We start from the raw sequence: 57671 nt of genomic DNA, 5'->3' as shown, positions 1-57671 counted from the left end.
TCGATCCGCAACTCGCGCTGACGCTCTTCGTCGCGCCGGTGCTGCTCGATGCGGCATACGACACCTCCTTGCGCGACCTGCGCCTGAACTGGCGCCCGATCGCCGGGCTTGTGCTCGCGGCGGTCGGCACCACGGTGTTGGCAGTCGCGCTTGTCGCGCGCTGGCTGGTGCCCGAGATGCCGTGGCCGGTGGCGATTGCGTTGGGCGCGATCGTCGCGCCGCCTGATGCCGCCGCCGCAACAGCGGTCATGCGGCAGGTCAAGCTGCCGCACAAGCTGCTGAAAATCCTCGAAGGCGAAAGCCTGTTGAACGACGCGAGTGCGCTGCTGGTCTACCGGCTCGCGATCATGAGCGTGGTGGCGGGCCATCTGGGCTTCGGCAGTTTCGCGCCGGTGTTCCTGCTGACCGTGTTCGGCAGCCTCGCGGCCGGCGTCGGTTGCGCGTTCGTGTTGCGGCCGCTGACGAGCGGGCTTCGTGAGGTGCCCATTGCGCTGATCATTCAGTTCTCGCTCACGTTCGGGGTCTGGATTGCCGCCGAGGCGATCGGTCTTTCCGGCATCTTGACGCTGGTGGCCTATGCCATGACGGTGGCGCGCCGCGGTGGCACGCAAATGCCGGCGCACATGCGCGTGCCGATCTTCGCTGTGTGGGAGACGGTGGTCTTCGTTCTCAACGCGTTTGCGTTCGTGCTGATCGGCATGCAGTTGCGGCCTATCTGGCAGCGTCTTGAAGCCGGTGGCTCGCGCAATGATGCGGTCGTCACCGCGGCGGTGGTGCTCTGCGTCACTATCGCCGCGCGCTTTGCATGGGTGATGAGCTACAAGGTGCTGACGCATCGCCGTGCAAGCCGCGAGGATGTTCCGGCCCGGCCCGTCGTCGGCAGTGCGGTGGTGCTCTCGTGGGCGGGGATGCGCGGCATCGTCACGCTGGCGGCGGCCTTTGCCATTCCGGAGACGCTTCCGAACGGTTCGCCCTTTCCCTATCGCGATCTCATCTTGCTGTGCGCGTTTGCAGTGGTGCTCGGCACGCTGGTGCTTCAGGGACTGACCATCGGCCCTCTGATCAAGCGCCTGGGCCTGACGGACGACGATCCCGTCGGTCGCGAAGTGCGCCTGGGGCGCGCGAATGCGTACGGCGCGCTGCTCGATGCAATCAAGGACGACGAGACGCTGCCTGCAAAGCTGCTTCGCAAGGAATACGGCGCGGTGGTCGAACTGAACACCAGCGAATCTCGCGAGGCGACGATCGACGAAGTCCCCGGCGGGCCGCTCAGGCGCCGCGCCATCGCGGTCGCCCGGCAGCGAGCCTTCGAGATGCGGCGCGATGATGTCATCGGCGACGATGCGTTTCGGGTGCTGGTGCAGGAGCTCGATTGGGCTGAACTGAGCGCGGGCGGCGGCAGGCGCGATTGATGCCGCGTCAGGCGCCTTCTGGTGGGCGCCTTCTTCTTTTATTGATGTCCAGTCCGCATCAATGCTGCCCGCCGTTTTCATCGAAGCAAGCGCCGCCCCGGCCCTACGATGAAGCACGAGGTGGCAGTCATGACAATGGACTTTCAACGTGCAGAGGTCGCGGGCGACAACCAGGCCGGCGATGCGATCGCGGAATTCTTCGCCCACAGCGCAGAGGACAGGTACTGTGGCTGGGATCTTTTCGCGAACGTCGCTCACTGGGCAAGCGTCTCGGCCGGCATTGCATTCATGGTGGCAGCCGGCCTCGATCTCTTCTAGCCCGCTTCAGGAAGCCGCGCGGCAGACTCCCGATGCTGCGAGCGCCGCTGGCCGGTTGAGGCGCGCGGACGCAGCGGCTGTGCGAGTGCTCGCGGTGTGGATCAGAAGCGCAGCGACGACCATGGCCATTCCCAGGAGTTCGTTCGCCGAAGGAAGCTTGCCGAGCGCGACACTCATCAACAGCGCCGAGACGGGGACGAAGTTCAGGAAAGCGGTGCCGGTGACAGCGCCCATGGTGCGAACGCCGTAGTTGAAGGCAAGCACGGCCACCGCTGAAGAAATCAGGCCCACGTAGGCCAGCGCGTGCCACGACAGCATCAGTCCGGAGGCGCTCGGAACATCGGCCACTCCCGTGGCGGTGGCGACCACGGCACCCAGCACAAGCAGCGGCCATGAGGCGACGACGGTGAGTGCGCTGTATTCGACAACATCGAGCCTGTCGGCAAACTGCGCGGCGCCGCGTGTGTACCAGACCCACCCGAGCGTGCCGAAGAAGGCCATCGCATCGCCGAAGGCAGTGGACTCGCCGGTGCCAGCGCCATGCGGCGACAAGACGCCCGAGACGATGACGACACCGGCCAATGCGAGCAGGCTCGTCAGGACGGTGACCCTGGAGGGGCGAATGCCGTCGAGCGCCCAGCGCAGCAACTGCGTCGTCATCGGCGTGGTGGCCATGATGATCGCCCCGTGCGACGGCACCGAATGCGCGAGCCCGGTCAGCAGCATCACGCTGAAGACGCCGAAGCCCGCCAGGCCTCGCATTGCAAGCGGCATTGCATGCGCTCGCAGCTTGATCCACGGCGCGGCACCGCGTGGCGCCAGCAGCGCGACAAAGAGCATCGCCGACAGGCTGTAGCGGATCAGCGTCAGCCAGAAGGGGTCGACGTGGTGCAGCACACCCTTGCTGACGAGGAACATGCCGCCCCAGGCGGATGTGGCAAGCAGCAGTGCGGCAATGCCGAGCGTACGGGGATGATTTGTCATGGAGTGCCTCAGGCATTGAATTCGATGCCTGGAGCATGGGCGCGGAAGCGGCCGGCGACCATTCGTTTCTTTGGACCGGGGCCTCAGGAAAAGCGAATGGCCGAAGGCGCGCGATGCACGCACAATTTGCCGCATGGAGCTCTACCAACTCAAGACCTTCGTCGCCATCGCGCGCGAAGGCAGCCTGACGCGCGCCGCCGAACGCGTCTTCACCAGTGCGCCTGCCGTGAGCGCGCAACTCAAGGCACTGGAGGACGAACTGGGCGTGAAGCTCTTCGACCGCACCCCGCGTGGCATGACGCCGACCGAAGCCGGCGTGAGCCTGCTCGAAGAAGCCGAGCGCACCTTGGCCTCGGCAACGCGCATGCGGTCGACGGCGGAGCAGATTCGCGGCGCCGCGCAGGGCGTCGTTCGCTTCGGCACCGTGGTCGACCCAGTGGCGCTGCGGCTGGGCGATGTGCTGGTGAAGCTGGCCGAGCGACATCCGCAGGTCACGCTGCAACTGCAACAGGGGCTCTCGCACCAGACGCTGGAAGGCGTGCGGCGCGGCGAGCTGGACTGCGCCTACGCCCTGAGTGACAGCGAAGAGATCGAGGGCCTGGTCGTGCAGCGCCTCGGCATCGTCGACTTGGTCGTCACGCTGCCGCCGCCGCTTGCGAAGGCGCATCCGGCGCTCACCCTCGAATCACTCACCACCCTGCCGTGGGTCGGCACGCCGGCCTCGTGCATCCTGCGCGCGCATCTGGACGGCCTTTTCGCGAGCATTGGCCGCGAGTACCGTCCGACGCAGACGGCCGACAGCGAAACCGCCATGCGCGCGATGGTCGCCAGCGGACTTGGCGCCGGGCTCTTGCGTCTCGATCAAGCCGAGCAGGGCGAGCGCCAGGGTGAGCTCTCCATCTGGCAAGGATGGCGTTCGCACACCTGGCTATGCTGGGTTGCGCCTGCCGGCGGCAAGCGCACCGCGGCGGTCGACGCGGTCAGGGGCGCGGTGCTCGAAGCCTGGGCTTGACGACCGGCGCTTCAAACGCGCGCTCCGCAGCGTTAACCTAGCGCCATGGACGCTCTTGCTTTGCAGCGCAATCTTGTCGGCGCACCGATCGGGCCCCCTCCACCGGCACCCGACCTGCCCACGCCGCCGCCGCCTGCCCCACCTCCGCCGCCGCCGCCCGTGGTCGATCCACCCGCGGCAGATCCTCCACTGGTGGAGCCCGGCGCGCCGGCGCCTGTGGCGGATCCGCCGCCGGGCGCGTCGGCGACCGGGGCGATCGGCGTGCTCGGACGCGTACACGCGCGACGGTTGCGCGAGGTCTATCGATCGGCCGGCTGGCCGTGCTGCGATCCGATCGAGATCGACCTGCTCGCCGCTGGGCTTCTGGAGCGCATGCGGTCCGCGCACGGCCACGAAACGCTGCGCGTGACCGACGCAGGCATCGCGCACATCGCGACTTCGCTGGTCATCCATCGCGGGGCGCTCTCGCGGCACGAGGCGCTCGTGGAGCGGATCGCACGCGAGATGACGCGGGCAGGGCGCATCGCATGGCGGGGACTCAGCCTCCGCGCGCGGCTCGCGCCCGTTCCCGGAGACGACAAGGCCCGATGGTGCATTGCGCGACCGGATGTGTTTTCGATCCGCAACACCAGTGTGGAGGCTTATGCGCAACCTGTCGTGCATGAGGTCAAGGTGAGCCGGGCCGATCTTCTGAGCGACTTGCGCAAGCCCGACAAGCGTGCGGCCTATCTCGACCTGGGCGGCGAATGCTGGTACGTGCTGGGCTGCGATGCGCGCGGGAGGCCGATCGGCGAGCCGGACGAGATTCCGGCGGAATGCGGCGTGCTGGTCGCGCAGGCGGAGCGGCTGGTCGTGGCGCGTGCGGCCGTCCACCGTGCCCTCCCGCGCATGCCTTTCGGCATCTGGATGGCGCTTGCGAAGGCGCAGCCTGTGGCGGGGTTCGAGGACGAAGTGCAGGATTCCCTGACCGGCATCGACGGTCATCCATCATTGACCGGCAACGACGGTCAACGCGCGTGAATCGATCGCGCCTCCAGCACCTTCGCGAGCACTTCCACCCCGGCCGAAATGGCCGCCGGCGGAACACTGCCGAAGCCCAGCACCAGCCCGTTGTCATTGACCTGCGTCAACGCGAAGCGCCCGATGGGCGACGTGCTGATGCCGTGCAGTTCGGCGTCGCGCGCGATCGCGCCTTCGGAGACATGACGGGGTAGCTGCGCGATCGTGTGCAGCCCGCCATGCGTGGGCACGATGTCGAGCAGTCCGCCCAATCGCGCGCGGCAGGTGTCGACCAGGGTTTCATGCCGCTCCAGATAGAGTTGCCGCATGCGGCGCAGATGGGCCGAAAAATGGCCCTCGTCAATGAACTCGGCGACCACCGCCTGCGTGTGCGAAGGCACGCCCTGCAGGAAATGGCTCATGATGATCCTGAAGGTGTCGACCAGCGCGGGCGGCGCCAGCAGGTAACCCAGCCGCAGCGCCGGAAACAGCGACTTGCTGAAGGTACCCACATAGATCACGCGGCCGGTGGTGTCCACGCTCTTGAGCGTCGGCGGCGGACGCCCGCGGAAGAAGAACTCGCCGTCGTAGTCGTCCTCGATGATCCAGGCACCCGCGCGCTCCGCCGCATGCAGCAGCCCGAAACGGCGCTCCAGGCTCATCACATTGCCCAGCGGCTGCTGGTGCGAAGGCGTGACGAAGGCCAGCCGGAAGCGCGGCGCCAGGCGAAGTCCCTCGCTCACGCGCAGGCCTTCGTCATCGACGGGCACAGGCACCAGTTCGGCGCCGGTCGCGATCAAGCTGTTGCGTGCACCGATCGCGCCCGGGTTCTCGAACCAGACCTTGTCTCCCGGGTTCAGCAGTGTCGAGCCGATCAGGTGAAAGGCCTGTTGGGCGCCGCCGACGATGAAGAGTTGCTCGGGGTCGCAGGTGATGCCTCGATTGGCACGCAGGTGCGAGGCGATCGCGCGGCGCAGTTGGGGCGATCCGTTGGGGTCGCCGTAGCCCATGAGCTCGTCGCGCCCCCCACGCAGGTACTTGGCGGAAAGCCGCGCCCACTGGGCTTGCGGGAAGGCGTCGAAGGCGGGCAGTGCAGTCGTGAAGGCGCGCGTCACGTGCGGGAGCCGCTGGCGGGTGCCGAAGCGCTGCACCGCCTGCTGCATCACGGTCGAGAGCACCGGCGGCTCGGGCCGCGGGGTGGCCTGCGTCGACTCCGATGTCGGCTTCAGGGGCATCGGGCGCGCCGCGGCCAGCACGGCACTCACGAAGGTGCCGGCGCCGGTGCGCGACTCGACAAGCCCTTCGGCGCCAAGCCGGTCGAAGACTTCGATCACGGTGGTCCGCGAGACGCCGATCTGCTTGGCCAGGGTACGGCTGGCGGGCAATCGGTCGCCGGCATTGAAGCCGCCGCTCAGGATCATCTCGCGCAGCGCGACGCACAGGCGAGTGCTGATCGGCTGCTGCGACCCAGGGTCGATGCGCAGCGAAAGCAGCAATGATCCGCCGGCGCGTTTGACCATGAAATCTCCTTGTTGTCGTTTTCAAAATGGTATCAGTCAAACATCAGAATGGACCTGTCTTGCAGGCCACTTCGCGCCCAACATGGAGGCCTTGCTTCCATCGGTTCCACCGGTTCCGCCTCATGAAGATCCTGAAGATCGAGACCTTTGCCAATCGCCATGTCGGTTTCGTGCGGGTGACCGGCGAAGACGGTCGCCAGGGCTGGGGCCAGGTCTCGCCTTACAACGCCGACATCACCTCACAGGTGTTGCACCGCCAGGTCGCGCCCTGGTCACTGGGCCAGGACGATGAGGATCTGGATGCGCTGGCCGACCACATCGCCGAGCGCGAACACAAGTTCCCGTGCGCCTATCTGTACCGGGCGATCGGCGGCCTCGACACCGCCTTGTGGGACTTGCGTGGCAAGCGCGCAGGCAAGAGCGTGTGCGAACTGCTGGGCGGCACGCCGGGGCCGCTGCGCGCCTATGCCTCGTCGATGAAGCGCGACATCCGGCCGCAGGACGAAGCTCGCCGACTGCTGGCGTTGCGCGACCGGGATGGCTTCGACGCCTTCAAGTTCCGTGTCGGCGCCGAGTGCGGCCACGACATCGACGAATGGCCGGGCCGCACCGAGGAGATCGTGCCCACGATGCGGCGCGCGCTCGGCGGCGCCGCGCTCCTTGTCGATGGCAACAGCGGCTTCTCGCCGGCCCGGGCCATCGAGGTCGGCGCCCTGCTGCAGGACCAGGGCATCGAGCACTTCGAGGAGCCGTGCCCCTATTGGGAACTCGACCAGACGCGGGAGGTGCGTGAGGCGCTCGCGCTGGACGTCACCGGCGGCGAGCAGGACTGCTACCTCCCGATGTGGAAGCACATGATCGCGAGCCACACGGTGGACGTCGTGCAGCCCGACGTCTGCTATGTGGGTGGCATCTCGCGCACCTTGCGCGTGGCGCGGATGGCGGCCGAAGCCGGCCTGCCGTGTACCCCGCACAGCGCCAACCTTTCCATGGTCACTGTGTTCACCATGCACATGCTGCGCGCCATTCCGAATGCGGGGAAGTACCTCGAATTCTCGATCGAGGGCGCCGACTATTACCCATGGCAGGAAGGCCTGTTCGTACGCGCGCCTTATGCAGTGCGCGACGGCCATGTCACGGTCCCGGACGAACCCGGGTGGGGCGTGGAAATCGACCCGGAATGGTTGGCGCGCTCCAGCTACCAGCTCTCGGAGTTGGGCCGATGAACGCCGAGCTTCAGGCACTCGTGCGCGAGGCCCAGGCCACGGGCCGCATCTCAGGCCTGCCGGGTGAACACTTCATCGACGGCCGCTTCACGCCTTCTGCGCAAGGCGCGCGCATGGAGACTTTCGACCCGGGCACGGGCCAGGCTTTTTCGAGCTTTGCCGTGGGCGATGCCGACGATGTCGATGGTGCGGTGCGTGCCTCGCAGGCTGCGCTGCGGGGCCCGTGGCGCGCATTCGCACCGGCGCAGCGAGGGCGCCTGTTGTCGCGCATCGCCGAGCGCATCCGCGCCTCGGCCAACCGGCTCGCGGTGGCGGAGACTCTCGACTCGGGCAAGCGCCTCTCGGAGGCGCGGGCCGACGTCGCCGGCGCGGCCGCCACGTTCGAGTACTACGCGGGTGCCTGCGACAAGAACCAGGGCGACAGCATTCCACTGGGCCCCGATCACCTGGCCTATACGCTCAACGAGCCGGTGGGCGTTACGGCCCACATCATTCCCTGGAACTACCCGCTGTCGACTGCTGCGCGCGGCATCGCGCCCGCGCTCGCTGCCGGCTGCACCGTGGTCGCCAAGCCGGCCGAGCAGACGCCGCTGACCGCGCTGATGCTGGCCGCGCTGTGCGGGGAGGCGGGCCTGCCCGATGGCGTCTGCAACGTGGTCACGGGCACCGGCGCCGGGGCCGGTGCGGCGCTGGTGCGGCATCCGGGCGTGCAGCACATCAGCTTCACAGGATCGGTGGCGACCGGCATTCAGGTCATGCAGGCGGCCGCGCCGCACGTCACGCGACTGGTGCTCGAACTCGGCGGCAAGTCGCCCGTGGTGGTGCTGGCCGATTGCGACATGGATGCGGCGATCGAGGGCGTGCTCGGCGCCATCTACGAGAACGCGGGACAGATCTGCTCGGCCGGCTCGCGGCTGGTCATTGCGCGCGAGATCCATGAGGCCTTCGTCGAGCGCCTGCGGGCGCGGGTCGAGGCGATGACGTTGGCACATGGCCTGCGCGACACCGGCATGGGCCCGGTGAATTCTCTCGCACACCGGGAAAAGATCGCGGGCTACGTCGATAGAGCGCGTGAGCGCGGCGTGTGCGTGCGCACCGGCGGCCAGGCCAGCGCCGACCCGCTGACTGGGCGCGGCTGGTTCTATCAGCCCACCATCCTGGACGACCTGGAACCGCAGGACGAGGCGGTGCAAGAAGAGATCTTCGGTCCGGTCCTTGCCGTGCAGGTCTTCGACGACCTGGAGGAGGCGGTGGCGCTGGCCAACGGCACCGCGTTCGGGCTGGTCGCCGGCATCTACACCGGCAGCTTCTCGGCGGCGCATCGGCTCGCACGCGACATCGACGCGGGGCAGGTCTTCATCAATGAGTATTTCGCTGGCGGCATCGCGGTGCCCTTCGGCGGCAACAAGCTGTCGGGCTTCGGCCGCGAAAAGGGCATGGAGGCCTTGCGCAGCTACAGCCGCATCAAGTCGGTGGCGGCGCGTATCGCATGATCGGAATCGGCGACGCCGGACCTCGCCGCGTTGGGAATGACTGTGCAAGATGATTCGACAAGGAGTGAATCCATGAAGAGACTTTCGATCCGCAGGCGACTGACGCTGGGAACCCTCGCCGCGTTGAGTGTGTTGCTGGCCGGGCATGCCGCCGCGCAGCAGCAGTTGACCATCGTGTCCTTCGGCGGCGCTTTCCAGGAGGCGCAGATGAAGGCCAAGTGGGCCCCGGCAGCAAAGGCATTGGGCATCACGCTCAAGGAGGAAACGTACACCGGCATCGCCGACCTGCGCCTGAAGGCCAAGGCCGGCGCGGTGAGTTGGGACATCGTGGGCAGCGGCGCCGGCAGTGCCGCACGCGCGGGCGCTGAAGGTCTGCTGGAGCCGATCGACTACAAGACCGTCGACGTCTCGACCTTCGGGCCCGGACTGGCCACCGAATACTGCGTGGGCGGCACCGTGTTCTCCAACGTCTTTGCCTACAACACCAAGACCTACCCGGACGGGCGTCCGCAGCCGCAGACCTGGGCCGATTTCTGGGACGTGAAGAAATTTCCCGGCAAGCGCTCTTACCGAAACGCGGTGGCCGGCTCGCTCGAGCCAGCGCTGATGGCCGACGGCGTGCCGCCCGAGAAGGTCTACGAAGTGTTGTCGGCTCCCGGCGGCATCGAGCGTGCGCTCAAGAAGATCAAGGACCTGAAGCCCAGCATCGCAGTGTGGTGGTCCTCCGGCGCGCAGCACGCGCAGCTCATGAAGGACGGCGAGGTGGACATGGTGACCGGCTGGAACGGCCGCTTCGACGGCGTCATCAAGGACGGCGGAAACGTCAAGTACGGCTACGACCAGGCGATCCTCGACGTCGATTGCTACGCCGTGCCCAAGGGCGCGCCGAACCAGGCGCTCGCCATGAAGTTCCTGAACGAGATCGGCAAGCCGCAGTACCAGGCGGAACTCGTGAAGTACATCAACTACGGCCCGACGAACAAAAAGACCTTCGAGGGCAGCGCCATCGATCCGGCCGTGGCCAAGGGCCTGCCCACTTATCCTCAGAACGCTGCGAAGCAGATCCTGCTGGATCCCGCCTGGTACCTGAAGAACGAAGCCCGTGCGGCCCAGATGTACCAGAACATGCTGACGGAGTAGCCCCGCGCAGAGCGGGCTCCGCGATACTTGGCGGCCCGCGCGGCGGACTGCACAAACTTTCCAGAAAGCAGGTTGATGCATGGTGCGCAATTCGTCGCTGCCGATCTCGATGCGCCAGGTGACCAAGAAGTACGGCAACGTCTTTGCGCTCGACCATGTCGACCTGGACATCCGCAGCGGTGAATTCCTGACCCTGCTCGGGCCCTCGGGCTCGGGCAAGACTACGCTCCTGACCGTGCTGGCCGGCTTCACCCGGCCCGACCATGGCAGCCTGAGATTCGGCGATGCCGAGATGATCGCCACGCCGCCGCACAAGCGCGGCGTGGGCATGGTGTTCCAGAACTACGCGCTTTTCCCGCACATGAGCGTGGCGGACAACGTGGCGTTCGCGCTGCGGCTGCGCGGGGTGAGCCGCCGAGAGAGCGCAGAGCGCGTGGAAAAGGCCCTGGAGATGGTGCGGCTCGGCGGCTACGGCGCGCGTGCCATCGACCAGTTGTCGGGCGGCCAGCGCCAGCGCGTGGCGCTGGCCCGCGCAATGGTCTTCGAGCCGCGCATCATGCTGATGGACGAACCGCTGTCGGCACTCGACAAGCAATTGCGCGAGCACATGCAGATCGAACTGCGCCAACTGCATGACAAGCTCGGCATGACCACCGTCTACGTGACGCACGACCAGCGCGAGGCGCTCACCATGTCGGACCGCATCGCCGTCGTGAATGGCGGCCGCATCGTGCAGCTCGACACGCCGCGTGCCATCTACGAGCGCCCGTCCCATCGCTTTGTGGCCGAATTCATCGGCGAATCGACCTTCGTGCCGGTGACGGTTGAGCAGGGGCGGGTCATGCTGGCCGAGCGCACGCTGCGTGCCGCTGAGCATCCTGGCGCCGATGGCGCGCGGCTGTTGATGTTGCGTCCTGAGCGCTTGCGCCTGCTGGCGGCGGCGCAGACCGATCCCGAGCACGAGCACGAACTGAATGTCTTCGACGGCAGGCTGGTGGCGCAGGTGTACCAGGGCGACAGCGCCTTGCTGAACGTGGCGCTCGACGATGGCACGACCATCTGGCTGCGCCATGCCATCCATGCCACCGGGCAATCGCCACCCGAGCAGGGCGCTGCAGTGCGGCTGGGCCTGAGTGCGCAGGACACCGTGCTGCTGCCGCCCGAGGGAGTGGCGTCGTGACGGTGCTGGCCGCCGCGTGTGCGGATCCGCAGCCAGCACAAGGCCGCGCCGAACCCAACGCGCAGGCACTGCGCCGCGTCGCGCAATGGGAGCGGCTGGGCCTGCTCGGGCTGGTCGCGCCGGCACTGGTATTGATCGCTGTCACGATGCTGGTGCCGGTCGCCTGGCTGTTCTACCTGTCGCTGTTGTCCGATAGCGGTCAGTGGACTCTCGAGAACTATCAGCGGATGTGGGAGCAGCCCTCGTACTGGCGCACCTTCGGGACCACCTTCCAGGTCAGCCTGATGACCACCGGCCTGTGCATGCTGATCGGCTATCCGCTGGCCTATTGCCTCTCCGAGTTGCCGCGGCGGGCGGCCAATCTCTGCATGATCGCCGTGCTGCTGCCGCTGTGGACATCGCTGCTGGTGCGTACCTATGCGTGGCTGGTACTGCTGCAACGCAAGGGGCTGATCAATGAATGGGGAATCGCGCTGGGCTTGTGGGAAGAGCCGCTGGCACTGGTGCACAACCTCACCGGCACGCTGATCGGCACGGTGCACGTGATGCTGCCTTTCCTGATCCTGCCGCTGTATTCATGCATGCGCGCCATCGACCGCGACTACCTCAAGGCCGCTGCCAACCTGGGTGCTTCGCCGGCACGCACCTTCTGGCTGGTGTTCCTGCCGCTGTCGCTGCCGGGCCTGACCAGCGGCGCAGTGATCGTCTTCATTCTGTGCCTGGGCTTCTACATCACGCCGGCGGTACTCGGGGGCGGCAAGGTGATCATGGTGTCGAGCCGCATCGCCAACGACATCGAAGTGTTCTTCAACTGGGGAGTGGCCAGCGCGCTGGGTGTGGTGCTGCTGGTGCTCACGGTGGCGGTCATCATGCTCGCATCGAAGCTGATGGGTGCGCGCGGCCTGTTCGGCGGGCAGGAGGCGCGATGAGCATGCTCGATTGGCTCCAGCGACCGGTGACGCAGACCCAGGTCACGCGCGGCCGGCGGCTCTGGCTCTACGCGCTGGCGGGGCTCGTGATGCTGTTCCTGGTGATTCCGACCTTGATCGTGATCCCGATGTCGTTCTCGGCCTCGCAGTACCTCGAGTTTCCGCCGCGCGAGTGGTCGCTCCGCTGGTACGCGAGCTACTTCGCCTCGCCGTCCTGGATGCAGGCAACCGCGACCTCGCTCAAGGCCGCTGCGCTGACGACGCTGGTGGCGACGCCGCTCGGCACGATGGCGGCCTATGGCTTGCATGCCTCCCGCTGGCGTTTCGCGGGGCTGCTGACGATGTTGCTGCTGACGCCGATGGTGGTGCCCGTGATCCTGATCGGCATCGGCGTGTTCTACGCCTACGTGAAGCTCAAGCTGGTGAACACGCTGCTGGGCCTGGCGCTCGCGCACAGCATGCTCGCGGTGCCGGTCGTCATGATGGTGGTCGCGTCGGCGCTGAAGTCTTTCGACCTGAACCAGGAGCTGGTGGCCCGCAGCCTGGGCGCCTCGCGGCTGCGCGCCTTCTGGCTGGTGACGCTGCCGCAGATTCGCTTCAGCGTGGTGACCGCTGCCGTGCTGGCTTTCCTGACCTCTTTCGACGAGGTGGTGGTGTCGCTTTTCGTCTCGGGCGGCGACCATTCGACCTTGACGCGCAACATGTTCAATGCGCTGCGCGATCAGGTCGATCCGACCATCGGCGCGATCTCGACGTTGATCATTTCCGTGTCGTCGCTGCTGCTGGTTTTCACCCAGTTCATCGGAAAACGGGATGTGCGCTGAAGGCCCGCCCGCGCCGTGACGGAATTCGACTTCATCGTTATCGGCGCAGGGTCGGCGGGCTGCGTGCTGGCCAATCGACTCACCGCTTCGGGGCAGCATTCGGTACTGCTGCTCGAAGCGGGCGGCAGCGACCGGCGCTTCTGGCTCAAGGTGCCGATCGGCTACGGCAGCTCGTTCTACAACCCCGCCGTGAACTGGATGTACCGCACCGCGCCAGATCCGGGCCTGGCCGGACGCCAAGGCTATTGGCCGCGCGGCAAGGTGCTCGGCGGATCCAGCAGCATCAACGCCATGGTGTTCGTGCGCGGCCAGCCGGCCGATTTCGACGAGTGGGCCGCGATGGGCAACGGCGGTTGGGGCTGGGATGATGTCTTGCCGTGGTTCAAGAAGCTCGAGGACAGCGACCATGGGCCCAGCGCATCGCGCGGTGCGGGCGGTCCGCTGCACGTCAGCGATGTGAGCGGCTCGGTGCATCCGCTGTGCCAAGCCTATTTGCAATCGGGCGCGGAGCTTGGGCTGACGGTCAACGACGACCTCAACGGCGCCAGCGCGGAGGGCGTCGGCATCTACCAGATCACGACCCGCAATGGACTGCGTGAATCGGCCAGCACGGCGTATCTTCATCCGGCGATGAAACGCGCGGCACTCACCGTGCGTACCGACGCACAGGTCACGCGGATCCTGTTGTCCGGCACGCAAGCGACCGGCGTCCGTTTCCGGCTCGGTGGTGACATGCACGAAGCGCGTGCGCGGCGCGAGGTGATCCTGTCCGCCGGGGCGATCAACTCGCCGCAGCTCCTGATGCTCTCGGGGATCGGTCCGGGCGCGCAATTGCAGGCACACGGGATTGCCACCGTTGCCGAGCGGTCCGCGGTGGGGCAGAACCTGCAGGATCACCTGTGCATCGATCACCTGTATCGGTCGCGAGTGCCGAGCCTCAACACCGAGCTGGGGCCATGGCACGCGAAGCTCTGGGCAGGCATGCGGTATATGGCCGGCCGGCGCGGACCGTTGGCGCTCAGCGTGAATCAGGGCGGTGGCTTCGTGCGTTCGCGTCCGGGCCTGGAGCGGCCCAACCTGCAGCTCTATTTCTCACCCTTGAGCTATCTGCGTGCGCGCACCGGCAAGCGGGAATTGATGCGGCCCGACCCCTATCCCGGCTTCCTGCTGGGCGCACAGCCGTGCAAGCCCATCAGCCGCGGTGAGCTTCAGTTGCAAGGCGTCGATCCGCTGCAGGCGCCGCTCATCATGCCGCGCTCGCTGGACACCGAGAGCGACCGCCAGGACATGCTCGAAGCGACGCTGTTCCTGCGCAAGCTCGCGGCCACGCCCGCGCTGCGCTCGGTGATCGAGAGCGAGCTGGTTCCGGGCCCGCAGATCGAGTCGCGCGAACAACTGCAGGAGGACATCCGCCAGCGCGCATCGACCGTCTTTCATCCTGTCGGGACTTGCCGCATGGGTCCAAGAGCCGAGGACTCGGTCGTCGATTCGCGACTGCGGGTGCACGGCATAGAGCGGTTGCGTGTGATCGATGCCTCGGTTTTTCCCACCCTCCCTTCAGGCAACACCAATGCCCCAACTCTCATGCTGGCCGAGAAGGGCGCAGCGGCGGTCCTCGCCGACCATGAGCCAACGAGCCTTCGATGAAAAATCCCGACGTTGACCTGCTGGCCGATTGCAAGCTCGCCCCGTACTGGTGGGACGACGTGCCGCGCCCCGTCATCACCGACACGCCGCTGCCGCCAAGCGTCGACGTGGCGGTCATCGGCGCCGGCTACACCGGCCTGCATGCGGCGCTGCAGACCGCGCGCGGCCAGCGCTCGACCCTCGTTCTGGATGCCGAGGAGGCCGGCTGGGGCTGCAGCACGCGCAATGGCGGCCAGGTCTCCACCAGCATCAAGCCCAGCTTCGACCAACTGGCGCGCCGCCATGGTTCCTCGCTGGCCTTCGAGATCCTGCGGGAAGGGCAGCGGTCGCTGGCTTTTGTCAGCGATTTCATTCGCAGCGAAAAGATCGACTGTGATTTCGGCGCGGTCGGCCGCTTTCACGCCGCGCACAACCCCGCGCAGTACGAGGCGCTCGCCGCGAGGATGCGTAATCAGCCCCATGGCCTCGAGGTCGATGCCCACATGGTGCCGCGCGCCGAGCAGCGCAGCGAACTCGGCACCGACGCGTACTGGGGCGGGGCGGTCTACACGCAGCATTGCTCCGTGCATCCGGCCCGATACCACCAAGGACTGCTGGAGCGCGCACTGGCAGCCGGCGTGCAAGTGGTGCCGCGCACGGCCGTGACCCGCGTCGACAAGCTCGGCGACGGCTTCGTGGTGCAGACCCTGCGAGGTGCGGTCTCTGCGCGGGACGTGGTCGTGGCGACCAACGGCTACACCGGAGGAGTCACGCCGTGGCTGCAGAGGCGCGTGATTCCGATCGGCAGCTACATGATCGCGACCGACCCGTTGCCGCCTGGGCTGATGGATCGCCTGATCCCGAAGAACCGGATCGTCAGCGATACGCGCAAGGTGGTCTATTACTACCGTTCCTCGCCGGATCGCACGCGCATCCTCTTCGGCGGCCGTGTCTCGCATCAGGAGACGGATCCGCGCGTCAGCGGACCGAAGCTGCACGCGGACATGGTGAAGGTTTTCCCGGAACTGGCGGGTACGCGAGTCAGTCATTCGTGGTGCGGCTTGGTGGCCTACACCTTCGACGAGCTGATGCACGTCGGCAAGCACGACGGCATGCACTATGCAATGGGTTACTGCGGCGCTGGCGTGGGGACTTCCAGCTACTTCGGCATGCGCGTCGGCCAGCAGGTGCTGGGCCTGGCCGAGGGCCGCACGGCGCTCGACGGGCTGGCCTTTCAGACCCGGCCTCTCTATACCGGGAATCCGTGGTTCCTCGCGCCTTCGGTTCGTTATTACCGGTGGCGCGACAGTCGGCCGGTCTGATCCTCTTCGACTCGCTCTCTTCGACTCGCGATCAAGCCAAGGGCCGCCGACCGTTCGCGATTCCGCGCGGGATTTCCCCAATTTTCGGCGCGCTGTCTCAAATTACAGTGCCGTAACTTACGTATTTGTAAGTTCTTTCCCCGCCTCATGCATCGCTGCGCGTGAAGGCGGTACGGCCGGTCAGCAATTCTGGAGACGACAGATGAACAGACAATCAACCCTCCGACTGCGGAAGGTTTCGCTCGCCGCAATCCTGGGGTGCATGTTGATAGGTGGACTGGCGTCTTGCGGAGGGGGCGGCAGCGCGAGCGGCTTTCCCATCGGTGGGTCGGGCAACGCAGGTGCCTCAGGGAACGCAGGTGCATCAGGCAACGCAGGCACGCCGGGCGCACCGCAGACGCCTGAACCGGCCCAACTCAAGATCGCAACGCTGTCCAGCCGCGCCGACCTGGTCAGCGGCGGCGACACCTTGGTCGAGGTGAGTCTGCCCACCGGATTCGATGCCAAAGACGTTCGACTGACTCGCAACGGAGATGACGCCACGACGGGCCTGACAGCCAGCGGCGACGGGCGCAACTTGCGTGGCCTGGTATCGGGACTTTCCATCGGGGACAACAAACTGGTCGCCACGATCGGAACGAACAGGGCCCGCGGCGAGCTTGTGATCACCAATCACTCGATAACCGGCCCGATGTTTTCCGGCGCGCAACTCGCGCCATTCGAATGCCGCACCACCGAATCCGGCCTCGGCGCACCACTGGATGCCAACTGCTCGGTTGCCACGCGTTATGACTGGTTCTATTTCACGAGTGCCGGTGTGCGCAAGGCGCTGACCGATCCCCTTGGCCCCAGACCTGCGGACGTTGGCACCACGACGACGATCGACGGGAAGACCGTGCCGTCCATCGTGCGCGTGGAGTCCGGCACCATCAATCGCTCCATCTATCGCATCGCTGTTCTGGATGACCCCTCTGTCGCCGGCCAATGGAACGGCACAGGCTGGAATCAACGGGTCGTCTTCCGATTCGGCGAATCGACCGGCGCGCAATACAACCAAGGCTCCAACTCGCTGAGTGACGCGTTCAAGTCGGACGCCATCGACCAGCAGAGCATCACGGCGCTTCAGCGGGGCTTTGCCTACGTCGTGTCGACGCTCAACATCAACAAGGTGAACGTGAACGACGTCGTGGCAGCGGAAACCGCCACCATGATTCGCGAGCACATTGCCAAGGCTTACGGCCTGCCGCGCTGGATGGTCGGCATGGGAGGCTCCGGCGGCGCGATTCAGCAAATGATGATTGCGCAGAACTACCCCGGCGTTCTTGACGGCATCATGCCGGACTCCGCCTTTGCCGATGTGTTCGGGACAGCGATGGAGGTGTCGGATTGCCGCCTGCTCAACCGGTACTTCGGCGCAAATCCTGTGACGTCGGCCGTTCGCCAGGCCTTCGAAGGCCACATGAACACGCCGCTGGGCACCACCTGCGCCACATGGGACGCGGGCAACGGCGACGCGGTGGTGGCCACCAGCGGTTCGGTGTCACCTGCATGCGGGCTCATCGACTCCAGCAAGGTCTACAACGCGGTCACAAATCCGGCGGGTGCGCGCTGCAGCGTCTACGACATGAACGTCAACACGCTCGGGCGTGACGCGACCAAGGGATTCGTTCGCCGCCCGCTGGACAACACCGGCGTGCAGTACGGTCTCGACGGATTGCGCAAGGGCATCATCTCGACGACACAGTTCCTCGATCTCAACGAGAACATCGGAGGCTACGACGACGACGGCAACATCATGAAGCCGCAGCGCACCCAGGCCGACGCCGAGGCCCTTGCGCGCAGCTACGCCATGGGGCGCATCGGCTCGGGCAGTGGCGGCCTGGCCACTGTGCCGATCCTGAGCGTGCACCCGTACGCTGAACCGGGGGGCGACATCCACACCATCTTCAACGACATCAAGATTCGCGAGCAACTGACGAAGGCAAACGGGCGCGCCGACAACCAGGTGATCTGGTTGTTTCCGAACCCGCAACTGGCGCAGGTGCTGGGCAAGCCCGCCCAAGTGGCGCCACTGTCGCAGTTGCTGCGCGACGTGACGTTGACGCGCCTTACCCTCATGACGAACTGGCTCGATGCAATCGCCGACGACCCGGCCCCGCTCACGCTCGACAAGGTCGTGCAGCACAAGCCGGTCGACGCGGTCGACTCCTGCTGGGACGTCAACGATGGCGCACGCTACAAGGAAGTCGCAACGCTGAACGGCGGCGGCAAGTGCAACACCCTGTACCCGAAGACTCCGTCGCCGCGCATGGTGGCCGGTGGACCGCTGTCCGATGACGTGCTCAAGTGCCAACTCAAGCCGATCGACCCCGCGGACTACGCGCCAGTCGTGCTCACCGACCCCGAAATGCAGCGGCTGCGGGGCATCTTCGCGCAAGGGGTGTGCGACTACTCGAAGACGGGCGTAGGGCAGTCGAAAGTGAAGGGCGTGTGGCTTGGCTATTGAGGCGCAGCGGCTCTCTCCAAGCCATAGGCAATGCTGACAACCAGGTGATCTGGTTGACGGCAGCGGGCGCGCCGGGTCGGTTTAGGACGACGGGTTGCCTGGCGCCGCCCGGACACAATACGGCCCACCCCACCCAAGACGAAAGCGTCAACTTGACTGCCCCCACTCCGAAAAAGCTCAGGATGCCCCGGCCCGAGCGTGAGCGCCAGATCCTGGGCGTTGCGCTCGACTTGTTCATCTCGAAGGGATACCAGGGGACGACGATGGAAGACATCGCCGAGGCGGCCGGAGTGACCCGGCCCGTTGTCTACAACCTCTTTGGCGCGAAAGACACGATTTATCTGGCATGCCTTCGGATCGCCCGCGGACACCTCGATCAACGCCTCAGCGAAGCGTTCGGCGCAAACACCCATGCCACCGGACGTGAACGCTTGCGAGCCGGCATCGAAGGCTATTTCCAATTCGTGGAACAAGATCGCGCAGCGTGGCGTTTGCTGTTTGGTGGTGGTGTCGCGGTGGCAGGATCCGCTGTTGACGAGGCCCGGCGGATGCGCTTCGACACGGTCGATGGAATCGCAGGACTCCTCACGCCATTCATGCCCGGAGTCGCCCAGCCGTTTGTCGTCATGCATGCTCACGCCCTCTCGGGTGCCGCCGAGCAGTTGGCCAAGTGGTGGGTTGAGAATGAACAGGTCGAACGTTCGGTTGTCGTGGATCTCTTGATGAATCTGATGTGGCGAGGATTCGAGGCGCACTTCACCACTTGAATCCGCGGCCTAGAAGCTGTGCTTCATGCCGAAGTCGTAACCATGAGAGCTTTGGTTCGGCGCTGTGATCCCGCCGTTTACCGCGACGGTCGAGAAGCCCGAATTGCTCACGTGTGCAAACGTCGCGTAGAGGGCCGTGCGCTTCGAGAAGTTGTAGACATAGCCGATGGCGAACTTGTCCGCACGGGGATCGCCGATCGCGTTCGTGCCGTATGAAGAATAGGAAAGCTTCAACTGGTCGTACGCAAAGACCGGAACGACGGCGCCCACGATGTACCCGGTGCCGGTCACCGGGATGAACTGGTCGACCTTGTCGTGGAAGTAGCCCGCAGTGACCTTCACGACCTTGAAGTCGTAGGAGGCGCCGACGTTGACCACCGGAATGTCGCCTGTGGTGAGCGTCCGGGCATACAGCGTCTTGCCTGTCGATACCGCAATACCGAAGGGGCCGGCGCCCCAGCCGATGCGGGCGGCATACCCGTTGCCATCACTCACGTGCGGCAACCCGGTGGTGTTGTCGTTCTCGCCCATGAAGTACTGAACTTCGCCGAAGAATCCGCCGAGGTTGCCCGGCAGGAAATAGCCGACCATGTTCGATACCCGCGTGGCGGTCGTCCCCGCGATCGAGCCCACGTAGGGTTGCGAGGCGCCGACGCCATTGGTCGAGAACGGATCGGTCTGGTCGCGGTTGCGATAGGTGGCCGAGAAATCCCGCCCCAATCGCATTTCGCCCCAGAAGTCCATCAGGCTGACCGTCGAGCGACGATTCGGGCTGAAGCCAGCCACAGAGCCATTGGGCTGGTTATTGATGTTGGTGCTGCCGCCCGTCCCATCGTCGACGTTGTAACCGAACTCCAGCCAGAAGCCCGCGGCGAGACCACCGCCCAAGTCCTCCACACCGCGAAAGCCCACGCGCGAAGACGTGTTGCCGCCGCTCGTCAGCGCGGTCTTTGTGCCGATGCTGCCGGTGCCGTAGGAGATGGCCGCATCGGCAACTCCGAATAGCGTGACGCTGCTGCTGGTCGCCGGCGCCTGTACGACGCTAGATTGCGCGAAAGCGCCGGACGTGACGAACAGACCGGCCGCCGCAAGTCCGCCGAGTTTCCTCATATGCTCTCTCCTCATCCTCTTTGTGCCCCCTATTCGAGTGGGTCTGTTTTCAGAGATCCGCGGAACCGCCACTCTTCTTGCGCTTGCCGAGCACCTCCGGCTTCAGCAGCTTCAAGCCAAGGCTCGCGTTGTAGCCGTGAATCTCCTTCACGTCGAGCTTTCGCATGAACTGGATCGTGTCGGCCGCGATCACCTGACCCGGCACCATGATCGGAAAGCCTGGCGGATAGGGAATGACGAAGTTTGCCGCGACGAGGTCGGGGCCCTTCTTCAATCGATCGTCGATGGCCTTGTCGCCGAGCTTGACGTGTTCGCAGTCCTCTTCCCGATAGGCCGTGTAGAAGGCCGCGCGCATATGGCCTTCGGTGGTGGCGCTCTTCGCGTCGTCGCGGAACACGTCATGAAAGCGGCTGAAGTTAGGCAGGTCGGGGACGTCCTCGATGAGCGCCTTGACGCGCTCGGCGAATGCGGCCTGTGCCGCCTTGCCGCCTTCTTGAAGGCTGCGCTCCTTGTCGCGCGAAATATCCGCGAGCACCTTCAACAGGTGGGCGACGTCGCTGCGCGTGTTGTTGATGTTGATCTGCACGAGGATCGAATTGCGCGAAGTCTTGTTGATCTGCACGTCGTACTTGGAAGCCAGCAGTCCCTTGAACTCGGTTCCGTCGTAGCCGGCGCGACCGGTGACCAGCGTGATGCGAGTCGGGTCGAGCGCGAACTCGTCGGTATCCCAGGCCGCGAGAATCTCGATCCACGTGGCGTGCGGCTTCGCATAGTCCTCGACCCCCGAGGCGCGGAATTCCTTGGGCACCATCTCACCGGGCGTGAGGATATGAAAGTACTTCGAGATCAGTGGATGCGTGTTGACCTGGCGCCGCAGGTCAATGGAGAGCGCCACCGCCTGCATGACCAACTCGTAGCCTTCGAGTTCCATCTGCCTGCGCGCCACGTCCAGCGACGCGATGATCTGCTGGTTCGGCGAGGTGGATGTGTGCGTGTAGAAGGCCTCGTGGAACTGCTCCTCGACGTGATGGAAGTCCTGGTCGCGCACCAGGATCATCGAGCCCTGCCGCAGTGCCGACATCGACTTGTGCGTCGAATTGGTCTGGTAGACACGCACCCGCGCACGGTCGGGGTCCGGCATCAGGCGCATGTCGAGCAGCGCCGGATCCTTGGGATCGAGGTCGTCGCCGACCTTGCCTTTGAGCTTCGATTTCCAGCTTTCGTATTCGGCGCGGTAGGCCGGCGTCAGGAGCCTGTCTTCGAGATCCTGCGCAGCGCCCATGCCGGTGCGGCGGCGGTGGAACGGCGAGAAGCGCGCAAAGGCAAACCACGCCTCGTCCCACAGGAAGATCAGATCGGGCTTGATGGCGAGGCATTCCTCCATCACGCGGCGGCAGTTGTACATGTGGCCGTCGAAAGTGCAGTTGGTGAGGTCGACGAGGCGGGCCTTGTCCAGCTTGCCTTCGGCCTTGAGCGTCAGCAGCGCCTGCTTGATGCTTCGCAGCGGGACGGCGCCGTACATCGAGTAGGCCACCATCGGATAGGCCTCCAGATAAAACGGTTGCGCGCCCGCCAGCACCAGACCGTAGTGGTGCGACTTGTGGCAGTTGCGATCGATCAGCACGATGTCGCCGGGCCGGCACAGCGCCTGCACGACGATCTTGTTGGATGTCGAAGTGCCGTTGGTGGCGAAGTAGACGTGGTCCGCACCGAAAGCCCGCGCAGTCATGTCCTGCGCATCCTTGATGTTGCCCGTCGGGTCGAGAAGACTGTCGAGGCCGCCCGTGGTGGCCGACGATTCCGCCAGGAACAGGTTGGCGCCATAGAACTGGCCCATGTCCTTGATCCAGTTCGACTTGAAGATCGACTTGCCGCGCGCGATGGGCAGCGCGTGGAAGGTGCCGATCGGGCGGGCTGCGTACTTCTTCAGGTTGTCGAAGAAGGGCGTCTCGTAGCGTTCGCTGACGCCAGCGAGGATGCTCAGATGGATCTCCATCAGTTCCTCTACCTCGTAGAACACGCGCCTGACTGCCTTTGCGTCCGTGCTCGTGGCGGCGGCATCGACGCCGCGTTCGGTCACGAGATAAACGTCGATTTCGGGCCTGATCTTCTTCAGGAAGTTGGCGAGCACCAAACCGTAGTCCTGCGGCATTCCGTCCGGCTCCAGATGGCCGAAGCGCTTGATCAACTCGTCGAGCGCGGGCAACGAGTGCCGCGATTCGTAACGAAAGCCGTCATAGATGACGACGGCTTGCAGGTTGAAGTTGACGATGGTCGCGACGATCGCATCTTCGAGGCTGAAGGTCTGCACCGCCTCGTAGGTGAAGGGGTCTTCCGGCCGCCGGAGCTTGCGCAGTTCGCGCTGTTGATTCGTGCTCCTCGAAATCTCGGGCGCGACGGTCAACACTTCGAAATAGGGTCGGTGGGGCGCGTCGGCTGCGAGACCTGGCGGCATACGGTCGCCAAGGTCGACTTCGGTTTCTTCATCGATGTTCCAGGCCGACGGATCGCGGCGGTAGGAGCCCGAAAAGATCGATGTCTTGATGCGGTGAACGGCGTTCGACAGCCCGGTTGCGTCTTCTGCCGCGACCAGATCGCGCAGAGCCCGCATAAGCACGGCGCCGGGATAGGCCCAATAGCCTTCGAGCGGCTCGATCTGGTCGAGCAGGGTGCCGACTTCAGTCTCCAGTTTTTCCTTCTGTCCGCGTCCGCTGGCAAGCGCTTCCGTGCAGACCTGGAGCCTGCTCCAGCGCTCCCGTCTCGCTTCGGCGGCGGAAAAGAAATCCGCCATCGACATGTCGTCAGTTTGACTATCGGCCTTGTCTCGGGACATGCTGTACCTCCAAGTCGACGTTGCAAAACGGGCTCTGCTCGCGCGAAACCGCCTGATTGTCCTGACGTGCGGCGGGCTTGATTTGATGGTTGTCAATAGTCGCCCCCGTGCGAGTTGCTCTCCGAGCCTCGAACGAGGCTTAATGTCAGCGCCCGTCCCACGGCATGCGGAGCGACCATGCAACAAAGTGAATCCGGAGCACCCTTCTTCCCGCTCATCGCGACACTTCGCGACGGGCGCAGCGTCACGGTGCGCCCGGTCGAGCCCGGAGACGAAGGCGCGTTCGAAGCCGCATTCAATCGCCTCTCGTCCCACTCGCGCTACACGCGATTCATGGCGGCAATGCGACAACTGCCGCCGAAGATGCTTCATGCCGCAGTGCATCCATCGGCGGACCACGAGATCGCGCTCGTCGCCGTTGCGGCTGACGGTGGTGACCCGCGCATCGTCGGTGGCGCCCGCTTCATCTGGGCGCCGGGTGCGGACGCCGGCGAGTTCGCCGTCACCATCGCCGACGACTGGCAGGCCATCGGGCTTGCGCGGCGCATGCTCGAAACCCTGATCGTGCTCGCGCGTGCGCGCGGCCTTCAGCGCATGGAAGGCTTCGTGTTGTCGGAGAACACGGGCATGCGCCGGCTGGCCGGCCGGCTCGGCTTTACCGACAAGCCGTACCCCGGCGACGCGACGCTCCGCCTCGTCGAGCTGCAATTGCAAAGAAGCGCAAGCGGCTCCTGCGCTTGACGGATATCAATTGCCCGGGCGATGCCCGCTGCAAGAATCGTTGTGAGCGTGTTCGCGATCCTGGAGATTTCGTCATGAATGCAGGAGCCCGGTTGGCGCGGAGCCAGATCGTCGGAACGAAGGTTGCGGCGGTGTTCAGCAAGCGCATGCAGACGGCGAACGAGAAGTTCGCCCTGCGCGTCACGCATGCGTTCGCCGCGACTGCACCTTTGAGTGCGCTGTCGGGCATGCCCTCGCTCATGGATCCGGTCGGCTGGTACAGCTATGCGGCCGATGCCGCGCAGCGTTCGATCCTCTTCTGGGACACCTTGCGCCAGCGCGGGGACAATTTTGTCGAGAACACCTCCCAGGGCCTCAAACCGGTTCTGCATTTCGAGTCGGAGACCGTGCTCGACGGCCGGCAGTTCGAGCGGCCGGTCAACTATGCGCTGCTGCGCATCGTCGCGCCGGCGGACGTGACGATCGATGCGGCGAAGCGGCCGTACATCATCATCGACCCGCGAGCGGGCCACGGACCGGGCATCGGAGGATTCAAGGACGACTCGCAGGTTGGCGTCGCCTTGCGCGCCGGGCATCCGGTGTACTTCGTCATCTTCTTTCGCGACCCGGAGCCCGGCCAGACGCTGCTGGACGTCTGCGAGGCCGAACAGAAGTTCGTCAAGAAGGTTCGCGCGCTTCACCCACGCAGCGCCAAGCCCGCGCTGGTCGGCAACTGCCAAGGCGGTTGGGCGGCCATGATGCTCGCGGCATCCGATCCCGACGACACTGGCCCCATCGTCATCAACGGCGCGCCGATGTCGTACTGGGGTGGCGCATGGTCCGAGGGCGAGGGCGACAACCCCATGCGCTATGCGGGCGGCATGATGGGCGGCTCCTGGCTGGCGTCCTTTGCAGCCGACCTGGGCGACGGCAAGTTCGACGGCGCCCACCTGGTGCAGAACTTCGAGAACCTGCACCCCGCCAACAGCCTCTGGGACAAGTACTACCACCTGTTCGACAAGGCCGACACCGAGCCGCCGCGCTTTCTCGAATTCGAACGCTGGTGGGGCGGGTACTACCTCATGAATCGCGAAGAGATCGAGTGGATCACGCGCAATCTCTTCGTCGGCAACAAGCTCTGGAAGGGCGAGGTCAAGGGCGCGGACGGCAAGAGCTTCGACCTGCGCGAAATCACCTCGCCGATCATCTTGTTCGCGTCGATGGGCGACAACATCACGCCACCGCAGCAGGCGTTCAACTGGGTGGCCGACGTGTACGGCAGCACCGAGGAGATCAAGGCGCGCGGGCAAGTCATCGTGGGGCTTCTGCACGAGGACATCGGCCATCTCGGCATCTTCGTCTCGGGCAGGGTGGCGAAAAAGGAGCATGCGCAGATCGTGTCTGTCCTCGAAACGATCGAGGCGCTGCCGCCTGGGCTCTATGGGATGGCGATCACCGACACGCACAGGAAGGGCGGCAAGGTCGAGTACGAAGTCGAGTTCCAGGAGCATCGGCTCGAAGACATCGCGGCGCATTTCAATCGCTTCGAGCGCCTGGACGAGAAGCCGTTCGAAGCGGTGGCCAAAGTGTCGGACTTCAATCAGAGCGCCTACGAACGCTTTGCGCAGCCCTTTGTGCAGGTGATGTCGAACGAGCAGACGGCGAAGGCGTTGCGCGCGTTCCATCCCTTGCGGGTCCAGAACTGGGCCCTGTCGCAATTCAATCCGTGGATGGCGTGGCTCGCGCCGGCGGCCGAGACGGTCAAGAGCCATCGGCGGCCGCTCGATGAAAGCCATCCGCTCCGGAAGGCGGAAAGCCGCAATGCCGAGTTGTTCAGCGCCATGCTGGATCACTACCGCGCAGTTCGCGATGCAATGACCGAGGCCGGATTCTTTGCCACTTACGCCAATGTCGATTCGCCGGAATCCACCGAAGCGACTCGCGCGCCTTCGAGGAGCAAAACCGATGGCGAAGACCCTCGCAGCATGCCGGTGGTGCGCGACGCGCTGGCCTCCATCGAGCACGGCGGCTATGTCGAAGCTCTGGCGCGGGTGGCCTTCCTGCTGAGCAGGAAGGGCGAACCGCTGCCCTTGTCGCGGCTGGAACTCAAGAAAGAGCTCGTAGCGGAATACGCGGACTACTTGCCCGGCATGTCGCCCCACGACTGGCGCCGGGTGCGCGGGGAGCAGGAAATCATCGTGCGCTATGAAGCGGAGAAAGCCATCGAGTCGCTGCCTCTGCTGCTCGAAGAGCCGGCAGCGCGCGAGCGGCTGATGACGCTGCTCCAGAAGCTGGTTGCCGACAAACGAGTGCAGGGCACCTCGCCCACAGCCGCTCAGGCAGCCATGCTGCGGCGGATTCGCGAGACGCTCGCCATCGAGCCCAAGCACAAGCCCAAAGCCGAACCCAAGCCCAAAGCCGAACCCAAGCCAAAACCGAGGCCGAAGCGCGTGCGCGCCAGCCCGGCAGCGGCGCGCCGTGCCTAGCCGAAACAGGTGCCACATGGACGCAAGACACGCCAAGTACCAGCGACTGATCGACTACTGCAAGACCTTGCCGCCTACGCCGACTGCCGTGGCGCACCCGTGCGACCAGAGTTCGTTGGAGGGCGCCGTGGAGGCCGCACGGCTCGGCTTGATCGCACCCGTCCTTTTCGGGCCACGCGCGCGCATCGAGGCTGTGGCGGCCGCATCCGGCATTGACCTCTCGGGGGTGCCGATCGTCGATACACCTCATAGCGAGGCGTCCGCCGCCGCGGCCGTGCAGAGCGTGCGCGAAGGCAAGGCTGAAGCCCTCATGAAAGGCAGTCTCCACACCGACGAGCTGATGGCTGCAGTGGTCAAGCGCGAGACAGGCTTGCGCACCGCGCGTCGCGTCAGCCATTGCTTCGTGATGGATGTGCCGGGGCACGAGCAGGCGCTGATCATCACGGACGCGGCCGTGAACATCTCCCCGACGCTCGCGGAAAAAGCCGACATCCTGCAGAACGCGATCGATCTTGCGCATGCGTTGCGCGCGCCGGAGGTCAGGGTGGCGATCCTCTCGGCCATGGAGACTGTCAACCCGAAGGTGCCGTCCACCGTCGAGGCCGCGGCGCTCTGCAAGATGGTGGACCGGCACCAGATCACCGGCGGCCTGGTCGACGGGCCGTTGGCGCTGGACAACGCGATCAACCTCGAAGCCGCGAAGATCAAGAAGATCGATTCGCCAGTGGCCGGACGTGCGAACGTGCTTCTGGTGCCTGACCTGGAAGCAGGCAACATGCTCGCCAAGAGCCTGACCTTTCTGGCCGGCGCGGACGCTGCAGGCATCGTGCTCGGCGCGCGCGTTCCGATCATCCTCACGAGCAGAGCCGATTCGATCATGACCCGGCTCGCGTCGTGCGCCGTCGCGGCACTGGTGGCGAATGCCCGTCGCGAAAGCGGCAAGGCGATCGGGTGACGGCATGGCGGATGTAGTCCTCGTGCTCAATGCCGGTTCTTCCAGCATCAAGTTCAGCGTCTTCGATGCCCGTGCGGACGACGGACACGCGTTGATGCAGGGCCAGGTCGAAGGTCTCTACACCGCCCCGAAGTTCGTCGCGCGCGACGCGCACGGCGCCGAGATCGGGTCCAAAGACTGGGGCGAGGGCGCCGCGCTGGGACACGACGGGGCGGTTGGGCATCTGGTGGGCTTCCTTCGCGATCACTCTGCCAACCACAGCTTGGTCGCGGTCGGTCATCGCGTGGTTCACGGAGGTCTGGATTTCACGCAGGCCGTTCGTGCAACGCCAGAAGTCGTCGCGGCGCTGCAAAAGCTCAGTCCCCTCGCGCCGCTGCACCAGGTGCACAACCTCAAGCCCATCGAAGTGGTCGCGAAGTTGCGGCCGGACATCATCCAGGTCGCCTGCTTCGACACGGCCTTTCATCGCGCCCAGCCGGAGGTGGCGCAGGCCTTCGCGCTGCCGCCGTCCATCACCGACCTTGGAGTGCGGCGCTACGGATTCCACGGGCTTTCGTACGAGTACATCGCCAGCGCGCTGCCCAACATCGATGCGAAGGCTGCAGCCGGGCGTGCGATCGTCGCGCATCTGGGCAACGGCAGCAGCATGTGCGCGATGGTGGGGGGCCGAAGCGTGTGCAGCACCATGGGGTTCACGGCGGTCGACGGCCTGCCGATGGGCACGCGATCAGGCACGCTCGACCCGGGCGTGATCCTCTACCTGATCGATGAACGGGGCATGGACATCCGGGCGATCGAAGACTTGATCTACAAGCAATCGGGGCTGCTCGGTGTTTCGGGTGTGTCGAGCGACATGCGTGCGCTCCTGGCGAGCGATGACGAACGCGCACGTTTCGCGGTCGACCTTTACACCTATCGCATCGGGCGGGAACTGGGCTCGCTCGCGGCTGCCGCTGGCGGCGTGGACGCCCTTGTCTTCACGGCGGGAATCGGCGAGCACGCGAGCGCGATTCGCGAGCGTGTGTGCCGGGACGCTGCATGGCTCGGCGTCGAACTCGATGCCGAGGCCAACCGGGCCGGCGCCGAACGCATCAGCACTTCGGGCAGTCGCGTGGCGGTCTGGGTCGTGCCGACGAATGAAGAGCTGATGATCGCGCGCCACACGTTGAGGGTGGCAGGCATGCAAGGAGCCGCATCGTGACCGTCGAGATTTCTCGCCCGCTCCTCAAGGGTGCCAAGGTGCTGGTCTGCGGCATCGCGAATGAGCATTCGATTGCGTACGGATGCGCCAAGGCGTTTCAGGAGCTTGGCGCGGACCTTGCCGTCACCTATCTCAATGAGAAGGCAAAGGCGCACGTCGAACCGCTCGCCAGACAACTGAACGCCGGCATCTTCATGCCGCTGGACGTGTCCAAGCCGGGCGAGCTGGAGGCCGTCTTTGCGGAAATAGAGAAAGAGAAGACCTGGGGCCGGCTGGATGTCGTCGTGCATTCCATCGCCTGGGCGCCCAAGGACGACTTGCAAGGTGGTTTGCTCAACTGCTCTGCCGAGGGCTTCGCCAAGGCCATGGACGTGTCTTGCCACTCGTTCATCCGGATGGCCCGCCTCGCCGTGCCACTGATGACGAGCGGCGGCACGATGTTCGCGATGAGCTATGTCGGTGCCAACAAGGTGGTGCCGAACTATGACGTGATGGGCCCCGTGAAGGCTGCCCTCGAGTCGACGGCGCGCTACCTCGCGCACGAGTTGGGGCCGAAGGGCATCCGCGTGCATCCGATTTCGCCTGGGCCGCTGAAGACACGCGCGGCTTCGGGACTCAAGGATTTCGATCTGCTGCTTACCGAGGCTGCGCAACGGGCGCCCATCGGTGAGCTGGTCGACATCATGGATGTGGGATTCACGTGCGCTTTTCTGGCGACGCCGTATGCGAGGCGGCTCTCGGGGCAAACCATCTATGTCGATGGCGGCGTGAACATCATGGCCTGACACAAAGAAGGAGATCCCCCATGGATTGGCTTGTGCAAACGCTGAAGCAGTATCCGGAACTCGGTCTCTTTGCCGCTCTGGCGTTCGGTTTCTGGCTGGGGCCGAAGAAGTTCTTCGGGTTCAACCTGGGCGCTGTGACGGCGACGCTGATCGCGGGCGTGGCGATCGGGCAGTTGGGGCTGTCGATCCCCGGGCCGATCAAGTCCGCCTTCTTCCTGCTGTTCCTGTTCGCTGTCGGCTACGGTGTCGGGCCGCAGTTCTTTGCGGGTTTGGGCAAGGACGGTCCCAAGCAGATTGCGTTCACGCTGATCGTGATGATTGCCTGTCTGGTCGTGCCGATTGCCTGCGCCTATTTCGCGGGTCTCGACGTCGGCTATGCGGTGGGTCTGTATGCCGGCTCGCAGACGATCTCCGCTTCGATCGGCGTAGCCACCGACCAGATCAACAAGTCCGGCCTGTCGCCCGAGGCCACCAAGAGCATCCTGGGGGCGATTCCGGTCGGCTATGCGGTGACCTACATCTTCGGCACCGTCGGCTCGGCGCTGCTGCTGTCCAAGCTGGGGCCGAAGTTGATCGGAGTGAACCTGGTGGAGGCCTGCAAGGACTATGAGACCCGGCTTGGCGGCGGCGCGGCATCGACGCAGCCCGGTATCCTCTCCGCTTATCACAGCTTCGGCCTGCGCGGCTATCGCATCACCGAGAAGAGCGGTCTTGCGGGCAAGCGCTGCCAGGACACCTTTCCGGGCGTGCGTGTTTTCTTCGAGCGCATCAAGCGCGGCAACCAGATGATGGTGGCGCAGGGGGATTCGGTGCTTCAGGTCGGCGATCTCGTGGCGATCTCCGGTGCTCGCAAGCTGCTGGTAGACAACGTCGAGGCGGTTCTCGAAGAGATCGATGACCGCGATTTGCTGGACATGCGCGCGACGGTGGTCGATGTGTTCATCACCAACAAGGCGATCAATGGCAAGACCATCGCGGAGCTTGCCGAGATGCCGGCGGCGCGTGGCGTGTATCTCGCCAAGATCACCCGGCAGCTGGTCGACATTCCGCGGCTTCCGGGGACCGAGATCCTCCGAGGCGATGTGATCCGCATCGGCGGCAGCATCGACCACGTGAACGCGGTCGTGAAGGTCCTCGGCTATGCGGACCGCCCGACCGACGCAACGGACATCTCCTTCATGTCGGCCGGCATCCTGATCGGTGGCCTGATCGGCGTGCTGAGCGTGACGATCGGCGGCGTGCCGATCAGCCTGTCGACTTCGGGCGGTGCGCTGCTGGCGGGTTTGTTCCTCGGCTACTACCGCACCATCAAGCCCAAGTTCGGTCAGATCCCGGCGCCTGCGCTCTGGATTCTCAACAACCTCGGCCTGAACGTCTTCATCGCGATCGTCGGCATCAACGCCGGGCCGGACTTCATCAGCGGCTTGCAGAAGCTCGGTGTGAGCCTGTTCCTTTGGGGCGTGGTCGCCACGTCTGTCCCGTTGTTGCTCGCCATCGTGGTGGCGCGCTTCATCTTTCGCTTCGACCCGGCCATCCTGCTGGGTTGCTGTGCCGGTGCACGCACCACGACCGCCGCGCTCGGCATGGTGCAGGACGCGGCGAAGAGCAACATCCCGGCGCTCGGCTACGGCATGCCTTACGCAGTAGGCAATACCTTCCTCACGATCTGGGGCCTTTTCATCGTGATCGTGATGATGAAGATCAATCCAGGTTGATCGGTGCCTTCGTCGCCCACGGTCGTGACAACGACCGCGGCCTTTTCGTATCAAGGAGCAAGTGATGGACCTTCTGACATTGCGCAACTACGAAGCGCTCGGCCCTTTCGAGATCAAGAACTTCCTCGCCGACTCGGCGACCAAGGCGGCCAAGGCCGCGGCGATCTCCTATCTGAATGCCGGGCGAGGCAACCCCAACTGGGTTGCGACGGAGCCGCGCGAAGCATTCTTCACGCTGGGTCTCTTCGCGGTGCAGGAAACCAAGCGCGTGATGGACGTGCCGCCGGGCATCGGCGGCATCCCGCGTGAGGAAGGCTGTGCTGAACGCCTGCAAGCATGGCTCGCCAAGCACGACGATCTGCCGGGCGTCGATTTCCTGAAGCGGATGGTTCCATGGGCGGTGCTGAAGTTCAGCTTCAAGCCCGATGCTTTCGTCAACGAACTGGTCGACTCCATCATCGGCGACCATTACCCTGTGCCCGACCGCATGCTGGTGCACAACGAGATCATCGTGCGCGAGTTCCTGCAATGGGCGATGTGCGGCGACCCGAGGCCGAAGGGCACTTTCGAGCTTTATGCGGTCGAAGGCGGCACTGCCGCCATGTGCTACACGTTCAAGGCGCTGAAGAACAACCGCTTGCTCAACGCCGGCGACACGATCGCGCTGGGGGTTCCGATCTTCACGCCTTACCTGGAAATGCCGCACCTGGAGGACTATGACCTCAACATCGTGACGGTGCATGCGCCGCAGGAGAACAGGTTCCAGTTCACCGACGAAGAATTGGACAAGCTTCTCGATCCCAAGATCAAGGCCTTCTTCGTGGTCAATCCGGGCAATCCGTCGGCGATGGCGTTGTCCGAATCGGTGATCAAGAAAATCGGGGAGATCCTGAAGAAGCGGCCCGACCTGATGCTGCTCACCGACGATGTCTACGGAACCTTCGTGCCAGGTTTCCGGTCGTTGCTCGGTGCTTATCCGCGCAACACGATCGGCGTGTATTCATACAGCAAGTACTTCGGCTGCACGGGCTGGCGCCTCGGGGTCATTGCCGTGCATGAGGACAACGTCTTCGATCAACTCATCGGCAAGCACGATGACGCCACGCTGAAGAAGCTCGACAAGCGCTACGGCACACTGACGCCGCATCCGCGCGAAGTGCGGTTCATCGATCGCGTCGTCGCCGACAGCCGCGATGTGGCACTCAATCACACGGCGGGGCTCTCGCTGCCCCAGCAGGTGATGATGTCGCTCTTCTCGCTCTATGAGCTCATGGACGAGCAGAAGGCCTACCAGAAGGCCTGCATGGAAATCTGCCATCGGCGTGCGATGTTGACGGTCGAAGGCCTCGGCATCGACGTGTCCGCCAACCCGCATTTCGACTACTACTACGGACTGATCGACTTCGAATTCTGGCTGCGCAAATATGGCACCGAGGAACTGGTGGCGTGGGTCAAGGAAAACGTGCATCCGCTGGACATCGTCTTCAGGCTTGCCGAGGATCACGGCATCGTGCTGTTGAACGGCGGTGGCTTCGAGGCGCCGGACTGGTCGGCGCGTATCTCCTTCGCCAATCTTGATGAAGAGGTCTATGAAAAGATCGGCCGTGCGGTGCGAGCGGTGGCTCGAGGCTACGTCGATTCGTTCGAACGGGCCAAAGGGGTCAAGCTGACGAGGAAGTCATAGAAACCGATAAGCATGGGTGACGCCGGCGCCACATTGGCGCGCGCCGGCGGCCACCGCTTCAGTAGGGCGGATTCACTACTACATACTGCCCAGCCTGCGGTTGATACCAGGCGCTTCCGCATTGCTGGTAGACCATGCCGCCATAGTTGACCGGCACACAGTTGGCAGGCACGGTGTTCACCATCGAGCCGATGGCCGCGGTGGTCACCGCGACTGCAGCGCCGACCGCTACCGCACCGGCGACGGGGTGATAGTCGTTGTCCCACCCGCCACAGCAATTGTTGTTGTTACCGCCGGCGACAACGACGTTGGTGTTGCGGTTGGCGTTGACATTGGTGTTGACGTTGGTATTGCGGTTCGCATTGACGTTGTTGTTGCGAGTGCTGTTGTTGACGTTGTTGACGCTGGAACTGCGAACGTCATTGGTGCGCGTGTCGGCTCTGGCGTTGTTGGCTTGCTGGCCCTGCCTGTTGCCAGCGCCGCCAGCGCCTGGGGCGCGAGCACCGCCCGCGCCCGCAGCCGCACCACCTCCTGCGGCCGCACCTGCGCGAGCGCCGCCCCCGCCGCCCCCCGCTTGAGCGCGAGTTCCACCACCGCCACCGCCGCCGCCGCCGCCACTTGCGCGAGCACCACCGCCACCACCACCTCCCCGGCCGCCGCCGTCCCGACCCGCAGCCTCCGCCGCCGGAATCATGGCGAAGGAGGCCAGCATGAGAGCAGCCAGAGGGGCAGCGAGCAACCTGTTGAAAGATCCGTTCATGGTGGTCTCCTCTAGTTGGTCTTCGCCGGAACAAATTCGATCTTTGTCGCGCCCTTGGGGGGCGTGAACCTGAACGTCGCTTCGGTGAATGCCGGCTTCAGGTTCCAGTCCATGACGCTGACAGACTGGGGACGGGCCTCGTCGGCGCGATTGGTGATGACGAGCTTGCGCGGCAAGGGCTTGGCACCAGCGGCGATCCAGATCTGCCAATCGAAATCTCCCTGTCTGAACGCATAGTGGTCGCAAAGGTCATTGCCGACGAGATCCTGGCCGGCATTCATCGCCGACTCGATCTTGTCCACGGGCGCAGCGGGCGTGCCCCACAGGAACAGATCCGAAAGCGGAACTTCGAAGCCGTAGCGGTCTTCGAGCTTCTTCACGAGTTCTCCGTTCGTTCCCGAGAACTCGACAGACGAGTAGTACTTCTGCTCGGGAAAGGCGAGGGTGACCGTCTTGCCGTCGGAGATGATTTCGCGTTCCGATCGAACGCTCCACATCCGGGCGCGCAGCTTGTCCGGCCGTTGCACGTCGAGGGTCGCCGAGGCGGTGTGCAGCAGCTTCTGGCCGTCGACCAGAACGCGCTCGCCCATCAGCGAGGTCGACGTCCGGAAGCGTCCCAATGTCTGCAGGTACGCGCCCATGTCCTTGAGAGCCTGGATCGACGCCGGATCGACCGCGTTGGCGGCTGGCGCAGCGGGTGCGGCCGGCGCGGTGGGTGCTGTCGTGCCTGCCGGGGGCGTTTGCGCGACCCCCGGTGTCGTCAGTGACAAAGCCAGCATGGCCGATGCGAGTCCTGCGAGTTTCATGGCATCCACCTCGAAAAAAAGAGAGCATGCGCGCGTGGCTCGATAGGCTCGTTGACGAATATCAATCGCATGCGCCCCCCTTGGGGCCATGCTACTCACCATCTTCCGACAGTCACTAAGGAGACGTTGATGAAGTTCCTGGCATTACTCGCAGCGACGGCAGTTCTGGGCACGCTGGCGACCCCTGCTCTTTCGCAGGGCAAGCCCGGCCATGAGGTCGCGGCCTCGACCAGCCCCGGCACCGGTACCGTCAAGGAGGTCATCCGGGCGACAGGCGTGGTCCAGTCGATCGATCTCGCAAATCGCCATGTGACCATCAAGGATTCGCATGGCCGGGTGCATGCCTTCACCGTCGGCCCGGAGGCGCGCAACCTCGACCAGGTCAAGGTGGGCGATACCGTGTCGGTGCGGTACGCGCAGGCGCTGACACTGACCCTCATGAAAGACGGCAAGGAACTGCGCAGCAGCGTCCAGACCCCCATGGCCGACAGGACGGCGGCAGGCCAGCTTCCGGGCGGCATGGTCGGCCAGAAGGTCGAGGTGACTGCCAATGTGGTTGCCGTCAACAGGAAGACCCACATGATCACGCTTCGCGGGACGGAGTACGAGGTCGACCTGACCATCCGCGACCCCGAGCAGCTGAAAATGATCAAGGTGGGCGACCAGGTTCATGCGGTCTACACGGAGGCGGTAGCGCTGTCGATGGAGCCTGCGAAGAAGTAGGCGAGGAGGGGGACTTTCCCCTGTGCGGTCGATGCGTGTCGCTAGAATTCTCGCGCCCGCGGGCGTCGCAAACGCGCACTTGGGCACCTCCGAGCCACCCGTCCGCACCGGACCGGCGCCCTCAACCTCCGCTCGAAGAGAGGACGTCTGTGACGCGTGCTTCCGACCAGGTCGACGACGACTTGCTGCTCAAGGTCTCGCCACCTCGGGTGCCGCGTGATCTTGTTTCGCGTGCGCGCTTTTTGTCGACCGCACCCGGAATCCGGGACTTTCCCGCGGTGGTCGTGCAAGCCCCAGCCGGATTCGGAAAGACTTCCCTGTTGGCGCAGTGGCGGCTCGAACACTTGTCCCGCGGCGCCACCGTCGCATGGCTTTTCGCGCAGCCGCAGGACGAACCTCAACGCCTGGCGCAAAGCCTCGCGCTCGCAGTGCGGCGCGGTTCCGGGCGTTCGACATTCGGGCACACATTGCTCGAAGCCGTGGGTCCGGGTGGTCTCGAGGGAATCACCGTCTGGCTCGCGGAGCTGGCGCAGGCGGCCCTCGATGTCGTGCTGTTCGTCGACGAGGCGGAGCGCCTGCCGATGGCTTCGCGCGAAGCCCTTGTCTACCTCATGCGCAACGCGCCGCCGAACCTGCGCGTGATCGTTGCTGCGCGCCCCGATTGCCAACTGGACATAGACGACCTCGTCGCCTACGGGCAGTGCGCCTTGGTCGAACCCGCATCGCTGCGCTTTCGGCTCGACGAAACCATGGAACTCGTGCGCAGCCGTCTCGGTGCGCGCGTCGACAACGACACGGCGGCACGCCTGCACGAAGTCACTGAAGGATGGCCACTCGGCGTTCAGGTTGCGCTGACGATCATCTCGCGCGGCGTCGATGCGCACGCCGACGTTGCCGGCATGGCGATGCTCGACGGCAGGCTTCACGATCATTTCGTGAAGCTGCTGCTGGCCAATCTCGACCCCGGCGACAGCGATTTCCTCGTTCGCATTTCCATCCTCGATCACCTGCATCCGGACCTGTGTCGCTCGGTGAGCGGATACGAAGACGCCGTCGAACGATTGGCGCGCCTGAGCCGGGACACGCCTGTCTTCGCTGAATCAGAGGGCGGCGAGTGGCTGCGCATGCATACGCTCGCGCGCGACGTACTGCGCAAGCTCTTCTCGGCGCTCGATGCGACGCAACAGGCTTCAGTGCATGCAAGCGCGGCCGAATGGCTCGCCGAGCACGGGCTGCTCGAATACGCGGCGCGGCACGCATTGACGGCGGGCGAGCACCAGAAGGCCTATGGGCTTGCCGAACGCAGCCTCTACGAATCGATCATGAGACACGGCAGGCAGGGCGCCGTGCTCGAATGGCTTGCGCAGCTTCCGGCCGACGAACTGGACCGGCGGCCCCGGCTCTTGCTTGCCGCGGCCTGGACTTTGGGCGTCAGCGAGCGGCATCAGGAGGCCGAGCAGCTTGTGGCGCGCATCCTGGCGCAGCCCGAGGTCGGCACGGATCTTCGCTATGAGTGCGCGCTGATTCTCGGTGGCGCGTCGGTGTTCGCGGACGATCCCGATCGATTCGCCGAACTGCACGGCCCCTGGTCCGACGCACCGCCCATCAACGATCCGGTGCTGCTGCAGGTTCATGCCAACCGCACCGCCTATCGGGCGCTCCTGTCCGGCGAACCGGCCCTGGCGCGCCTGCGTGAGCAACAGGCGCCGCGTGGCGACTTCGGCGGCGTCGGCTACACCGTGCGTTGGGGCGAATTCATCGTCGGGCTCAGCTACATCTGGGAGGGGCAGGTGCTGCTTGCCGAAAGTCTCCTGCGCCCCGCAGTCGCGCGTGCAGAAGCCGAACTGGGCCGTCGCAACCGGTTCAGCTGCATGCTCGCCGCGCTGCTTGCCACGGCGGCCTGGGAGTGCGATCGGCCGGGCGAATCCGCGGCATTGCTGGCAGACCGGCTCGACGTGCTCGAGCACAGCGGCGTGCCTGAATCGCTGCTGCTGGCCTATCGGACCATGGCGCGTAGCGCAGCGGCTGAAGGCGCAGAACATCGCGCGCTGGAACTGCTCGGTGCCATGGATGCGGCGGGGCGGGCCCGCAATCTGCCGCGCTTGCGCATTGCCAGCCTGTGCGAGCAGGTGCGAATGCACGCCAGGCGATATCGCGCCGTGACTTGCCGCCAGCTTTGCGGGGAGATCGATGCGCTGCTGGAAGACCCGGCAATGCCGAAGGGGCCGCTTTGGCGGGAGAGCGTCGAGATCCTGCGTGAGCTCGCGCAGTGCTACACCGCGATTGCGGCAAAGGACTGGCGCGGTGCGATGGCGCCATTGTCCCGGGCCGGCGAACTGGCGCGCACGATCAAGCAGGGGCGCCTGCGCATCGAGGTTCTCGGGCTGCACGCCTTTGCCCTGTACCAGTGCGGAGAGGATTCGCAGAAGCAGCTGCGCGAAGCCATGGATCTTGCGGAAACCTTCGGGCTGCGCCGTGTGTTTGCGGATGCGCATCCGGACTTGGGCGAATGGGTCCGAAATGTCTCCGCTGGAGACTCCGCCCGATCGAGCCGCCACGGCGCTGCGCCCGAGCCTGCCGCGGCGCCGGGCTTGCGCTCGAGCCAGCCGGAGCTGCAACGGCCGTCCGCGCCTTACGGCATGGTGCTCACGCCCAAGGAGCGCGAGGTGCTGGAGCTGCTCGCCCATAACCTGTCGAACAAGGAAATCGGGCGGGCCATGCAGGTGGGGGAAACCACTATCAAATGGCACGTCAAGAACCTTTTCGCCAAGCTTGACGCCGGCACGCGCAAGCAGGTCGTTCTCCGCGCCCGGATCCTCGGGCTGATCAAGTCGTCCGACTGACAAGCGGTTACGCCGCTACAGGGGCCTGAAGGGGAGGGCCCCTGCTGCAAGGAGGGGGCGCCGCAAGGGCCATCTCCCTATTCTCATGGCCTACGGAGCCGCCTGTTCGCGGACCGTTCCTACCGACAAGAGTCAGGAGACAACAGGCCCATGAACCCGACGAATACACCCGAACTCAAGACCTCCATCGAGGTCGAACCGCTGACCTGCAGTATCGGCGCCGAACTGCGCAACGTAGACCTGGGCGCCGCCTCGCGCGACGCCGGGCTGGTTGCCGAAATCCGCGCTCTCCTGCTCAAGCACAAAGTACTTTTCTTTCGGGACCAGAACATCACGCGCGCCGAGCACGTGGCCTTCGCCCGGCACTTCGGCGAACTCGAGCCCCACCCGGTGCTCGGCAGCGATCCGGAGAACCCGGGACTGGTGCGAATCTACAAGTCGCCCGAACAGCCGAACGACCGCTACGAGAACTCCTGGCATTGCGACGCCACGTGGCGCGAGAAGCCACCGCTCGGCGCCGTTCTGCGCTGCGTGGAATGCCCGCCGGTGGGTGGCGACACGACGTGGGCCAACATGGCGCTCGCCTACGAGCGGCTGCCGCAGCATGTGAAGGATCGGATCGCGCCCTTGCGCGCCCGCCACAGCATCGAAGCCAGCTTCGGCGCCGCGATGCCAATCGAGAAGCGCCTCGCGCTGCACGCGCAGTTCCCGGATGCCGAGCACCCGGTGGTGCGCACGCATCCTGAGACGGGCGAGAAGGTCCTGTTCGTCAATGCATACACGACGCACTTCACCAATTTCCACAATGTCGACAACGTGCGCTACGGCCAGGACTACGCGCCGGGCGCGAGCCAACTGCTGCAGTACCTGATCAGCCAGGCAGCTATCCCTGAATACCAGGTGCGCTTCCGCTGGAAGCCCAACAGCGTGGCCATGTGGGACAACCGCTGCACACAGCACTACGCCGTGATGGATTACCCGCCCTGCCACCGGAAGATGGAACGCGCGGGAATCATCGGTGAAGCGACTTTCTAGACAGCAGTTCTTCGCTCTTCTTTCGTCCTTCGTCCCAATTACCTTTTGCACGAGCCTCCAACATGAACTATCTCGACGGTTCCCTTTACCCCGAAAACCAGCAGCCCCTGATCATCACGGCAGCGCCCTACGCGCCGTCGTGGGTGCCCTCCGACTTCCCCGAGGACATCGCTGTCACGATGGAAGACCAGATCCAGAAGGCAGTGGACTGCTACAACGCCGGCGCCACCGTGCTGCACCTGCATGTTCGTGAACTCGACGGCAAGGGCAGCAAGCGCCTGTCGAAGTTCAATGAACTGATCGCTGGCGTCCGCAATGCCGTGCCCGAGATGATCATCCAGGTGGGCGGCTCCATCAGCTTCGCACCGGAAAACGAAGGCGCGGCGGCCAAGTGGCTGAGCGACGACACGCGCCACATGCTGGCCGATCTCGATCCCAAGCCCGATCAGGTCACCGTGACCATCAACACGTCGCAGATGAACGTCGTCGAGCACTGGGAATACGAGGACTACAAGGGCACTTCGATGGAAGACCCGGCAGTCTTCAACGCCTACAAGGAAATGACAGTGCCTTCCCAGCCCGGCTGGGCCGAGGAGCACATCCGCCGCCTGAACGCAGCCGGCATCCAGAGCGCTTTCCAGTGCTACAACATCAACAGCTTCGAGTCGGTCGAGCGCCTGATGCGCCGCGGCATCTACAAGGGCCCGCTGGTCATGAACTGGGTGGCGATCGGCGGCGGCATGGACGTGCCGAGCATCTACAACCTGGCCAATTTCGTGCGCGCCACACCTGATGGCGCTGTGCTGACGGTCGAAAGCTCGATGCGCAACGTGCTGCCGGTCAACATGATGGGCATCGCCATGGGCCTGCACGTGCGCACCGGCACCGAAGACAACCTGTGGAACCAGTCCCGCACCAAAAAGGCAAGCACGGTCGAGCAGATCGAGCAGTTGGTGCGGATCTCACGCGAATTCGGCCGCCCCATTGCGACCGCCCAACAAGCGCGTGAGATCAGCAAGATCGGCGTCTTCTACGACACGGTCGAAGAGTCGTTGCTGGCCAACGGCTTCGCTCCCAACCGCAACGGCGCCCACCAGGGCTTCCTGCGCAAGGCGGCCTGAGTGATGATTGCGCGGCCTGCCACTGTCCTGATCGTCCCCGGCTTGCGCGACCATGTGGCCGCGCACTGGCAGACGCTGCTCGCGGAGCGCCTGGCGCGCGTGCGCGTGGTGCCGCCGATGGGCCGCGAGGATCTGGACTGCGCAGCCCGCGTCCATGCCATCGAGCGTGAAGCGCAGGCGATCGAAGGGCCGCTGTTGATCGTCGCGCACAGCGGCGGCGTCGTGATGCTGGCGCATTGGGCGTTGCAGACAAGGCGCCCCGTTCTCGGTGCGCTGCTTGCCGCGCCGCCCGACTTCGAGCGGCCCATGCCCGACGGCTATCCCACAGTGGCACAACTGAATGCGAGCGGCTGGCTGCCCGTGCCGCGTCAGCGTCTTCCGTTTCCGAGCATCGTTGCCGCCAGCCGCAACGATCCGCTCGCCGAGTACGAGAGAGTTGCCGACCTCGCGCGCGACTGGGGCAGCCGCCTCGTCGACCTCGGTGAAGTCGGCCACCTCAATCCGGCCTCCGGCTTCGGCCACTGGCCCGAGGCCGAGCAGTTCATCGATGAACTCGCCGACGACGACAAAGACAACGACAACGCGGCTGGCTGAGCGCCCGCCATTCCTGAATCAAGATCCAAGGAGACAACATGGCACTCGCCATTCGCCTGCACGACACCGGTGGTCCGGAAGTGCTCAAGCTCGAAAACGTCGAAGTCGGCGAGCCCGGCCAAGGCCAGGTTCGCGTACGCCACACCTTTGTGGCCGTGAACTTCATCGACATCTACTTTCGCACCGGACGCTATCCCGTGCCGAAGCCCAGTGGACTGGGTTCCGATGCAGTGGGCGTCGTCGAAGCCATCGGCCCGGGCGTGACGGAGTTCAAGGTGGGCGACCGCGTCGGTTACCTGATCGGCCCCCAAGGCGCGTATTCGGACGTTCGCGTCATGCCTGCCGACGTGCTGATTCCGCTGCCCGATGGCGTCTCGGATCGCACTGCAGCCACCTTGATGATGAAGGGCATGACGGTGCAGTACCTGTTCCGCCAAGTCTTTCCGCTGCACGGCGGCGAGACGATCCTCTATCACGCGGCTGCCGGTGGCGTGGGCTCGATCGCCTGCCAGTGGGCGAAGGCGATGGGCGTCACGATGATCGGCACCGTCAGCTCGGACGAGAAGGCGGAGATCGCCAAGGCGAACGGCTGCGCCCACGTCATCGTGACCTCGCGCGAGAACATCGCCGAGCGCGTGCGCGAGATCACGGACGGAAAGGGCGTGCCGGTGGTGTACGACTCGGTCGGCAAGGACACGCTCGAAGCTTCGCTCGACAGCCTGCGCCCGCGCGGTGTGCTGGTGAGCAACGGCACGACGTCCGGGCCAGTTGTCATCGACACGATGACTCTGGCCGTCAAGGGGTCCATCTGGATCACGCGGCCGGCGATGATGCACTACATCATGCCGCGCGCGCACATGCTCTCGATGGCGGACGAGCTGTTCGGGCACGTGCTGTCCGGCGGTATCGTGAGCGAGCCGAAGCAGACCTTCGCGCTGGCGGACGCGGCGGACGCGCACTCTGCGCTGGAGTCCCGCCAGACCGTCGGCGCCACCGTTCTTGTGCCCTGATGGGGGATGCAATGAATATCGCTGCAACACAAGCAATGCCGGGCAGGGACGGATACCTGTTCACCCGCGGGCAGGCCTGGTTCGCCTTTGCCATGACAGTCGCCCTGATGATGTTCGACTACATCGATCGACAGGTCATCGTGTCGCTCTTCCCGTACCTGAAGAGCGAATGGAGCCTCTCCGACAAGCAACTCGGCGGACTTGTCTCGGCGGTGTCGGTCACGGTTGCGCTCGCCGGCATTCCGGTCGCTTTGTTCGCCGACCGCGCCAGCCGCGTCAAGAGCGTGGTTGTCATGGCCACCATCTGGAGCCTGGCATCCATCTCCTGCATGTTCACCCGCAGCTACGGCACCTTGCTCGCGGCACGTGCAACGGTCGGCCTGGGCGAAGCGGGCTACGGCTCCGTCGGCGCCGCGTTGATCGCCAGCCACTTTCCGTCGCGCCTTCGCGGTGCGGTCCTCGCCGGCTTCTTCGCTTCGGCCTCTGTGGGTTCGGTGCTGGGCGTGATGCTGGGTGGCGTCATTGCCGCCCATTTCGGGTGGAAGGCTGCATTCGGTGCTGTCGGCATTCCTGGGCTGATCCTTGCGCTGCTGTACCTGAAGGTGCGCGACTACCCGACGGTCAAGCTCACTCCGCGGCTCGACCAGGCGACCAGCTCGGCGCGCCATACGGCCAGTGCCATCGTGCATGCGCTCGTTCGCTCGCGCACCATGCTCTGGCTGTGCATCGCCGCTCCACTGCAACTGATTGCGGTCTCGGCGATCTGGTCATGGCTGCCGAGCTTCCTGAACCGGGTTCATGGCATGGCGCCGGAACAGGCCGCCATCAAGGCTTCGCTGGTCGTTCTCTGCGGCGCATTGGGCAGCGTGGTGTGGGGCGCCGTGGTCGACTACTCGGGGCGTCGTCGCCCGAAGTTCAAGCTGTACTCGACGGCGCTGCTGTGCGTCGCTTCCATGGTCGTGCTGATGTTGGCCTTCGGCGCTTCGAGCATCGGCCTTCAGCTCACTGCCAGTGCGCAGTTCGGCGTGCTTGCCTTTGGGGGCTTTCTGATGACCTGCACCGTCGGCCCTGTGGCTGCCGCAGTGATCGAAGTGATCCATCCTGGCATTCGCGCAACCGGCGCTTCGGTGCTCTCGCTTTTCCAGAACCTGTTCGGCCTCGCCCTGGGGCCGCTCATTGCAGGCTTCCTGTCAGATGCGTGGTCGCTGGAGCGGGCGCTGATGGTCGTGCCGCTCTTCAGCCTGCTGGCTGCCGCAGCGCTCCTGATTGCAGCGCGCACCTACGAGAGCGATCTGCAGCGTGCGGGAGAGGCAGCCGAGCACGAGGCGCGAGCCGACTCCGTCGCCCCCGGGCGCCAGGCAATGGCTTGAGCGGACCGCTCCATCCAATGAATTCGACGAATTGAAAGAGAAGACATCCATGAACGGATTGATGATGGAGCAGCCGCTGCTGATTTCCACGCTCCTGACCCACGCGGAACGCCATCATGGCGAGCAGGAGATCGTGTCGCGGCGCGTGGAGGGCGATGTTCACCGCTACACGTATCGCGATCTGGCCGAGCGCTCACGGCGTCTTGCCGGTGCTTTGGCCGCGCGCGGCGTTGCGTTCGGCAACCGCATCGGCACACTGGCGTGGAACGGCTACCGCCACATGGAGCTTTACTACGCAGTCTCGGGTTCGGGTGCCGTGCTGCACACACTGAACCCGCGCCTGCATCCCGATCAGGTGACGTGGATCGCAGACCACGCCGAAGACCAGATCCTGTTCTTCGACCTGACCTTTCTGCCGCTGGTGGAGGCGATCGCGTCCAATGTATCGACGATCAAGGCTTTCGTCGCGATGACCGACCGGGCGCACATGCCTGCATCGTCCAAGGTGCCGAATCTGCTGTGCTACGAAGAGCTGGTCGAGGCGCATTCGCCTGAATTCGATTGGCCTGTGTTCGACGAAAAGTCTGCTTCGTCGCTGTGCTACACGTCAGGCACGACCGGCAATCCAAAGGGCGCGCTCTACAGCCACCGCTCGACCCTGCTGCACACCTATGCGGCCGCTTTACCGGATGCGCTGAACTGCTCCGCCAACGACGTCATCCTGCCGGTCGTCCCGATGTTCCACGTCAACGCGTGGGGTCTGCCGTACGCCGCTTGCATGGTCGGCGCGAAGCTGGTGTTTCCGGGCCCATGGCTCGACGGGAAATCGCTGCACAACCTCTTTGAAAGCGAAGGCGTCACTGTCTCCGCTGGCGTGCCCACCGTCTGGCAAGGCCTGTTGACGCACGTCGAAGGCAACGGACTCGAATTCAGCACCATGCGCCGCACCATCATCGGCGGCTCGGCGTGCCCGCCCGCGATGATGCGCACCTTCCAGGAACGCTACGACGTCAAGGTCTTGCACGCCTGGGGCATGACCGAGATGAGCCCGGTGGGTACCGTCTGCACGCTCAAGCCACGCCAACAGGGTCTCGATGCCGAGGCGCGTCTCGCCATCCAGGCCAAGCAGGGGAGGCCGGTGTTCGGCGTCGACATGAAGATCGTCGGCGAAGACGGTGCCGAGCTGCCGCACGACGGCGTCACCGCCGGCGAGCTGATGGTGCGTGGTCCGTGGATCATCTCCGACTACTTCAAGGGCGAGGGCGATGCTCCTCTGGTCGACGGCTGGTTCCCCACGGGCGATGTCTCCACGATCGACGCCGAGGGCTTCATGCAGATCACCGACCGCAGCAAGGACGTGATCAAGTCCGGCGGCGAGTGGATCGGCTCGATCGACCTCGAAAACATCGCGATGGCACACCCTTCAGTGGCGCTCGCGGCTTGCATTGCGGCCCGTCACTCCAAATGGGACGAGCGCCCGCTGCTCGTGGTGACGCGCAAGCCGGGTGAGTCCGTCACGCGCGATGAACTTCTCTCCTTCTATGACGGGCGAATCGCCAAATGGTGGACGCCGGACGACGTGGTCTTCGTCGACAGCATTCCGCTGGGGCCGACTGGCAAGGTGCAGAAGAACAAGCTGCGCGACGTTTTCCAGAACCACCTGCTCGCACAAGCCTGACAACCCAATGATCACGACCTTCGCGGCCTTGCCGACTCGCGGCCGCACGCTCTTTCCTGGCGTACTTGCCAGCCTGGTTGTGGCGATCGCCGCGACTTCGCTTTCGCAGCACTATGGCGCGCCCGTCATGCTGTTCGCGCTGATTCTCGGCATGGCGATGAACTTCCTCTCGAGCGACGGCGCCTGCGCGGCCGGCATCGGGTTCACTGCGCGCGAAGTGCTGCGCTGCGGGGTCGCGCTGCTGGGGTTTCGCATCACCATGGGCCAGGTCGCAGCGCTAGGTTGGCATCCGGTGCTGCTGGTGGTCATCTGCGTCGTGGTCACCATTTCCGTTTCGATGATTGCCGCGAAGTTGCTCGGATTCCAGAGCCTGTTCGGCTTGCTCACCGGTGGCGCAACCGCCATCTGCGGCGCTTCGGCTGCGCTGGCGCTCGCAGCCGCGCTGCCTGCCCATCCGGGCAAGGAACGCGCAACGCTGTTCACGGTGATAGGTGTATCGGCGCTTTCGACACTGGCGATGGTCGTCTACCCCCTCCTGGCGCATCTGCTGGGACTCGACCCGCGCGCGGCCGGGATTTTCCTCGGCGGCACCATCCATGACGTGGCGCAAGTCGTCGGGGCAGGCTACAGCATGTCGCGCGAGACCGGCGACGTGGCCACCCTCGTCAAGCTCCTGCGGGTGGCCATGCTGCTGCCGGTGATCGCTTTTGCCGTGATGTGTACACGCGCTGGCGGCAAAAGCGCCGGCGGACCCCGGCCGCCGTTGCTGCCCTGGTTCGCGGTGGCGTTTGCGGTGCTGCTCGCGATCAACAGCACCGGATGGGTTCCGGCCGGCCTGACCAAGCTGGGCACCGACCTTTCGCAATGGTGTCTGGTGACATCGATGGCTGCGATCGGCATGAAGACGCAATTGCGCGAGCTGGCGACGGTGGGCCTCAAACCGGTGGCGCTGATGGTCGGTGAGACTGTGTTTCTCATCGGACTCGTCCTTGCGATGATGCACTGGTTGTCCTGAACGGCGCTTTGCGATGAACTGACAATCGTCAATACGTGCATCTGCGGCGGAATCATAATTTTTTGCTGGGCTCGTAACCAGAAGGCAGAAAGGAACGTCCATGATGATGAAGCTCCACGCGTTGCCGGCTTCATGTTCAGTTGCTTCCGCCGGCCTCATGGTCTCGGGTCTGGACTGAGGCTCGACGGAACGGCCGATCACAGAATGCCACCCCTTCGCATCAGACCAGGACGGGCGGCGCTGCTGACGGCGATGTTCGTCCTGGCCTTTGCGCGCGCGGCGCTGGCGCAGCAAGACCCTGCGATCCCCGCTTTCAAGACGGTCGATTCGATGGAAGCGCGGGTCCAAGGCTGCGTCACCTGTCACGGCCAGAGCGGACAAGGCACCAGCAACCCGTACTTTCCGCGCATCGCGGGCAAGCCTGCGGCCTATCTCTACAACCAACTGGTCGCCTTCCGTGACGGCAAGCGGGTCTATCCGCCGATGAACTACCTGGTGGCTTATCTGCCGGACGCCTATCTGCGGGAGATCGCCGAGCACTTCGCCAAGCAGCGTCCCGCGTTTGAAGCCAATCTGCCGCCTACGGGGCCGGATTCGGTGATCAAGCGCGGCGCGACGATCGCCGTCGCGGGCGATGCGAGCAAGCAGATACCGCCCTGCATTTCATGCCACGGCCCCGGACTCACCGGGATGGAGCCGGGCATCCCGGGGCTGGTGGGATTGCGTTCGTCCTACATCGTTGCGCAGCTCACGCGGTGGCGCACGGGCAACCGGCAGGCCGCGCAGCCCGATTGCATGAAGCGCATCGCCGACCGGATGTCCGAAGCGGATGTGTACGCGGTGGCGACCTGGCTGTCGAGCCAGGACCCGCCGCACGATCCTTCTCCCGCGTCCTCCAACCTCCAGCGCATGCCCTTGTCATGCGGCAGCCAGATGTAGGCGTCATGCGCAGAGGAACACGCAACCTCCTTCTCGCCGGACTTGTGGTCGTCGCGGTGCTCGTCGCCGGCTTCTTCTACTTCATGCCCGGATACCTTCCGGAGGAGCCGGGGAAGGTCGAAGTGAGCGCGACGACGCAGACGATCAACAAGGGCGAATATCTGGCACGCGCCGGAGATTGCATCGCCTGCCACACCGCACCCGGGGGCAAGGAATTCGCGGGCGGACGCGCGATGGCGACCCCCTTTGGCAGTCTCTATGTTCCCAATGTGACTCCCGACGACGAGACCGGCATCGGCCGTTGGACCTCCGAGGACTTCTACCGGATGATGCATCAGGGTGTCTCGCGAGACGGTTCGCTGATGTACCCGGTGATGCCTTTTGCGTCGTACAGCAAGGTCACGCGCGAGGACTCGGACGCCATCTACGCCTACATGATGTCCGTGCCGCCGGTCAGCCAGAAGAATCGGCCCCATGAATTGAAGTTCCCGTTCAATCAGCGCGACCTGCTGATCGGCTGGCGAGCGCTCTACTTCAAGCAGGGCGAATACGCGCCCGACAAGAGCAAGTCGGCGCAGTGGAATCGAGGCGCCTATCTGGTCGAAGGCCTCGGGCATTGCGCCATGTGCCACACGGCAATCAACAAGCTTGGCGGCTCGAAGACATCGCAGGAGTTCGAAGGCGGGATGATCCCGAATCAGAACTGGTATGCGCCGTCCCTCACTTCCAACCGCGAGGCGGGACTCGGCAACTGGAACCTGAAGGAAATCGGCGATCTGCTGCAGGCCGGCATTTCGGATCGCGCCACTGTCTACGGGCCCATGGCAGAGGTGGTCTACAACAGCCTCCAATACCTCTCCGACGCGGATGTCGAGGCGATGGCGGTCTATTTGAAGGAGCTTCCACAGCGGGACTCCGAACCACCGCCGCCGAGCAGTGCGCGGCTGGTCAGTCCGAACGTGATGGAGCTCGGACGCAAGATCTATGCGACGCAATGCGTCATGTGCCACGGCGAGGAAGGCAAGGGACATCCGCCGCAGTTTCCGCCGCTCGCCGGCAATCAGTCGATCACGATGAGCTCCCCGGTCAACTCGATCCGCATGGTGCTGAACGGCGGCTATGCGCCCGGCACGAAGCGCAACCCGAAGCCCCACGGTATGCCGCCTTTCTCGCACATCCTCAATGACGACGAGGTGGCGGCGGTCGTCACCTATGTCCGCGTCGCCTGGGAGAACAGCGGAACGCCGGTGACCGCCGCCAGCGTGAGCGAATTGCGAACGCTCGTTCCCGAATAGCAGCAAGGAAGGTCCGCGCCATGGCCACCGCAACTCCCGACGATCTTCCAACTGCCGTCGAAGCCGCCGAGTTGGCGCGAGAGCAGGCGCGAGAAGAAGCGCGCATCGACGAGATCGTCTCTCTCGGACCAGCGGGCACGTTCGCCGTCGTCGGAGTCGCCACCTTCATCGTCGTCGCGATCGTGTTCCTCTTCTACTTCCTGGTCTTCGTGCCGCGAGGAGTGATCCAGTGACATCGACAAACGCCGGCGTGTCGCACGCATCCGAAGCCGTCGCGGCAGGGGCGGAAAGGCGCTGGGCGATCGTCGTGATGATCATCATCGCGCTGCTGCTCGCAATGATGATCATCACCGGACTGCATTGGGCGTCGATGCCGCCGTCGCGGGTGGAGACGATCGATCCGCGCACGCTGCACGTCTCGGGCGAGTTCGTCGAAAACAACCTGGGCACCACGGTCGATGCAAATGGCAAGGTCGTGGTCAGGCTCGTCGCACAGCAGTATTCGTTCGAGCCTCAGTGCCTGGTCGTTCCGGCCGGTGTGCCGGTCACGTTTCGCGCGACCAGCGCCGATGCCGTCCACGGCTTCGTCGTCGACAAGACGAACGCCAATGTGATGCTGATTCCGGGGTTTATCGCCACCTTCACCGCGACTTTCGAGAAGACTGGCGACCGCCTGATGCCCTGCCATGAGTATTGCGGCACGGGCCACGAGGCGATGTGGGGCCGCGTGCAGGTGCTGCCCGCCGATGAATTCCTCGCCAATGCCAAAGGCGGAGAGAGGATGAGCTGTGTTCCTCGCTAGAAAACTCGTCCTCGCGCACTTCTGGGTGGCCTTCATCGCATTCGGCGCGGCCATCGTGTTGGGCGAATGGCAGATGTTCGTGCGCAGCCCGCTCAGTGCGTGGGTGGGCGACCCGGAACATTACTACCGCTCCGTGACGGCGCACGGCACGGTGATGGGCTATGTCCTCCCGACCCTGGTGGCAATGGGCTTCGGCTATGCGATCAGCGAACTCGCGCTGAAGCAGCCGCTGATTGGCCTGCGCTGGGCATGGGCCGGCTTCTGGCTCGTGGTCGTCGGCACGGTGATGGCTGCCACGCCGGTCGCGCTGGGCCTTGCATCGGTGCTCTACACCTTCTATCCGCCCATGATCGCCAGCCCGTTCTACTACCTTGGCATCGTGCTGGTGGTGGTCGGCTCGTGGATCTGGGTGGCGCTCATGTCGATCAACCTGAGCGCATGGAAGAAAAAGAATGCCGGCGCGGCGGTGCCGCTGGCGATGTTCGGCAACGTCGCCGGTGCCTATCTGTGGGCGTGGACATCGGTGGGTGCCGCCCTCGAGATCCTGCTTTTGATCTTGCCGGCTTCATTGGGCCTGACGGACACCATCAATGCCGGCCTGGCACGCGTCTTCTTCTCATGGACGCTGCACGCGATCGTGTACTTCTGGCTGATGCCGGCCTACATCGCGTTCTACACGATCGTGCCTCGCGCCATTGGCGGGCGTCTCTACAGCGACACGATGGGGCGTGTCGCCTTCGTGCTCTTCCTTGTGTTCTCGATGCCCATCGGCATTCATCACCTCTTCGCCGATCCGCAGGTGGGCGCAGGGTTCAAGTTCGTGCATGCAGCTTTCACGGCGATGGTGGCCGTGCCCACCTTTCTCACTGTTTTCACCATCGTCGCGTCCGTGGAGATCGCGGCGCGCTTGCGCGGGGGGAGGGGGGCTTTCGGATGGGTGAAGGCCTTGCCATGGGGCAATCCGATGATGCTGGCCGTCGCCTTCTCCTTCGTCATGCTGGGCCTCGGCGGGGCGGGCGGGCTCATCAACATGAGCTTTCAGCTCAACGAGGCGGTCCACAACACGCAGTGGGTGACGGGGCACTTTCACCTGATCTTTGCGGGCGCGATCGTCATCATGTACTTCGTGGTCGCCTATGACCTGTGGCCGCAGCTCACCGGCTGCAAGCCGCTGCCCGCCGGCCTCATGCGGACTCAACTCTGGCTCTGGTTCGTCGGGATGATCGTGATGACCTTGCCCTGGCATTGGGTCGGATTGCTCGGACAGCCGCGGCGCATGGCGTACTTCGACTTCTCGAACCCCGCGCTCAGCAATCAGGGCTGGACGCTTGTGGCGGGGACTCTCGGAGGCCTGCTGCTGGTGGTGTCCGCGCTGCTTTTCATCTTCATCCTGGCGCGCGCGGGCAAGAGCGAAGCGGCGCCCGCGCCCTACAGGTTCAGCACGCCGATCCATATGCCTGCGACCATCCCGGTCGCGTTGAACGGCTTTGCGCTCTGGGTCGTATTGATGATCGCTCTCACGGTCGTGAACTACGGTTTTCCCATTGCGCAGTTGGCCTCGCTCGAGAATGCCTCTGTGCCTGTCATTCCCATCGGAGGGCGGTGATGCAGCAAGCCAGCCTGTTCGCATGGAGCAACCGATGGTTTCGATGGAGCCTGGTCGGCATCATCGCGCTCACCGCGGCGACGCTGCTGGTCGGGTTCGTCTGGCTGCCGTCCAGACATGGCGACTTCACTGCCAAGAGCCTCTGGGACAGCATCTGCCGAGCGGCGGGCGTACCCAGCGAATGGACGACCGCTGGTGAATGGCCAAAGCCGGGCACGGGCACCACCCGCGTCGTATTGACGAACGCGATGGGCCGCTCCGGCGCTGGCGACGCGACTGGCCGCGGCGCGACGATCGCGATCCAGCAATGCAGCATGTGCCATGGCGCGCAGGGCATGAGCGATGGCGGCTCGCCCAATCTCGCCGGACAGTATCCTGAAGTCATCATCAAGCAACTTCATGACTACAAGCGCGGCGACCGGAGCAGCGCGTTCATGCAGACCATTGCCAACCGGCTGTCGGAACGTGACATCCAAGACGTCGCCGCCTACTACGATTCGCTTCCGAAGGCGCGCGCCGCCCTCGTGCGGCCTGACGAACCCGATGCGCCCGCGCTGGTGCGCGTCGGAGACCCACTGCGAAACATCGTGCCCTGTGTCGCGTGTCATGGCGGCATCGACCACAAGCTGGGAGCACCGTGGCTGGAAGGCATGCCCAAGGAGTACCTCCTGAAAGAGCTCAAGGCTTTCGCGGCGGGCGATCGCCGCAACGACAGCTTCGGGCAGATGCGCAACATGGTGCGGCCATTGACAGAGAAAGAACTCGAAAGCGTTGCGGACTTCTATGCACGGCGCGAACCCGTGCGCGAAGCCCGCTGAAGAGCCCGTGCTGGCGGGCTTCCGCTATGCGATCGCCACGGTCCGCGTCTCGCCAATCAGGGTAGAGGTGGCACGCGGGCGCAGCAGGAAGTGAGACAACGCGGGAATCAGCAGCACTGCACCGACCATGTTCCAGATGAACATGAAAGACAGCAGGATGCCCATGTCCGCCTGGAACTTGATGGGCGAGAGCGCCCAGGTGAGCACGCCCGCCGCGAGAGTCACCCCGACCAGCACGACCACCTTGCCCGTGAACCGCAAGGCATCGCGGTAAGCCTGCGCCAGCGTTGCGCCGGCGCGCTGGCGGGCCAGCTGCACGCTCAGCAGGTACAACGCGTAGTCCACACCGATGCCCACGCCGAGTGCGATCACCGGCAGGGTCGCCACCTTGACGCCGATGCCCAGGCAGACCATCAGCGCTTCGCACAACACCGACGTGATCACCAGCGGAACCACCGCCACTACCACGGCGCGCCAACTGCGGAAGGTGATGAAGCACAGCACGATGACTGCCGCGTAGACCAGCATCAGCATCTGCGTCCAGGCTTTGTGGACGACGATGTTGGTGGCCGACTCGATGCCGGCGCCGCCCGCTGCAAGCAGGAACTTGCGATCGCCGTTGCTGTGTGCGTCCGCGAAGGCGGCGCTGGCCTGCACCACCCGGTCGAGCGTTTCCGCGCGATGATCCGCCAGGTAGGCGATCACCGGCATCACGGAGCACTCGGTATTGAAGAGTTCCGGGTTGTTCACGCTGGCCTGTTGCGCACCGTAGTTCAGCACGTCCTGGTTGCGGGCGATGGTCAGCCACTTGGGGCTGCCTTCGTTGCTGCCGGCGGTGATCTGGCGCACGGCGTTGGCCAGCGACATCGTGGTCTGCACGCCGGGTACCTGCTGGAGCGCCCAGGCGAGCCGGTCGGCTTCGATGAGCGTTTCGTATTTCAGACAGCCTTCCTTGGCGGTCTTGACGATCACCGCGAAGGTGTCGCTGGAGAGCGAATAGTTGGAAGTGATGAAGGCGTTGTCGCGGTTGTAGCGGGAGTCCGGCCGCAGTTCGGGCGCTCCGGGGTCGAGGTCGCCGATCTTGAGATGGGTACTTACCGCCAGGCCGACGGCGAGCAGCACCGCGGCCGAGATGACGGTGCCGAGCGCCCAGCGCCGCTCGGTGAACCGGTCGAGCCATGCATAGACGGAGCTGGCTCCGCTCGTTGTCTCGTTGAGTTCGGCGCGCAGGCTGCGCTGCGCAGCCTTGGCGCTGACGCCGATGTACGACAGCAGCACCGGCAGCAGGATCAGGTTGGTCACGATCAGCACCGCCACGCCGATGCTCGCGGTGAGCGCCAGGTCCTTGATGACGGGGATGTCGATCATCATCAGCACGGCGAAGCCGACGGCGTCGGCCACCAGAGCGGTCAAGCCCGCGAGGAACAGGCGCCGGAAGGTGAAGCGCGCAGCAACCAGTCGGTGCGCGCCGCGGCCGATGTCCTGCATGATCCCGTTCATCTTCTGCGCGCCGTGCGACACGCCGATCGCGAAGACGAGAAAGGGCACGAGGATGGAATAGGGGTCCAGCTCGAAGCCGAGCCCGGCCACCAGCCCAAGTTGCCAGACCACCGCCACCAGCGAGCACGCGACGACCAGCGTCGTGCTTCGAACACAGCGCGTGTAGAAGAAGATGATGAGCGTTGCCACCAGGGCGGCCAATGCGAAGTACAGCGCCACCTGGTAGAGGCCGTCGATCAGGTCTCCGACGAGTTTGGCGAAGCCGATGCTGTGCACGCGGATGCCCGTCGGCTGGCCCTGGGCGTCGGTCTCGTAGCGGGCGCGCATCTGTTCGAGCGTGTGCGACAGGCCGCGATAGTCAAGCCGCTTGCCCGGTGTGGCGTCCTGGTCCAGCAGCGGCACGACGATCATGCTCGACTTGAAGTCATTGCCCACGAGGCTGCCCACCAGCCCGGCGCGTGCGATGTTGCCGCGCAGCTTTTCTGTGGAGACCTGCGAGCCGTCGTAGTTGTCTGGCATGACCGGGCCGCCCTGGAAGCCTTCCTCGGTCACCTCAGTCCAGCGCACGGCCGGTGCCCAGAGCGACTTCATCCACGCGCGGTCGACGCCGGGCGTCAGAAAGAGATCGTCCTGGATCTTCTTGAGCGCGGCGAGGTACTTCGGGTCGTAGATATCGCCCTGGGTGTTCTCGACGACGATGCGCAGGGAGTTGCCCAGCCCGCGCAGTTCGGTGCGGTTGTCGAGGTAGTTCTGGATGTAGGGATGGCCCTGCGGCAGCATCTTCTCGAAGCTGGCGTTGAGCGTCAGCCGCGTCACGGCCATGAAGCCCAGCAGCAGTGTGATCAGGCCGCAGGCGACCATCACGGCGAAGCGGTGATTGAAGATCAGGCGCTCGAGCGGGGAGCCAGAGCGTGTGTCGAATTGCTCGAGCGAGCTCGGCGCGGAGATGTCCGCGGAGATAGGGGTGTGCATGTGCGAGATCCCGCTGCCGGTCAGGGCAGCTGAAGCGATTGGGCGCCGCGCGGCCCTGCGATCACGAGCGCGCCCTTGGCGGGGGTGACCACCGCCGCGGCGGGGACGGTGCGTTCGACAACGGCGGCCTTGAAACTGGCGCCGTCATCGTTGCTGGTCAGGATGTGGCCGGCCTGGCTGACGAGGACGATGCGTCCGTCGTCCTGGCGCGTGCCGGCGGTCAGTCCGACCTGCAGGCCGGTCGGTGTCTGCTGCCAGCTTCGTCCGGCATCGACGCTGCGCAGCACCGTGCCGCGCAGGCCATAGGCAATCACCGAACGGGCATTGCCGGTGACGCCGAAGAGGGTGCCCTTGTAGGGCAGTTCGAGTGCGCGAAAACGTGTGTCGCCGCGCTCCAGCTTGAGCAGGAGTCCCTGCTCGCCGGCAATGTAGATGTCCGCGCCGATGCCTCGCACCGCATAGAGGTGCAGGCCCTTCGGGTTGTCCACCGCGTGCAGCCACGGTTCCCAGGTGATGCCGCCGTCGTTGGTATGCAGCACGAGCCCGAACGCGCCGACCACGAAGCCTTCGGACGCATCGCGGAACCAGACGTCCAGGAACGGGTTCTCCGCCCCTTGCGCCTCGAAGCGCCGAGCCTCGTCCACCAGCAGTCCGGCGCGCTTCGGATCGTCGGCCGCCAGTGCGGCAGCTTCGCGCTGGTAGTAGCGGACCATCATTTCCCCGACGCGCCGGCCGTCCAGCTGGGTGGTCCAGCTCTGGCCGCCATCGGTGCTGCGCAGCACGACGCCGTCGTGCCCCACGGCCCAGCCGGTCGTGACGTTCGCGAAGGTGACGGCCACCAGATCGGAACTGACGGGCACATCGGCCTGCCGCCAGTTCCTGCCTGAATCGTCCGACCAGACGATATGCCCGCGCTGGCCCACGGCCACCACGCGGTCGCCGGCGTTGGCCAGGCCGTTGAGCAACGTGCGCGAAGCGAGCGGGCTCTTGGTGGCGGAAGTGTCCAGCACGTCACGCCATCCGGCGGGCTTCACTGGCAGGACCTCGCGTGCCGAGACCGTCGCGGCCAACGCTGCGGCAAGTGCCAGGGCACCGATCGTGAATCGCTTCGCGTTCATCGCAGGGCCTCGATCAGCGAACGCCCGCGCCGGCCAGCGAGTCGGCGGTCCACTCGCGGTCGGACAGCGGCTTCGTGTGGCGCATGCCGCCGGTTTCGGCGATGTAGCCGGTCAGCGAATAGACGCGCGATGCGAAGTCGTAGTGGCCGAACATGTCGGTGTACGGTGCCGGCAGGTCGTAGCTCGGCGTCATGTAGGCGAAGCCGGAGCGATAGAGCTGGCCGCGCGCGTCGTAGTTGTCCGAAGCCAGCGCTGCCCACGAGTCTTCGTCGAGGTAGAAGGTGCGCTTGCTGTAGACGTGGCGCTTGCCGTCGCGCAGCGTGGCTTCCACGGCCCATACGCGATGAAGTTCCCAGCGAACCAGGTCCGGGTTCAGGTGGTTCGGCTTGAGCAGGTCGTCCTGCTTGGACTGGTACACCGCGGCGTAATCGTTATAGGGCACGTACATCTCCTTCTTGCCGATCAGCTTGAAGTCGAAGCGGTCCATGGAGCCGTTGAAGATGAAGGTGTCGTCGAAGGTCGTCGCGCCGGCGGTGCCGGGGTTGGGCGTGTCGAACGACAGGTCCGGAGCGACCTTGACGCGGCGCTGGCCGGGCAGGTACATCCAGGCGCGGCGGTCCTTGTTGCCGATGTCGAGCGGATCGACGATCAGCAGCGCCTCTCCGGCGCGGCGTGCCGGGCCGGTGTAGGTGAGCTTGATGCGCCAGTACGTGTCGGCCGTCTGCTTGCTCGAGTCCCAGAACGGAAAGTCCTGCACGCTCAGACCTTCAGTGGCCAGCGCCGAGTGGCCGCTGGCGTCGACGTTCAGGTTGCGGTACTTGGCTTCGTAGCTCTGGCCGTTGAAGCGCACCAGGTGATTCCACATGGCCTCGTAGCCGGTTTTCGGAATAGGGAACGGGAAGCCGGCGTGCGCGCCTTCGATGGAGCGGCCGTCGTTGGCCGTCTTCGCCTGCACTGCGTTGGCCGCCGTGTTGTCGGTGACGAACTTCGGGAAGGCGACGGTGCGGTGCGTCGGGTAGACATCGACGCGGAAGCCGGGGTACTTCTGCAGCAGCGCCTTGGTGCCGTCGGTCAGGTTGTCGGCGTATTGCGCCATGTTCTTGGCATCGATCACGAGGCGCGGCTTTTCGCCGGCGAACGGATCCGGGCGAATGCCGTCGCCAGCCTTGAAGCCAGCGGGAGCCGACTTCAGCCCGCCGTCGTAGGCGGGAATGGTGCCGTCCTTGTTGCCGGCCTTTTCGGCGCCGACGGGCGTGAGGGTCGTGCCGAGGGCCTTGGCTTCGTCGGCGGTGATGGCCGCTTGCGCCGCCAAGGCGGCCGTTGCGGCGACGACGCCTGCAAGCACCGAGTGGGTGAATTTCATGTTGGGATTCTCAGAAAGTGGCTTTGAAAGTCAGACTCACGAATGCGCGGTCGTCGAGCAAGGTCGTGAGGCCGTTCTGGCTGGTCACGGCATACCCGTTGTCGCGGTAGCGGCCGACGTAGTTGATGTATTTCAGGTCGATGCGGTACTTCTGGCGGACGTCGAAGCCGACGCCCACGCTGTAGTTGCCGTTCGCCTGATTGCCGCCAAAGACGGTTGCCGCATTGCCGTAGAGGCCGACGGCGTACGTAAGGGGTGCCGACACGTCGACGCCCGGCCACACCTGGAACCAGGTGGGCGTGAAGGAGAGACCGGCGCCGAAGTAGTTCTTCGTGGTGCAACCGTCCCACTTGTCCTTGCCGGCACAGGCCGCAAAGCCCTCGGCGAAGAAGAGGTTCTTGCCGCTGGTGACTTTCGACCAGCTGGACCATGTAAGTTCTGCGCCGTAGGTCGCCGTGTCGAAAACGGCAGTCTTCGGTATCACGCCCACTGCATTGACCAGGCCGTGATACGTGTCGCCGCGTGGCCCGTTGGTATCGCCCGGCGCAGGCACGCCTGGTGCAATGCCGAGCACCGTGCTGTTCAGCGGCGTGTTGTGGCGATACGAGAGCTCGGAGCCGAAGCTGATGCCGCCGATGTTCTTCGCAAGACTGACGCCCAACAGATCGATGTTGTCGGCGTAGACCAGGTTGTAGCGGCTGATGTTCGGCCCGACGCGCGTGAGCAGGGTCTGCGGCAGCTTGTCGGCAAAGTTGCGCCAGTAGAAGCCCATCGTTCCGTCGAGCCACTCGGGGCTCCAGCGCGTCGACAGGCCACCTTCGCCCCGCTGCGGCGGCTTGAGTGCGCCGCCGTTCTGTGCAAAGCCCAGGGGACCCGAGATGAACTGGCGGTCCGGCCCGTTGAACGCGAAGTCCACGGGGCCGAGGTACGTGCCGCCTTCGGGGTAGCGGAAGGCTTCCCACTGCAGCATGTATTGCGCCGCGACCGACACCGTGTCCGTCACCTGCGCCTGCATCGAGATCTGGCTGAGCGGCCGGAACAACTCCTTGGCTTCCACGCCAGGCGTTGCGAAACCCTTTTGCAAGTCGAGCGGATTCTGGGAATAGGCGATGCCATTGAGGTTGCCGTTCACGAAGAGCGATTCGCCCCAGTAGAGGGAATGGCGGCCGAGCTTCATGTTGACCGGCACGTTCCCGATGTCGAAGCCGCCGAACAGGAAGGCATCGAGCCATTCGCCCGAAGGCCCGGCGTAGTAGCGCTGGACGTAAGGGCTGTACTGATGGTTGACGTAGCTGGGGATGTTCACCAGCGGCGGGTACGGATTGGATTGGCTGGTGCTGCCGTACGCGTTGTCGTACCAGCCAGCGGCACTCACGCGCATGCCGTAGCGCTTCTGATAGGTGAGGTCGAACTCGGAGAGGATGTCGAGGCGGTTTGCCACTGTCTCACCCGAGTTGAAACTGTAGGTGCCCTCGTCCGAAACCACGTAGTTGCCGATCTTCGGATCGCGATTGGCAACGCGGTTTGCATAGTTGTAGCGAAGCGTGTTGTCCCAG

Annotated in this window: 46 protein-coding genes (2 of these 46 cut by a window edge); 36 read left to right on the top strand and 10 right to left on the bottom strand. The window is 64.9% G+C overall.

Annotated features, from left to right (window positions below; genetic code table 11):
• Both AC1DMA_RS03265 and AC1DMA_RS03260 read left to right on the top strand, forming a co-directional pair.
• A protein-coding gene (locus AC1DMA_RS03265; protein WP_478143208.1) for a cation:proton antiporter crosses the window boundary here: on the top strand, positions 1-1412 show its 3' portion. Its footprint begins 148 nt before the window's first position; the window shows 1412 of its 1560 coding nt (coding positions 149-1560); the start codon falls outside the window, past its left edge; the stop codon is at positions 1410-1412.
• Between the two features lie 129 nt (positions 1413-1541).
• Positions 1542-1730, top strand: a complete 189-nt coding sequence (locus AC1DMA_RS03260) for a hypothetical protein (protein ID WP_478143207.1) — start codon at positions 1542-1544, stop codon at positions 1728-1730.
• A 6-nt stretch (positions 1731-1736) separates the two neighbouring features.
• On the opposite strand, the gene AC1DMA_RS03255 is transcribed toward AC1DMA_RS03260, so the two are convergent.
• On the bottom strand, positions 1737-2714 hold the full coding sequence (locus tag AC1DMA_RS03255) for a DMT family transporter (RefSeq protein ID WP_478143206.1): 978 nt from the start codon (positions 2712-2714) through the stop codon (positions 1737-1739).
• A gap of 133 nt (positions 2715-2847) precedes the next feature.
• Between AC1DMA_RS03255 and AC1DMA_RS03250 the strand changes: the two genes are divergently transcribed.
• Both AC1DMA_RS03250 and AC1DMA_RS03245 read left to right on the top strand, forming a co-directional pair.
• Positions 2848-3726 carry a LysR family transcriptional regulator gene (locus AC1DMA_RS03250; protein WP_478126553.1) on the top strand — a complete coding sequence of 293 codons (879 nt, stop codon included), beginning with the start codon at positions 2848-2850 and terminating at the stop codon, positions 3724-3726.
• A gap of 45 nt (positions 3727-3771) precedes the next feature.
• Complete coding sequence (locus AC1DMA_RS03245; RefSeq protein WP_478143205.1) at positions 3772-4746, top strand: hypothetical protein; 975 nt, start codon at positions 3772-3774, stop codon at positions 4744-4746.
• Here AC1DMA_RS03245 and pdxR read toward each other — a convergent pair.
• Positions 4734-6245 carry a MocR-like pyridoxine biosynthesis transcription factor PdxR gene (gene pdxR, locus AC1DMA_RS03240; protein ID WP_478143204.1) on the bottom strand — a complete coding sequence of 504 codons (1512 nt, stop codon included), beginning with the start codon at positions 6243-6245 and terminating at the stop codon, positions 4734-4736. The genes AC1DMA_RS03245 and pdxR overlap by 13 nt on opposite strands.
• A 122-nt stretch (positions 6246-6367) precedes the next feature.
• Here pdxR and AC1DMA_RS03235 point away from each other — a divergent pair, with 122 nt between their 5' ends.
• The 10 genes from AC1DMA_RS03235 (at position 6368) to AC1DMA_RS03190 (ending at position 19258) form a co-directional block, all read left to right on the top strand.
• On the top strand, positions 6368-7471 hold the full coding sequence (locus tag AC1DMA_RS03235) for a mandelate racemase/muconate lactonizing enzyme family protein (RefSeq protein WP_478143203.1): 1104 nt from the start codon (positions 6368-6370) through the stop codon (positions 7469-7471).
• Positions 7468-8964 carry an aldehyde dehydrogenase family protein gene (locus AC1DMA_RS03230; protein ID WP_478143202.1) on the top strand — a complete coding sequence of 499 codons (1497 nt, stop codon included), beginning with the start codon at positions 7468-7470 and terminating at the stop codon, positions 8962-8964. The genes AC1DMA_RS03235 and AC1DMA_RS03230 overlap by 4 nt, the downstream gene beginning before the upstream one ends.
• Before the next feature lie 72 nt (positions 8965-9036).
• Positions 9037-10104, top strand: coding sequence for an ABC transporter substrate-binding protein (locus tag AC1DMA_RS03225; protein ID WP_478126548.1), 1068 nt, complete (start codon positions 9037-9039; stop codon positions 10102-10104).
• A gap of 79 nt (positions 10105-10183) precedes the next feature.
• Complete coding sequence (locus AC1DMA_RS03220) at positions 10184-11284, top strand: ABC transporter ATP-binding protein (RefSeq protein WP_478143201.1); 1101 nt, start codon at positions 10184-10186, stop codon at positions 11282-11284.
• On the top strand, positions 11281-12213 hold the full coding sequence (locus AC1DMA_RS03215) for an ABC transporter permease (protein ID WP_478143200.1): 933 nt from the start codon (positions 11281-11283) through the stop codon (positions 12211-12213). Before AC1DMA_RS03220 ends, AC1DMA_RS03215 begins: the two co-directional genes overlap by 4 nt.
• Positions 12210-13037: an ABC transporter permease gene (locus AC1DMA_RS03210; protein ID WP_478143199.1), complete on the top strand. Its 828-nt coding sequence runs from the start codon at positions 12210-12212 to the stop codon at positions 13035-13037. Before AC1DMA_RS03215 ends, AC1DMA_RS03210 begins: the two co-directional genes overlap by 4 nt.
• Positions 13038-13052: 15 nt before the next feature.
• Positions 13053-14684, top strand: coding sequence for a GMC family oxidoreductase (locus AC1DMA_RS03205; RefSeq protein WP_478143198.1), 1632 nt, complete (start codon positions 13053-13055; stop codon positions 14682-14684).
• A complete protein-coding gene (locus tag AC1DMA_RS03200) occupies positions 14681-15985 on the top strand; it encodes an NAD(P)/FAD-dependent oxidoreductase (RefSeq protein WP_478143197.1) in 1305 nt (434 codons plus the stop codon). Before AC1DMA_RS03205 ends, AC1DMA_RS03200 begins: the two co-directional genes overlap by 4 nt.
• Positions 15986-16187: 202 nt before the next feature.
• A complete protein-coding gene (locus AC1DMA_RS03195) occupies positions 16188-18491 on the top strand; it encodes a DUF6351 family protein (protein WP_478143196.1) in 2304 nt (767 codons plus the stop codon).
• A gap of 152 nt (positions 18492-18643) precedes the next feature.
• On the top strand, positions 18644-19258 hold the full coding sequence (locus AC1DMA_RS03190) for a TetR/AcrR family transcriptional regulator (protein WP_478143195.1): 615 nt from the start codon (positions 18644-18646) through the stop codon (positions 19256-19258).
• 9 nt (positions 19259-19267) lie between these two features.
• Here the strand turns inward: AC1DMA_RS03190 and AC1DMA_RS03185 are convergent, their stop codons facing one another.
• On the bottom strand, positions 19268-20368 hold the full coding sequence (locus AC1DMA_RS03185) for a porin (RefSeq protein ID WP_478143194.1): 1101 nt from the start codon (positions 20366-20368) through the stop codon (positions 19268-19270).
• A gap of 49 nt (positions 20369-20417) precedes the next feature.
• Entirely contained in the window at positions 20418-23201 is a 2784-nt protein-coding gene (locus AC1DMA_RS03180; protein WP_478143193.1) for a decarboxylase, read from the bottom strand.
• A gap of 177 nt (positions 23202-23378) precedes the next feature.
• Between AC1DMA_RS03180 and AC1DMA_RS03175 the strand changes: the two genes are divergently transcribed.
• The 7 genes from AC1DMA_RS03175 to AC1DMA_RS03145 all read left to right on the top strand — a co-directional run bounded on the left by AC1DMA_RS03175 (position 23379) and on the right by AC1DMA_RS03145 (position 32747).
• Positions 23379-23942, top strand: coding sequence for an N-acetyltransferase family protein (locus AC1DMA_RS03175; RefSeq protein WP_478143192.1), 564 nt, complete (start codon positions 23379-23381; stop codon positions 23940-23942).
• 74 nt (positions 23943-24016) lie between these two features.
• A complete protein-coding gene (locus tag AC1DMA_RS03170) occupies positions 24017-26407 on the top strand; it encodes a DUF3141 domain-containing protein (RefSeq protein WP_478143191.1) in 2391 nt (796 codons plus the stop codon).
• Positions 26408-26423: 16 nt separating this feature from the next.
• The gene (locus tag AC1DMA_RS03165; protein WP_478143190.1) at positions 26424-27362 is read left to right on the top strand and encodes a phosphate acetyltransferase; all 939 of its coding nucleotides are present in this window, start codon (positions 26424-26426) and stop codon (positions 27360-27362) included.
• Between the two features lie 4 nt (positions 27363-27366).
• Positions 27367-28563, top strand: a complete 1197-nt coding sequence (locus AC1DMA_RS03160; RefSeq protein WP_478143189.1) for an acetate/propionate family kinase — start codon at positions 27367-27369, stop codon at positions 28561-28563.
• On the top strand, positions 28560-29348 hold the full coding sequence (gene fabI, locus AC1DMA_RS03155; RefSeq protein WP_478143188.1) for an enoyl-ACP reductase FabI: 789 nt from the start codon (positions 28560-28562) through the stop codon (positions 29346-29348). Before AC1DMA_RS03160 ends, fabI begins: the two co-directional genes overlap by 4 nt.
• Positions 29349-29368: 20 nt before the next feature.
• Complete coding sequence (gene aspT, locus AC1DMA_RS03150) at positions 29369-31063, top strand: aspartate-alanine antiporter (protein ID WP_478143187.1); 1695 nt, start codon at positions 29369-29371, stop codon at positions 31061-31063.
• 64 nt (positions 31064-31127) lie between these two features.
• Positions 31128-32747: a bifunctional aspartate transaminase/aspartate 4-decarboxylase gene (locus AC1DMA_RS03145; RefSeq protein ID WP_478143186.1), complete on the top strand. Its 1620-nt coding sequence runs from the start codon at positions 31128-31130 to the stop codon at positions 32745-32747.
• 58 nt (positions 32748-32805) lie between these two features.
• Here AC1DMA_RS03145 and AC1DMA_RS03140 read toward each other — a convergent pair whose 3' ends face one another.
• Entirely contained in the window at positions 32806-33507 is a 702-nt protein-coding gene (locus AC1DMA_RS03140; RefSeq protein WP_478143185.1) for a hypothetical protein, read from the bottom strand.
• 11 nt (positions 33508-33518) lie between these two features.
• Positions 33519-34313 (bottom strand): DUF2092 domain-containing protein, encoded by a 795-nt coding sequence (locus AC1DMA_RS03135; RefSeq protein ID WP_478143184.1) that lies wholly within the window; start codon positions 34311-34313, stop codon positions 33519-33521.
• A 129-nt stretch (positions 34314-34442) separates the two neighbouring features.
• Here AC1DMA_RS03135 and AC1DMA_RS03130 point away from each other — a divergent pair, with 129 nt between their 5' ends.
• The 15 genes from AC1DMA_RS03130 (at position 34443) to AC1DMA_RS03060 (ending at position 51162) form a co-directional block, all read left to right on the top strand.
• Positions 34443-35036 carry a hypothetical protein gene (locus AC1DMA_RS03130; RefSeq protein WP_478126528.1) on the top strand — a complete coding sequence of 198 codons (594 nt, stop codon included), beginning with the start codon at positions 34443-34445 and terminating at the stop codon, positions 35034-35036.
• A gap of 149 nt (positions 35037-35185) precedes the next feature.
• Positions 35186-37879 carry a helix-turn-helix transcriptional regulator gene (locus AC1DMA_RS03125; protein ID WP_478143183.1) on the top strand — a complete coding sequence of 898 codons (2694 nt, stop codon included), beginning with the start codon at positions 35186-35188 and terminating at the stop codon, positions 37877-37879.
• 186 nt (positions 37880-38065) lie between these two features.
• Positions 38066-38914, top strand: a complete 849-nt coding sequence (locus AC1DMA_RS03120) for a TauD/TfdA dioxygenase family protein (protein WP_478143348.1) — start codon at positions 38066-38068, stop codon at positions 38912-38914.
• 62 nt (positions 38915-38976) lie between these two features.
• The gene (locus AC1DMA_RS03115; RefSeq protein ID WP_478143182.1) at positions 38977-40035 is read left to right on the top strand and encodes a beta-keto acid cleavage family enzyme; all 1059 of its coding nucleotides are present in this window, start codon (positions 38977-38979) and stop codon (positions 40033-40035) included.
• 3 nt (positions 40036-40038) lie between these two features.
• Positions 40039-40629: an RBBP9/YdeN family alpha/beta hydrolase gene (locus AC1DMA_RS03110; protein ID WP_478143181.1), complete on the top strand. Its 591-nt coding sequence runs from the start codon at positions 40039-40041 to the stop codon at positions 40627-40629.
• A gap of 38 nt (positions 40630-40667) precedes the next feature.
• Entirely contained in the window at positions 40668-41639 is a 972-nt protein-coding gene (locus AC1DMA_RS03105; protein ID WP_478126524.1) for a quinone oxidoreductase family protein, read from the top strand.
• An 11-nt stretch (positions 41640-41650) separates the two neighbouring features.
• The gene (locus AC1DMA_RS03100; protein WP_478143180.1) at positions 41651-43009 is read left to right on the top strand and encodes an MFS transporter; all 1359 of its coding nucleotides are present in this window, start codon (positions 41651-41653) and stop codon (positions 43007-43009) included.
• Between the two features lie 49 nt (positions 43010-43058).
• A complete protein-coding gene (locus tag AC1DMA_RS03095; protein WP_478143179.1) occupies positions 43059-44687 on the top strand; it encodes a 3-(methylthio)propionyl-CoA ligase in 1629 nt (542 codons plus the stop codon).
• Positions 44688-44694: 7 nt separating this feature from the next.
• On the top strand, positions 44695-45702 hold the full coding sequence (locus AC1DMA_RS03090) for a YeiH family protein (RefSeq protein ID WP_478143178.1): 1008 nt from the start codon (positions 44695-44697) through the stop codon (positions 45700-45702).
• 252 nt (positions 45703-45954) lie between these two features.
• Positions 45955-46641, top strand: coding sequence for a c-type cytochrome (locus tag AC1DMA_RS03085; protein WP_478126749.1), 687 nt, complete (start codon positions 45955-45957; stop codon positions 46639-46641).
• A gap of 83 nt (positions 46642-46724) precedes the next feature.
• The gene (locus AC1DMA_RS03080) at positions 46725-47936 is read left to right on the top strand and encodes a c-type cytochrome (protein ID WP_478126748.1); all 1212 of its coding nucleotides are present in this window, start codon (positions 46725-46727) and stop codon (positions 47934-47936) included.
• 20 nt (positions 47937-47956) lie between these two features.
• Positions 47957-48169, top strand: coding sequence for a hypothetical protein (locus tag AC1DMA_RS03075; protein ID WP_478126520.1), 213 nt, complete (start codon positions 47957-47959; stop codon positions 48167-48169).
• Positions 48166-48738, top strand: a complete 573-nt coding sequence (locus AC1DMA_RS03070) for a cupredoxin domain-containing protein (RefSeq protein WP_478143177.1) — start codon at positions 48166-48168, stop codon at positions 48736-48738. The genes AC1DMA_RS03075 and AC1DMA_RS03070 overlap by 4 nt, the downstream gene beginning before the upstream one ends.
• Positions 48725-50344 (top strand): cbb3-type cytochrome c oxidase subunit I, encoded by a 1620-nt coding sequence (locus tag AC1DMA_RS03065; protein ID WP_478143176.1) that lies wholly within the window; start codon positions 48725-48727, stop codon positions 50342-50344. Before AC1DMA_RS03070 ends, AC1DMA_RS03065 begins: the two co-directional genes overlap by 14 nt.
• A complete protein-coding gene (locus AC1DMA_RS03060) occupies positions 50344-51162 on the top strand; it encodes a c-type cytochrome (RefSeq protein WP_478143175.1) in 819 nt (272 codons plus the stop codon). Before AC1DMA_RS03065 ends, AC1DMA_RS03060 begins: the two co-directional genes overlap by 1 nt.
• A 24-nt stretch (positions 51163-51186) precedes the next feature.
• Here the strand turns inward: AC1DMA_RS03060 and AC1DMA_RS03055 are convergent, their stop codons facing one another.
• The 4 genes in view from AC1DMA_RS03055 to AC1DMA_RS03040 are tightly spaced (at most 20 nt apart) and all read right to left on the bottom strand, a layout consistent with a single transcriptional unit that may run on beyond the window.
• Positions 51187-53634: an efflux RND transporter permease subunit gene (locus tag AC1DMA_RS03055; RefSeq protein WP_478143174.1), complete on the bottom strand. Its 2448-nt coding sequence runs from the start codon at positions 53632-53634 to the stop codon at positions 51187-51189.
• 20 nt (positions 53635-53654) lie between these two features.
• Complete coding sequence (locus AC1DMA_RS03050) at positions 53655-54752, bottom strand: YCF48-related protein (RefSeq protein ID WP_478143173.1); 1098 nt, start codon at positions 54750-54752, stop codon at positions 53655-53657.
• Positions 54753-54765: 13 nt separating this feature from the next.
• Positions 54766-56115, bottom strand: a complete 1350-nt coding sequence (locus tag AC1DMA_RS03045; protein ID WP_478143172.1) for a DUF1329 domain-containing protein — start codon at positions 56113-56115, stop codon at positions 54766-54768.
• A gap of 10 nt (positions 56116-56125) precedes the next feature.
• Positions 56126-57671, bottom strand: partial view of a DUF1302 domain-containing protein gene (locus AC1DMA_RS03040; protein WP_478143171.1) — the 3' portion only. The gene runs 152 nt beyond the window's last position; the window shows 1546 of its 1698 coding nt (coding positions 153-1698); the start codon falls outside the window, past its right edge — the gene reads right to left on this strand; its stop codon occupies positions 56126-56128.

The organism is Variovorax sp. 05N34, assembly GCF_056397405.1.
This window is presented reverse-complemented; position numbering and strand designations above follow the sequence as displayed.

Coding starts and splice junctions, on each gene's coding strand:
- AC1DMA_RS03260 (WP_478143207.1), top strand. CDS start 1,542: ATGACAATGGACTTTCAACGTGCAGAGGTCGCGGGCGACAACCAGGCC.
- AC1DMA_RS03255 (WP_478143206.1), bottom strand. CDS start 2,714: ATGACAAATCATCCCCGTACGCTCGGCATTGCCGCACTGCTGCTTGCC.
- AC1DMA_RS03250 (WP_478126553.1), top strand. CDS start 2,848: ATGGAGCTCTACCAACTCAAGACCTTCGTCGCCATCGCGCGCGAAGGC.
- AC1DMA_RS03245 (WP_478143205.1), top strand. CDS start 3,772: ATGGACGCTCTTGCTTTGCAGCGCAATCTTGTCGGCGCACCGATCGGG.
- pdxR (WP_478143204.1), bottom strand. CDS start 6,245: ATGGTCAAACGCGCCGGCGGATCATTGCTGCTTTCGCTGCGCATCGAC.
- AC1DMA_RS03235 (WP_478143203.1), top strand. CDS start 6,368: ATGAAGATCCTGAAGATCGAGACCTTTGCCAATCGCCATGTCGGTTTC.
- AC1DMA_RS03230 (WP_478143202.1), top strand. CDS start 7,468: ATGAACGCCGAGCTTCAGGCACTCGTGCGCGAGGCCCAGGCCACGGGC.
- AC1DMA_RS03225 (WP_478126548.1), top strand. CDS start 9,037: ATGAAGAGACTTTCGATCCGCAGGCGACTGACGCTGGGAACCCTCGCC.
- AC1DMA_RS03220 (WP_478143201.1), top strand. CDS start 10,184: ATGGTGCGCAATTCGTCGCTGCCGATCTCGATGCGCCAGGTGACCAAG.
- AC1DMA_RS03210 (WP_478143199.1), top strand. CDS start 12,210: ATGAGCATGCTCGATTGGCTCCAGCGACCGGTGACGCAGACCCAGGTC.
- AC1DMA_RS03200 (WP_478143197.1), top strand. CDS start 14,681: ATGAAAAATCCCGACGTTGACCTGCTGGCCGATTGCAAGCTCGCCCCG.
- AC1DMA_RS03195 (WP_478143196.1), top strand. CDS start 16,188: ATGAACAGACAATCAACCCTCCGACTGCGGAAGGTTTCGCTCGCCGCA.
- AC1DMA_RS03185 (WP_478143194.1), bottom strand. CDS start 20,368: ATGAGGAAACTCGGCGGACTTGCGGCGGCCGGTCTGTTCGTCACGTCC.
- AC1DMA_RS03180 (WP_478143193.1), bottom strand. CDS start 23,201: ATGTCCCGAGACAAGGCCGATAGTCAAACTGACGACATGTCGATGGCG.
- AC1DMA_RS03175 (WP_478143192.1), top strand. CDS start 23,379: ATGCAACAAAGTGAATCCGGAGCACCCTTCTTCCCGCTCATCGCGACA.
- AC1DMA_RS03170 (WP_478143191.1), top strand. CDS start 24,017: ATGAATGCAGGAGCCCGGTTGGCGCGGAGCCAGATCGTCGGAACGAAG.
- AC1DMA_RS03165 (WP_478143190.1), top strand. CDS start 26,424: ATGGACGCAAGACACGCCAAGTACCAGCGACTGATCGACTACTGCAAG.
- AC1DMA_RS03160 (WP_478143189.1), top strand. CDS start 27,367: ATGGCGGATGTAGTCCTCGTGCTCAATGCCGGTTCTTCCAGCATCAAG.
- aspT (WP_478143187.1), top strand. CDS start 29,369: ATGGATTGGCTTGTGCAAACGCTGAAGCAGTATCCGGAACTCGGTCTC.
- AC1DMA_RS03145 (WP_478143186.1), top strand. CDS start 31,128: ATGGACCTTCTGACATTGCGCAACTACGAAGCGCTCGGCCCTTTCGAG.
- AC1DMA_RS03140 (WP_478143185.1), bottom strand. CDS start 33,507: ATGAACGGATCTTTCAACAGGTTGCTCGCTGCCCCTCTGGCTGCTCTC.
- AC1DMA_RS03135 (WP_478143184.1), bottom strand. CDS start 34,313: ATGAAACTCGCAGGACTCGCATCGGCCATGCTGGCTTTGTCACTGACG.
- AC1DMA_RS03130 (WP_478126528.1), top strand. CDS start 34,443: ATGAAGTTCCTGGCATTACTCGCAGCGACGGCAGTTCTGGGCACGCTG.
- AC1DMA_RS03115 (WP_478143182.1), top strand. CDS start 38,977: ATGAACTATCTCGACGGTTCCCTTTACCCCGAAAACCAGCAGCCCCTG.
- AC1DMA_RS03110 (WP_478143181.1), top strand. CDS start 40,039: ATGATTGCGCGGCCTGCCACTGTCCTGATCGTCCCCGGCTTGCGCGAC.
- AC1DMA_RS03105 (WP_478126524.1), top strand. CDS start 40,668: ATGGCACTCGCCATTCGCCTGCACGACACCGGTGGTCCGGAAGTGCTC.
- AC1DMA_RS03100 (WP_478143180.1), top strand. CDS start 41,651: ATGAATATCGCTGCAACACAAGCAATGCCGGGCAGGGACGGATACCTG.
- AC1DMA_RS03095 (WP_478143179.1), top strand. CDS start 43,059: ATGAACGGATTGATGATGGAGCAGCCGCTGCTGATTTCCACGCTCCTG.
- AC1DMA_RS03090 (WP_478143178.1), top strand. CDS start 44,695: ATGATCACGACCTTCGCGGCCTTGCCGACTCGCGGCCGCACGCTCTTT.
- AC1DMA_RS03085 (WP_478126749.1), top strand. CDS start 45,955: ATGTTCGTCCTGGCCTTTGCGCGCGCGGCGCTGGCGCAGCAAGACCCT.
- AC1DMA_RS03080 (WP_478126748.1), top strand. CDS start 46,725: ATGCCCGGATACCTTCCGGAGGAGCCGGGGAAGGTCGAAGTGAGCGCG.
- AC1DMA_RS03075 (WP_478126520.1), top strand. CDS start 47,957: ATGGCCACCGCAACTCCCGACGATCTTCCAACTGCCGTCGAAGCCGCC.
- AC1DMA_RS03060 (WP_478143175.1), top strand. CDS start 50,344: ATGCAGCAAGCCAGCCTGTTCGCATGGAGCAACCGATGGTTTCGATGG.
- AC1DMA_RS03055 (WP_478143174.1), bottom strand. CDS start 53,634: ATGCACACCCCTATCTCCGCGGACATCTCCGCGCCGAGCTCGCTCGAG.
- AC1DMA_RS03050 (WP_478143173.1), bottom strand. CDS start 54,752: ATGAACGCGAAGCGATTCACGATCGGTGCCCTGGCACTTGCCGCAGCG.
- AC1DMA_RS03045 (WP_478143172.1), bottom strand. CDS start 56,115: ATGAAATTCACCCACTCGGTGCTTGCAGGCGTCGTCGCCGCAACGGCC.